We start from the raw sequence: 48,722 nt of genomic DNA on the forward strand, positions 1-48,722 counted from the left end.
CGCAGGTTCAAATCCTGTCCCCGCAACCAAATGGTCCCGTGGTGTAGTGGTTAACATGCCTGCCTGTCACGCAGGAGATCGCCGGTTCGACCCCGGTCGGGACCGCCATTTATGTTTGGCTCGGTAGCTCAGTCGGTAGAGCAGAGGACTGAAAATCCTCGTGTCGGCGGTTCGATTCCGTCCCGAGCCACCATTTTTTTATGCCGACTTAGCTCAATTGGTAGAGCAACTGACTTGTAATCAGTAGGTTGGGGGTTCAAGTCCTCTAGTCGGCATCCTTTAGGGGCATAGTTTAAAGGTAGAACTGAGGTCTCCAAAACCTCCAGTGTGGGTTCGATTCCTACTGCCCCTGTAAAGTATATGGGCCTATAGCTCAGCTGGTTAGAGCGCACGCCTGATAAGCGTGAGGTCGATGGTTCGAGTCCATTTAGGCCCACCATATATTATTCCGCAGTAGCTCAGTGGTAGAGCTATCGGCTGTTAACCGATCGGTCGTAGGTTCGAGTCCTACCTGCGGAGCCATGGCCCGTTGGTCAAGTGGTTAAGACACCGCCCTTTCACGGCGGTAACACGGGTTCGAATCCCGTACGGGTCATAAAAAAAGAGTCAGCAATATGCTGACTCTTTTTTATTGTGCGTTCATTCTCCTTTATCAACTGATTTTCCTGAAATAAATAAAGGGATTTAGGAAAAGCTATGGTATGTATAAAAAGGAGGAGATACAAATGACACGAGTGAGAGACTTGATGAGCACTCATATTGTACAGTGTACACCGTTAGACAATGTATATGAAGCTGCTGTAAAGATGAAAGAAGAATCGATTGGATTGATCCCGGTCGTTGAAAATGAACAAGTTGTTGGTCTTGTTACGGACCGAGATTTAGTTGTTCGAGGGATTGCTGAAAAACATCCTGGATCTAATAAAATTACAAATGTAATGACAAAAAACATTGTTTCAGTTTCTCCAGATGATCCTATTGAAAAGGCTACAGAGTTAATGGCACAGTATCAAATTAGACGATTGCCAGTAGTTGAGAGTGGTCAACTCGTTGGGATGTTAGCACTAGGAGATTTAGCTATAAAAGAATCGGCAGATGATCAAGCGGGATTTGCTTTAAGTGAAATATCAGAGCATACGGAATGAAGTGAGACTTTAATTAGTGTAATACGTTACGTATAAAAATCAGATACATTATTCTAGTATATAGGGTTAAGCTAATATGTTAGCATGATGTATCTGAGCCATTATATAATAAGTATACAGTTAGTAATTTCGACAGTTTATTTAAATTTGTCATTCCTAATTATAAATAAGAGAAAAAATGATATACTGATAGATATAAGTATTATGATTGATTTCGAATATAACAATATTTATTGTTAATGATGTGATAATGGATTAATATTTCCTATGTAGATAAAAGGGAAGGGGAATTATATGAAGGCTGTACAGCGCGATCCAAATTGGAATTTGGTTACAGATACATATATAGAACCAAATAATTTCGCTGAATTATTTTCTTTGCTTGTACCTTGTCATCCAAAAGGTGAAGGGAAAGAACGAACTATATTAGTGTGGAAAGAAAAAGAATTTTATAAAGAAGAAAATTTAGCGGCATTTATCGTATATGGAATGAATAAAGCAAAGAATTTACCGCAATTTCATAAAGACGAAATTCCAACTTTAGTACGTATTCTTCGCTTATGCCAAGAAATTGGTTGGTATGAAGAAGCGAATACTTTTATGGTAACTCAAGGGCTAGCTGAGTTTGTTCATACTTCATTGGAATATGAAACGTGGGACCTTTTGACGCAGGCGGTTGCTTTAAACTATTTAATAATTAAATATCGTATTGGTGAATTAACTGATGGAGATGTAGAAATTTGGGATAGAGTGAAATTTAATGAGAAATGTATAACAGACTGTAAACATTTATTATCCCATAAAGAAGTATTAGAATTTACATTTTTTTATATGTGTAAGAGAGCTAAGTCACTATCAAAAGAGCAATTAAATAGTGATATGATGAGTTTAGCGATGTATTGTAATACTTTTGTTTATGACTTATATACATATGATTTATTACGAAAGTATCGTAAGTGTACAGACTTTCTATCATATTATGGACCTAGTCAAGCGGTGTTAGCTTGCCAAAGGGCTGTACTTTCTCAAATTTCAGATCGATTAGACCCACTCAAGACTACTCATGTAGATGATTATTTATATGTAATGAAAGATATGATGGAGCATATGACGATAGGGATAATGGATCGATATGATCATTTTATTGGAAAGTTATTATCATATGTGCCATTTTTTGAAATGATCCAAGTTCCACAACATGCATATTATTGTGAAGAATTATTGTATATTTGTAAGGGCATTAAATATAAAGAAGAAATATTACGCAATTATATATTTATACAATTACATGACTGTTTACCATCTTTCTTTAAACTGTTTCTTAAAAATAAGCGTTATGCAACGATTCATGATATTCTGTTCTATTGGTGTGATGATGAACAAAGAATGAGCTTAGAGAAAAAATATAATCTTAGCTTTATTTATGAAAAATATGCTTGTGGATAAAGGGCACTTTCTATATAAATTAAAAAGGATCTCAATTGTGAGATCCTTTTTTTATTAGTAAAGCAAGGAGAATGTAATTAAGACGAGAAATAACATTCCATAAAGGAGAAATTGTGCCGTATAGCTTCCTTGTATACCAAAAAAAGTATTTGTTTTTTTGTATAAATTCAATATATATTTTATCGGATTATCTTTGAAAGATTGGTACACAGTGTCTCCTCTTTCTAAGCTTCTTGTTCGTGTTTTTTGTTATTAGGGACATGAATGTATCTAGCTATGAATAATAAAACAGCCATAAAAAATACGGGAAATACGGTAGATAAATAAAAACCATTACTAATAATATTTGTTATTAAAGCACTTAATAGAAAGATGGCATTATAAATATGGGCAATTTTTTGTTTTAGTTGAACTTGAAAAGCTTCCATCATAATTTCTAAAGCAACAAAAGCAATGATAATAGATAAAAATACAGTATTTGTATTATAAATTACTAAGCAACAGATTAAGCCTAAAAAGGCTAAGTATTCAATTAAGAGAGGTATATTGATATTGCGTGGCATACAATTTACCTAACTAAATATGGCAGTGGGTTTACTGCATTTGTTTTTTCAAAATTCCATTCTCCATTGTGTAATTCAAAATGAAGATGTTGCCCGTATGAATGACCTGTGTTTCCCATATGACCTACTAATTGTCCAGCTTGTACTTGATCACCAGCTTGTACAGTGCGATCTTTCATGTGAGCATAGACTGTTGTATATAATTTCCCGTTTATTTGATGGGCGATGAACACAACATTGCCATAGCTAGCTGAATAATATGATTTCACGACTTTACCTGCCGCAGCAGCCTGGATAGAGACATTACCCTGAGCTGCGATATCTATACCATAATGCATTTGTTCCCAGCGCATATCAAATGTTGAGCTAATTTTTCCTTGAGTAGGGAATTTGAAAACGGCTGGAATGGAAGTAGGTTGAGCCGTTTGAGCTTGTGATTGCGTTTGATTTTGCACTACATAATGCTTTGCCACATATCCGTATCCTGTGCCAAAACGAATTTTATACCAAGTTCCTACAGTTTCCACTACTTGTAATTGTGTACCATTTTGTAATGAACCAAGTAGTGCGCTACTTGTACTAGCATTGCTACGCACATTAAGTTTAGGTGTTGCAACTGTGTATTTCGTATTATTTTGAACTGTGATGCCTTTTACTAAAGGCTGTGAACCATTAGATACGAATGCCTTTTGTACGTAACCTGTTTTGCCATTATGTAAAATTTTATACCATTCACCTTGTTCTTCTTGAATAGTAACGAATTTCCCATTTGGTAATACATCTAAAATTGAAGATTCTAAATTAGGTTCAGAACGAACGTTTAATGCATTGGCATTGACGATATATTGATTATTAGATTGAAGTTTGTTTTTTAGTAGAATAGAATCTTTTTGTACGTAACCTACTTTATTATTAACAGATACTTTATACCAGCCATTAGTTGTTTCAAGTATATTCACTTTCGTATTAAAGCGAATTGTATCAATTGATGAGCTATTTGCGTTATCTTTTGTATGTAAGGTTACTTGATCGACTTTGACATATCCAGTTTTCACATTAGATAATTGTTCAGCGTTGGCTGTTTGTACATTTGTTTCTCCCATAGAAGGAAGTAAAGAAGCAATTGCGACAGTAGTTGCTGTTAAAGCAGTAGCTTTCATATTCATATAATAGAGACCTCCTCTAGTTGTATAGTTGTAATTTTATTATAGTATAAAGATATAATATAGTGGGTGTATTCACATAAATGTAATATGAAATCAATATAAAAATAAATTTTTTGAGGATAATAATTTCTGAGATAGAATATAAGTATTATATGGTTTTGTTATTTTGTTGACAATTGAGAAAATTAAAACAGTTGATGATGTCTTATTACGGTGTTATACTGACAGTGATAATTTTATAGTTTGCTAGGAGAGCTGGTGTTGCCAGCTGAGAGTAAGACCTTAAGTCTTTGATCCTTTTTATTACCTGATCTAGATTATGCTAGCGTAGGGAAGCAATTCGGACACTAATAATGAGTCCCCGTTTCTTTGCGTATAGAAACGGGGCTTTTTTATTTGAAAATTTCATATTGAAACCACTAGGGGTGCTTGTTGTGCTGAGAGAGGAATAATCCTTAACCCTTACAGACCTGATCTAGATAATACTAGCGAAGGGAAGTGGAGCAACGAATAAATTATAATTTTATTTGCTGTAACCACTTCTTATTTAGAAGTGGTTTTTTATTTAGATATATAAATTGAAAGGGGATAGAGAAATGAAATTTTGCGATAGATTATTAGAAACTGTACAACCAGTTTGGGAGATGAGTCATAATCATCCATTTGTTGTAGGTATGGGGGATGGTACGTTAGAAAAAGATAAGTTTCAGTATTATATTATTCAAGATTATTTATACTTGTTAGATTATGCAAAGTTATATGCGATCGGTGTTGTAAAGGCAACAAATCCACAAGTTATGGGGAAATTTGCTGAACAAATTGATGGGATATTAAATGGAGAAATGACAATTCATAAACAGTATGCAAAAAGACTTGGAATTTCTATAGAGGAGATAGAGTCTGCAAAGCCATCTGCTAAAAATTTAGCTTATACAAATTACATGATGTCTGTATCTCAAAATGGCACACTTGCGGAATTAATAGCAGCACTTCTTCCATGTATGTGGAGCTACTGGGAGATTGGAAAGCGTTTAAATGATATTCCTGAAGCAAGAGATCATGAGTTCTTTGGTGAGTGGATTCAAGGCTATAGCTCTGAAGAATATGGCAACCTTTGTGTTTGGTTAATCGATTTATTAAATGAAATGGCAGTTGGAAAGTCTGAAAAAGAGCTAGATCGATTAGAGGAGATTTTCCTATATTCCAGTCGATTTGAATATTTATTCTGGGATATGTCCTACCGTAAGGAGATGTGGGGATTTGAGGAGCAAGAACATACTACAGTTTCATAATGTTTCTTTTCATTATGATGAGAAGCCAATCATTAATGAATTAAATGCTTCTATACAAGATAAAGAGTTTGTAAGCATTATCGGACCGAGTGGATGCGGGAAAAGTACTTTATTTCGCCTTATTACAGGTTTAGAAGAAGCGAGTACGGGACAGATAGAACTAACAGAAACAAAGAGCCATCCTGTAGGGTATATGCCCCAAAAAGATATGCTCCTGCCATGGAGAACGATTATTGAGAATGCGGCCCTGCCGCTAGAGTGCCAAGGTGTACAGAAGAAAGAAGCACAAATAAAGGCAAAGGAACTGTTACACAAATTTGGCTTACAAGGGTATGAGACAAAATATCCGAAAGATTTATCTGGTGGTATGAGGCAACGCGTATCTTTCATTCGAACTTTATTAACAGGCGGAGAGATATTGCTCTTAGATGAACCGTTTAGCGCGTTGGATGCTTTAACGAAGGCATCTTTGCAGGAGTGGTTGTTTGAACAATGGAAAGAGTGGGAAAAAACAATTTTATTTATCACTCATGATGTGGAAGAAGCATTGTTTCTTTCTAATCGAATTTTAGTTGTAGAAAATCAACCGATAACTACTTTAACCGAGAGGATTGTACCGCTTGATTGTAATCGGACAAGAAAAGATTTATATAAACCAGAAGTATTAGCACTGAAAGATGAGCTTCTTAGTATGTTGCAAAGGCAGGTACTCGCATGATGAACCGGTTGAAGGAGCTATTACCTGCTCTTACACTTTCTAGTATTTTACTTGCTCTTTGGGAAGTAGGCGCAAGAATTGTAGATGAAATGTACATTTTACCGTCACCGTCTGCAATTGTAATGAAGATATGGAAACTAAAAGACATATTATTTACGGTTCATTTGCCAGCAACATTATATGTCGTTTTAATAGGGGTGGCTATTTCTATCGTACTTGGAGTAGGGCTAGCGATGTTAATGAATGCGAGTAATTGGATGGAGAGAGCATTTTATCCATTATTAGTTGCCTCACAAACGATTCCTATTACAGCGCTTGCTCCGCTTTTCGTTTTATGGTTTGGATATACGATTTGGAGTAAGGTCGTTGTTACGGTTTTAATTACGTTTTTCCCAATTGCGGTTAATACGTATGATGGACTGCGCAGTACGAAAAAAGAATGGGAAGAGCTTTTAGTTACGTATGGGGCAACGAAAAAAGATGTTTTTCTTAAATTAAAATTGCCGTCTGCTCTTCCTTATTTTTTCTCAGCTTTAAAAATTGCAGTACCGCTTAGTGTAATTGGGGCGGCAATTGGTGAATGGCTCGGTGCACAAGCGGGGCTAGGATATTTCAGTAAGAGAATGATGACGCAATTAGACGGGGCAGGTGTATTTGCACCCATTGTATTGTTATCATTATTAGCTATTTTCTTCGTCGTACTTATTTCGGTATTAGAAAAGAAATTCATTAGTTGGAGGAAGCATTCATGAAATTTTTAAAACGCATCTTTGTGCTTACATTATTAGTTGCAATGATTGCTGGATGTTCGAGTAATTCAGCATCAGATAAGAATAAAAAAGAAAAAGAAATAACGGTCATGCTTGATTGGTACCCAAATGCGGTACATAGCTTTATTTATGCGGCAATTGAAAAAGGTTACTTTAAAGAAGAAGGAGTAAAGGTGAATATTAAATTCCCTTCCAATCCGACTGACCCATTAACGTTAGCAGCTGCAGGAAAAGTAACGGTTGGCTTATATTATCAGCCAGATGTTGTCATGGCAAAAGCAAATGAACAAATTCCAGTGAAATCAATTGGAGCTGTCGTACGTTCACCATTAAATCATGTTGTATCGCTGAAGTCTGCAGGCATTCAATCGCCAAAAGATTTAGAGGGTAAAACAGTTGGATATTCTGGAACACCTTTAAGTGAGATGTATTTAAAAACGATGGTAAAAGAAGCTGGTGGTAATCCAGATACAGTGAAAGTAGTCGATGTTGGTTTTGATTTAGTACCAGCATTAATTACGAAAAAAGTGGATGCGGTAACAGGGGCATACATTAACCATGAAGTACCTGTTATGCGTCATGAAGGTCATGAACCAGCATACTTTAATCCAGCAGATTACGGTGTACCGAATTATCATGAACTCGTATTTGTAACAGGTGATAAAACATTGAAAAAAGATAAAGAAGCTTTGCAAGCTTTCTTACGTGGTACGAAAAAAGGTTATGATTTCATGAAGAAAAATCCAGATGAAGCATTAAATATTTTATTAAATCATCAGGAAAAAGAAAACTTCCCACTTGTACCAGAAGTTGAAAAAGAAAGTATGAAAATTTTATTAGAGAAAATGGAAACGAAGGATGAACCATTTTTATCAGATTCAAAAGAGTCATGGGAGAAACAAAATAAATGGTTGAAAGATAAAGGAATGACGAAAGAAATCGTTCCGGCCGATGAGTTATTCGAAAACATTTTAAAGTAGGCGAATGAATATGAAAAATGAGCTTCATGTAATCTCAAATGGTCACATGTCATTCGAAGAGTTAGTGAATGTAGCGATGCAAATTGAAAGTGAAATTGATTATTTGCATATTCGTGAGCGTGAGAAAAGTACGAAGGAATTGTATGAAGGTGTGGAAAGTCTTTTGAAGAAAGGCTTTCCAGCATCAAAAATAGTGATAAATGATCGAATTGATATTGCTATTTTATTAAACATTCCGCGTGTACAGCTAGGATATCGAAGCGCAGATGTAAGGTCAGTGAAAGAAAAGTTTTCTTATTTGCATGTCGGTTATTCTGTGCATTCTTTAGAAGAGGCGATCGATGCATTTAAGAATGGCGCGGATTCACTCGTCTATGGTCATGTATTTCCGACAGATTGTAAAAAAGGTGTGCCAGCGAGAGGGCTTGAAGAAATTTCAGACATTGCAAAGTGTTTATCCATACCGATTACAGCAATTGGAGGAATCACTCCGGAAAACACTGGAGATGTTCTTACTAACGGCGTCAGTGGTATTGCTGTTATGTCTGGGATTATAAGTAGTAGTAACCCGTATAGCAAAGCGAAATCTTATAAGGAATCAATAAGAAAGTGGGCGGAAAAACATGTGTAAGAAGTATGATGTAGCGATAATTGGCGGTGGTGTAATTGGTAGTTCAGTTGCACATTTTCTAGCAGAAAGAGAGCATAAAGTAGCGATTGTAGAGAAGCAACAGATTGCATCTGAAGCCTCGAAAGCAGCCGCTGGTTTACTTGGGGTGCAGGCAGAATGGGATGAGTATGACCCGCTATTTGAACTTGCTAGAGAAAGCCGTGCTATATTTCCACAACTTGCAGAAGTTTTACGTGAAAAAACAGGAATTGATATTGGGTATGAAGAGAAAGGCATTTATCGCATTGCTCAAAATGAAGAGGAGAAGGAAAGAATTCTTCATATTATGGATTGGCAGCAGAAAACCGGTGAAGATTCTTACTTTCTAAGGGGAGATCGTTTACGAGAGCAAGAGCCGTATCTATCTGAGTCAATTATAGGTGCTGTATATTATCCGAAAGATGGCCATGTTATTGCGCCAGAGCTTACGAAAGCATTCGCGCATTCTGCGGCAATTTCCGGTGCGGATATATATGAGCAAACAGAAGTGTTTGATATTCGTATTGAAAATAATAAAGTGACTGGAATTGTGACAAGCGAAGGTATGATCACTTGCGAGAAAGTTGTTATTGCAGGTGGCTCATGGAGCACGAAGTTACTAGGTTATTTTCACCGCGAATGGGGTACATATCCAGTTAAAGGAGAAGTAGTAGCGGTAAGAAGTAGAAAACCACTTTTAAAGGCACCTATTTTCCAAGAAAGATTTTACATTGCACCAAAGCGCGGCGGACGTTACGTAATTGGAGCAACGATGAAGCCTCGTACGTTCAATAAAACTGTGCAACCAGAAAGTATTACTTCTATATTAGAGCGCGCGTATACAATATTGCCTGCTTTAAAAGAAGCTGAATGGGAAAGTGCATGGGCAGGATTAAGACCACAATCGAATCATGAAGCTCCTTATATGGGAGAGCATGAAGAAATAAAAGGTTTATATGCTTGCACAGGCCATTATCGAAACGGCATTTTATTAAGTCCTGTTTCTGGTCAATATATGGCTGATTTAATAGAAGGAAAGCAGGAGAATCACTTGCTAGATTTATTGCTTTCTAAAACAGTTTAGAAAGGGGATGGAAGTTTGAATTTAAAAATTAATGGTAATCAAATTGAAGTGCCAGAGAGTGTGAAAACAGTAGCTGAGCTACTTACACATTTAGAGTTAGATAACAGAATTGTTGTAGTAGAGCGTAATAAAGATATTTTACAAAAAGATGATCATACAGATACATCTGTTTTTGATGGAGACCAAATTGAGATTGTAACTTTCGTAGGAGGCGGTTGATTATGTTAAACATTGGACCATTTTCATTTCATTCTAGACTTTTATTAGGAACAGGCAAATTCCCTGATTTTGATGTGCAGCAAAAGGCAATTGATGTATCTGAGGCAGAAATTTTAACGTTCGCAGTACGTCGTATGGATATATTTGATGCAAAGCAGCCTAATTTATTAGAGAAACTTGATGTAAAAAAATATACGTTATTACCGAATACAGCCGGAGCAAAAAATGCTGAAGAAGCTGTTCGTATTGCAAAATTAGCAAAAGCTTCAGGGCTTTGCGACATGATAAAGGTAGAAGTTATTGGTGATGATAGAACGTTATTACCTGATCCGGTAGAGACGTTAAAGGCATCTGAAATGTTACTAGAAGAAGGATTTATCGTACTTCCGTACACATCTGATGATGTTGTATTAGCACGTAAATTACAAGAACTTGGCGTGCATGCGATTATGCCAGGAGCATCTCCAATTGGATCAGGACTTGGTATTGTAAATCCATTGAATTTGAGCTTCATTATTGAACAAGCGACAGTACCAGTTATCGTTGATGCTGGTATCGGTAGCCCGGCTGATGCGGCATTTGCGATGGAATTAGGAGCAGATGGTGTGTTATTAAATACAGCTGTATCAGGAGCAAAAAATCCTATTAAAATGGCACAAGCAATGAAATTAAGTATTGAGGCAGGCCGTTTAGGCTTTGAAGCAGGTCGTATTGCACGTAAACGTTGTGCAACAGCAAGTAGTCCTTTAGAAGGAATGAGCGTAGTTGAATAATCGATATTCTCGCCAAGAATTATTTTCTCCGATTGGGGAAGAAGGCCAGCAAAAGATAAGAGAAAAGCATGTGCTCATTATCGGCGCAGGCGCACTAGGTAGTGCAAATGCAGAAATGTTTGTAAGAGCTGGTGTTGGCACAGTAACGATTGTTGACCGGGATTATGTCGATTGGAGTAATTTACAAAGGCAGCAATTGTATGCAGAGAGTGATGTGAAAAATAATCTTCCGAAAGCTGTAGCAGCGAAGAAGCGTCTAGAAGAGATTAATAGTGAAGTAAGAGTAGAAGCGCTCGTTCAAGATGTAACAGCTGAGGAGTTAGAAGAACTCGTTACAAACGTTGATGTAATGATTGATGCAACTGATAATTTCGAAACGCGTTTCATTGTGAATGATATAGCACAAAAATATTCTATTCCATGGATTTACGGAGCATGTGTAGGGAGTTACGGCCTTTCTTACACAATCCTTCCTAGTAAAACGCCATGTTTATCTTGTTTATTACAATCGATTCCGCTTGGCGGAGCGACATGTGATACAGCGGGGATTATATCACCTGCTGTATCTCTCGTCGTTTCTCATCAAGTAACGGAAGCTCTTAAACTGTTAGTGGAAGATTACGAATCACTTCGAGATGGACTTGTATCGTTTGATGTATGGAAGAATGAATATTCATGTATGAATGTGCAAAAGCTTCGTAAACATAATTGCCCTTCGTGCGGAGAGAATGCATTATATCCTTATTTAAACAAAGAAAATACATCGAAAACAGCAGTTTTATGCGGGAGAAATACAGTTCAAATTAGACCACCTCATAAAGAGGAAATGGATTTTGAACGATACAAAGAGCTGCTGAATGATCGTGTAAATGATTTAAATGTAAATCCATATTTATTATCATTTTCTGTGGAAGAAAAGAGATTAGTTGCTTTTAAAGATGGTCGTGTACTTGTACATGGAACGAAAGATATAAGTGAAGCAAAAACAGTTTATCATCGTTATTTTGGATAGAAAAGGATGAGTGGGATGAAAGTAAATAAAGCTTTAACAATTGCAGGATCTGATAGCGGTGGCGGTGCCGGCATTCAAGCAGATTTAAAAACATTCCAAGAGCTTGGTGTGTACGGAATGACGGCGATTACGGCGATTACTGCTCAAAACACGCTTGGCGTTCAAGGGGTATATCCAGTTTCGTTAGAAGGTATTACGGAACAGTTGAATTCAATTGGTACGGATTTAACACCAGATGCTGTAAAAATAGGTATGTTATTTAGCAGCGAAATTATTCAAATTGTAGCAGAATATATTAATAAATTTGGCTGGAATAATATTGTACTAGACCCTGTTATGATTGCTAAGGGCGGTGCATCATTATTACAACAAGAAGCAGTACAAGCGTTAAAAGAATATTTATTGCCAGTAGCAACAGTTGTAACGCCGAATGTTCCTGAGGCAGAAGTGTTAACGGGGCTGGAAATTCATAACATTGAAGATAGTAAAGAAGCTGCAAAAGTACTGCATGAATTAGGTGCGAAATATGTACTTATGAAGGGCGGACATGCAGAATATCAAGGTAATGAAGTAATTGATTTACTCTTTGATGGAGAAGAGTTTATTGAATTTAGAAGTGAACGAATTCCTTCAAAGCAAACGCATGGAAGCGGGTGTACATTTGCTTCAGCGGTTACAGCTGGACTTGCGAAAGGATACTCAATTGAAGAGGCAGTTCAAGAAGCAAAACAATTTATTAGTATAGCAATTGAAGAGCCGTTGCATATTGGAAGTGGTCATGGACCGACGAATCATTTTGCATACAAAATGAATAAAGAACAAGTGTAAAGAAAAAAAAGTCAGTTTTATAACTGGCTTTTTTTCTGTTTACTTTTTCAAAATACAGGAGTAATATATCAGCCAGAATATATTTTTTGTAATACGCTGAGTCCAATGATATGGAGCGGAGGAACCAATTTGTGCAGTGTCACTCGGGGTGAATCTTTCAAATTTGAAAGTAGGGCTACTCTCAAAGCCCGAATCCGACAGCTAACTTCGTAAGCGTCTTGAGAGAGGACGGTGCCACGATGGATACATCACTTCATCGGTCCGATTAGTATAAGGGAATATTAATCTACGTTTGAGTTCTTTTATGCTAAGGAGGATGAGGTACATGGAACTAACACTTATTTGTGTTGGGGAGGAAAGCAAGGTAAATAGTTTAATAGATTTAGTAGCATATCAACATGAGTTAATTATTTTCACAGCAAATGAAGAGATAGCGGCCGAAGTGAGGAATTGTGGATTTGATTGGACGTATAGTTGTAGTAAGGAGCAAGATTTTACTAGTATTTGTGAGTGTATTAAGAAGGTAATTTTACTAGGGGATGAGCTCCCAATCGTTAGCTTCTTCACAGAACACATTCGCTTTTCTTTTCAAGCACCTATTACTGTTGTTACAAGGAATAAACGATATCCAGCGAGGCTCTATGAAACAATTGGAGCTGCATTTGTCGTGTTTACGAATTGTGATAATATATCTTTTTTATTTTTTGAATAGGGTGGGTGAAAAGAAGATGAAGGTGTTGTTACTAGGAGATATAGCGAATCGTTGGGCGGTATCGATAGAGCGAGTTCAAGAATTGGTGATGCTCGACCCCACTTTTCCAAAGCCCTATATCATACTGCCATCAAAAGACGCCTTATATTTAAAAACAGATGTTATCGAATATGAGCAACTACATGCAGAATTGTCACAAGTCTATATTCGCGGGAGAAATTTACGTGCTTTTTTAAGAGGAGAATAAATAGTGAAAAAAAAGAGCGAATGCGAAGTGCAACAAGCGATGCACTTCATATCATTCGCTCTTTTTATTTCGTATTTAAAAGATCATTTCTATGAAAAAGCAAGAAAAGACGAGAAAATAGATGGAATAATATTAATAATACTTAATGTAAGCGTTTAAATAGATGGATATTTTCTTATTTTCAGTAATTTAGCTCTTTACAAGTGAAATATAGAGGAGTATATTTACTCTCATAAATCATTCATAAATTTTCCAAAAAAACCTAAAATCGCTGAGTTCCAGAAATGGAGCGGGGGAACCAATTTTGTGCATCGTCACTTGGGGTGAATCTTTCAGTTTTGAAAGTAGGGCTACTCTTTAGGCCCGAATCCGACAGCTAACCTCGTAAGCGTTTAGAGAGGAGGTTTACTTTTTGTTGTTCATTTTTTGAACACTGAGTAGAGCTCAGTGTTCTTTTTTAATATTTTAATGGTAAATTTTAACAATTAGAAATGAGGAATAGCCATGTTAGATGTTGTAATGATCGGGATTTTTGTTGTGTTAGTTGCATCGATGATAAGTCTTGCAAGTTGGTCAGATAAAGTTGTGAAAGAAGGGAAGCAATCATGATGATTGTTTTATCAGTTATTGTTGCAGCAATTACGGTGTACTTAGTGTATGCATTATTAAATCCGGAAAAGTTTTAATTAGGGGGAGTCATTCATTATGATTTGGGTTGCAGTCGTTATTACAATGCTATTGTTTATTCTTGTGGCAAAGCCAACGGGAATTTATTTAGAGAAAGCTTTTCAAGGTAGTAAAAAGCTAGATAAAGTATTCGGGCCTTTTGAAAAACTTATTTTTAAAATTACGGGTGTAAAAGAATACAATCAAACGTGGAAACAGTACGCATTATCATTAGTTTTATTAAATGGATTTATGATTGTTGTCGTATATTTCATTTTCAGACTACAAGGAGTATTGCCATTAAATCCAGCACACATTGAAGGAATGGAGCCTACGCTCGCTTTTAATACAGCAATTAGTTTTATGGCTGATACAAACTTACAGCATTATAGCGGTGAAAATGGTTTATCTTATTTATCACAATTAATCGGAATTACATTCTTAATGTTTGCAGCACCGGCAACGACTTTAGCGCTCGTTATGGCATTTATAAGAGCGCTTGCTGGAAAAGAACTCGGTAACTTTTTCGTTGATTTTACGAGAGCACTAACGAGAGTATTTCTTCCTATCGCATTTATGGCGGCACTAGTGTTTGTTGCACTTGGCGTACCACAAACGTTAGACGGTGCCCTTACAGCACAAACGATTGATGGCGCGAAGCAAAGTATATTACGCGGGCCAGTTGCATCATTCGTTTCCATTAAGGAACTTGGAAATAACGGCGGTGGATTTTTCGGAGCCAACTCCACACATCCCTTTGAAAATCCAGGGCAAATGAGTAATATTTTGCAAATGATGCTTATGATGTTGTTGCCAACAGCACTTCCATTTACGTACGGACGAATGGTAGGAAATAAAAAACAAGGTCGCATCCTTTTCGTTTCACTATTCATGGTGTTTTTACTAGGATTTATAACAATTACGACATCTGAACTAAACGGGAATCCGGCATTAAATGGAATGGGTATTGAACATGTACAAGGAAGTACAGAAGGAAAAGAAGTAAGGTTCGGAACAGTATTTTCTTCACTATACGCAACAGTAACGACAGCTGCTGAAACCGGAGCTGTGAATACGATGCATGATACGTTAACACCAATTGGTGGGTTAGTACCGCTCGTAAATATGATGTTAAATACAGTATACGGCGGCGTTGGAGCAGGCTTTGTGAACATTATTATGTATGCGATTATCGCAGTCTTTATATCTGGATTGATGGTCGGACGGACACCAGAGTTTTTAGGTAAGAAAATTGAAGGTAAGGAAATGAAATTAATTGCGGTAACGATATTATTTCATCCATTGCTCATTTTAGGATTTTCGGCATTAGCTCTTTCAACAAGTTTAGGGACGGATGCTATTTCTCATTCCGGTTTCCACGGTTTAACGCAAGTGGTATACGAATACACCTCGTCAGCTGCGAATAATGGGTCTGGATTTGAAGGATTAGCGGATAATACACCGTTTTGGAATATTACAACTGGTTTAGTTATGTTTTTAGGGCGCTATTTCAGTTTAATTACGATGCTAGCTGTTGCAGCTTCTTTGAAAGAAAAGACGGTTGTGCCAGCAACAGTCGGAACGTTCCGTACAGATAATAGTTTATTTGGCGGCATTTTCATCGGAACAATTGTAATTGTTGGTGCATTAACATTCTTCCCGATGTTAGTACTCGGACCAATTGCAGAATTTCTTACATTGAAGTAATGGAGGGTAAATGATGAGACCGGTAGTAGTAAAAGAAAAAAGAGTAAATGAGTCACAAATACATGTTGTAGAAGATGAAGTTAGACAAGCGAAAACGATGGATCGTGATATCGTAACACATGCGATGAAACAATCCTTTGCGAAATTGAATCCAAAAGTCATGATAAAGAATCCGATTATGTTCGTTGTAGAAATTGGATTTATCATTACGTTCATTTTATCGTTTCTTCCAAGTCATTCTAGTAGTGTACCAGGATGGTTTAATATAACAGTTTCTTTCATTCTCTTATTTACAGTTTTATTTGCTAATTTTGCAGAAGCATTAGCGGAAGGACGGGGGAAAGCGCAAGCTGATTCTTTAAAGCAGTCGAAGAAAGATGTGTTTGCAAATGTTGTAAAAGAAAATGGAGAAATCGTTCAAGTTTCAGCAACTAACCTTAGAAAAGATGACGTTGTTATTGTAAAGCAAGGTGAGATGATTCCAAGTGATGGTGAAGTCATTAAAGGATTAGCGTCTGTTGATGAATCTGCGATTACAGGGGAATCAGCACCTGTAATAAAAGAAGCGGGCGGTGATTTTTGTTCCGTAACAGGCGGTACGATGGTTGTAAGTGATGAGATTACGATTGTCATTACGAGTAATCCTGGTGAATCCTTTATTGATAAAATGATTTCGTTAGTAGAAGGAGCTGCTCGTCAAAAAACACCGAATGAGATTGCTTTAAATACAGTATTAACGAGCTTAACTCTTATTTTCTTAATCGTTGTTGTGACGCTGCCGATTTTTACAAATTATTTAGGATTTCAAATTGATACAGCTGTACTTGTCGCGTTGTTAGTTTGTTTAATTCCGACGACAATTGGTGGGTTATTATCGGCAATTGGTATTGCCGGGATGGACCGCGTGACAAAGTTTAATGTGTTAGCGATGTCGGGTAAAGCAGTGGAAGCTGCGGGTGATATTAATACAATTATTTTAGATAAAACGGGTACGATTACTTTCGGGAACCGAATGGCTCATACATTATTACCTGTAGGAAATGAAACGATTGAGCAAGTTGGAAAGTGGGCCGCTATTAGTTCTGTTTTAGATGAAACACCAGAAGGTCGATCTGTAATTGAGTATGTGCAGGCGAAACCTATATCATATAATAGAGAACTTGCGGAACAAGGCGAGTTCATTCCATTTAAAGCAGAAACGAGAATGAGTGGTGTTGATTTACAGGACGGAATGAAAGTGAGAAAAGGTGCTGTAGGTAGCGTGATTGAATGGGTTAGGTCACAAGGCGGAACAATTCCGAAAGATGTAAATCAAAAAGCAGATTTCATTTCAAAAGAGGGCGGAACACCACTTGTAGTTGCAGTGAATAATCGTATTTACGGTTTAATCTATTTAAAAGATACAGTAAAACCTGGTATGCGTGAACGTTTTGAACAGTTACGTCAAATGGGGATTAAAACGGTTATGTGTACAGGGGATAACCCATTAACAGCAGCAACCATTGCAAAAGAAGCAGGAGTAGATGAGTTTGTTGCTGAGTGCAAACCAGAAGATAAAATTGCAGTTATTAAAGCAGAGCAAGATAAAGGAAAACTCGTAGCGATGACAGGTGATGGTACAAATGATGCGCCGGCATTAGCGCAGGCTGACGTTGGATTAGCCATGAATAGTGGTACAACAGCTGCGAAAGAAGCAGCCAATATGATTGATTTAGATTCGAACCCGACAAAAATTATTGAGGTTGTAGGAATCGGTAAGCAATTGTTAATGACACGTGGTGCGTTAACGACGTTTAGTATTGCAAATGATATAGCGAAATATTTTGCAATCATTCCAGCAATGTTTACACTTGCGATTCCGCAAATGGAAGCATTGAACATTATGAAACTAACATCACCGCTGTCAGCGATTTTATCAGCATTACTATTTAATGCAGTTATTATTCCGTTACTCATTCCGTTAGCGATGAAGGGTATCGCATATAAACCGATGAGTTCAAATGCACTACTTGGCCGAAACCTACTTATTTATGGGCTTGGCGGAGTGATTGTACCGTTCATTGGAATTAAAGTAATTGATATCATTGTCGGATTGTTCATATAAGGAAGAGGGGAAAAAGATGGCGAAGAAACAAAGTATACTATCACCAATCATCCGTATTACTTTTACATTTTTAGTGTTGTGCGGCCTTGTATACCCGCTTATTGTTACTGGTATTGCACAAGCGGTAATGAAGGATAATGCGGATGGAAGTCTAATATATAATGATAAAAATGAAGTGATTGGTTCTACATTAATCGGTCAAAATTTCACAAATCCACGTTATTTTCATGGGCGTGTTTCTAGTATTGAATATAAAGCAGAGGCATCTGGTTCAAATAACTATGCACCGTCTAATCCAGATTTAGAGAAACGAGTAGAGAAAAGTATTGAAGAGTGGAAGAAACAAAATCCCACCGTACCAGTTACAGAAGTGCCAATTGATTTAGTGACAAATTCAGGTTCAGGGCTTGATCCTGACATTAGTCCGAAGGCAGCTTCCGTACAGGTAGAGCGTATCTCAAAATTAACGAAAATTCCGAAAGAAACACTAGAGCAATTGATTAAAGATCAAACAGAAGGTGCGGCACTTGGTTTATTTGGAGAGACCCGCGTAAACGTCTTAAAGTTAAATTTAGAATTACAGAAACTACTGAAATAGTAACAGTGCTACCTCAATCTAACGGATTGAGGTAGTGTTGTTTCGAAAGAAAGGTTGTGTGTGTTTTGTATGCGGATGACTATAAACCGACGTTTCAAAGGCGAACGCCAGAGGAATATTTAGAATATATTCGTCAGCAAAATCGTGGGAAGTTAAAGCTATATGTAGGGGCTGCTCCAGGAGTAGGGAAAAGTTATAAAATGCTCTATGATGCTAGAGAGATGAAAAAGGACGGTATGGATATTGTAATTGGTTTAATTGAAACGCACGGGAGAAAAGAGACGGAAGAAGCAATTGCTGATTTAGAAAAAGTTCCTTTGAAAGAAATACAGTATAAAGGAAAAGTATTTTATGAGCTTGATGTGGAAGGCATTATAAAACGTGCACCGCAAGTTGTTGTGGTGGATGAACTTGCGCATAGTAATGTTCCTGGATCTAAAAATAAGAAACGCTATATGGATGTACAGGAATTGATAGATGCCGGTATATCCGTATTATCAGCGTTTAACATCCAACATTTAGAAAGCGTTCATGACATTGTAGCTCAAATTACAAATGTGAAAGTAAGAGAACGTATTCCAGATTTTATTTTGCAAAAGGCGAATGAAATTCAGCTCGTTGATGCAACGCCGGAAGTACTTCGGAAGAGGTTAATAGACGGAAAGATATATAAAGAAGAAAAAATTCAGCAAAGCTTACAAAATTTCTTTACGCTTAATAATTTAGGAGCACTAAGAGAATTATCACTTCGTGAAGTCGCTGACGATATGGACGAAAAGATTAGTCAAACAGTGATAGAACCGATTGGAGTGAAAGAAAAAATTCTCGTTTGCGTACAGTACAGTTCAACGGCAGAGAAATTAATAAGACGGGGATGGCGCATGGCTGATCGGTTATACGCTGAATTGTATGTATTAAATGTTGAAAGAGAAAATATAGATTCTCTTTCAGCTAGTAAAAAGCAAACGATTGAAGAGTGGAAGGCGCTCACGAATCAATTTGATGCAAGGTTTGTGTTAGAAGAGTCGAAAGGGAGAAAGCCAGCAGACGTTATTATTGAAGTCGCGAAAAGATTACAAGTAACGCAAATTTTACTTGGGCAATCAGCGAGAACGCGGTGGGAAGAAATTCGAAAAGGTTCTATTGTAAATGAAATTATGAGACAGACGAAACATATTGATATTCATATTGTTGCGGATCAAAGAGTTTAAAATAGAGCCGACCTTTTTGGGGGCTCTATTTTGCTTTTTGTAAAGCATGAAAATGTAGCATTTTCATTGCGTATAAAATGATAAGTAGAAATGTAATTGCACCTAGGAAGAAAATCCAAAAGTAATTTTGATTAAATAAAAGAAAGCCACCTACAATAGGTCCAGTCCCCATACCAAGATAGCGGATGAAGTTGTACATACCGATAGCTGTTGCGCGTTCTTGTACGAATTCTTCCGTTAATAAAGTAGTGTGAGTTGGCATAGAAAGTCCCATACTAAAACCGTACAAAGATGTAACGATAATGATGAATGGGATATTGATGCTATATGTGAAAGAAAATAAAACGACACATATAATATTGAAGAAACTCGTAATGAATAAAGCTTGCTTTGTTGTGAGGCGTTTTTGCAAAAACTTGTAGCAAAAACTTCCCAGCATGATAGAAAGAGACATTGGTACAAACATAAGACCAATTTCCTTTACAGTTAAATGAAATGAATTTGTTAAAATACTCGGTAAAAAAACGAGAAAGCAAAAGTAAATACAAAATTGAATGAAGCCAATAAGAGTAATAGAAAATCCAGTTTTATTTTTTAAGATAAACCAGTAATTCTTTTTTGCTTGCGGTCGCTTAATTACAGTAGGTTTTGTTTCTGGAAGTAGTGAAATGTTTATCATTAATAAGAGAATGCCAAGTATAGATAAAAATAGAAATACGGATAAGTGGCCATTTATACTGCCGAGATAACCACCAATGAGAGGACCAATCGCAGGTGCGAGGGCAAGTAACATTTGGTATAGGCTCATCGCTTCTCCGCGTTCTTTTCCTTCAAATAAATCGCCGATAATCGTTGCTGAAACTACAGGTATAGCCGCTATTCCTATAGCTTGAACAGCTCTAAAAAAGAGAAATAAATAAATGTTTGCCGAAAAAGCACATCCGATTGAACCAATTGTACTAATGACTAAACTAGGGATAAGGACAGATTTTCTCCCTTTTGTATCAATGAAAGGTCCATATACGAGCTGCATAATTGCAAGAATGAATGTGAAAAGTGAAACTGTTACATTTACAAGATAAAGAGAAGTATGAAAAGAACCTTGAATCATGGGCAAGATAGGTGTGTAAATATTTTGAGCGAAGGAACCAAGTAAGGCACTAATACAGACAACATATAAAGTGAAATGTAGTTTGGATTTTTTCATTATGTTAACCTCCTTCTTTTTAGTTTCCTTGGAAACTAAATTTATTTTAACATGATTTTCTCACTTGTAAAGATGAAAAAATGGTTTTAAAATGGTATATAGTTAAATTGTTTCTTTGGAAACTTAGGAGGCGAACGGATTGAAGCGTGCAACGAAACAAATGGAAATACTTTCGGACATTCGTACACTTTTGCATAAAAGAGAAGAACATTTGAAAGGACAAAATGAGAAGTTTCTTCGTGAGACAGGTGTAAGTAGTATGTCTTTATCTGAGTTACATGTAATCGAGTGTATCGGGAAAAATGGTCTGATGAATGTAACGGCAATTACGATAGAAATGGGAATGACGAAGGGTGCAATCTCTAAAGTTTGTACAAAGTTGTTCCAAAAGAAATTCGTTGAGAAGATGCAAATGTTAGACAATCAAAAAGAAATTTTCTTTCGCTTAACGGAAAGCGGAAATGAAATATATAAAGCTCATGATAAATTGCATAAACAAGCTGAAGAAAAGTGGCTGTTACTCTTAGATAGATATACGAAAGAAGAACAAGATTTTATTCAGAGGTTTATAAAGGATGTCTCTGATCATTTGGAAATATAATTGGAAGAAAAAATTCCGTTTTCTCAAGTCTTTTAAATATAATTTCTGAAAGAACTCATATATAATAGAAACAGATACTTAACATGGTGAATAATTAAAGAGTCAATATATATAGAGGAGAGAGTAACATGCTTGAAAATACAGGGTTAGTATTAGAAGGCGGCGGTATGCGTGGTGTATATACGGGCGGGATATTAGAATATTTTATGGAACAAGATTTATATTTTCCATATGTAATCGGTGTATCAGCTGGTGCTTGTCATGCAGCGTCGTATCTTTCCAGACAAAGAAATAGAAATAAAACAGTAAATATTGATTATGCATCACATCCGAAATATTTATCGTATAAAAACTTATGGAGAAAACGTCAGCTATTTGATATGGATTTTATTTTTCATGAAATTCCAGAAAAGCATGTGCCGTTTGATTTTGAAACATACTTTAATAGCCCAGAGCGTTTCCTTGTAGGAACGACGGATTGTGAAACAGGACAGTCTGTTTATTTTGAAAAAGAGGGAACGAATGACGATGCACTAAATTTATTACAAGCTTCTAGTTCATTACCTTTCATTGCACCAGTAGTAAATTATCGTGGTAAGCAATTATTAGATGGCGGGATTTCAGATCCAATTCCAGTTCGTAAAGCACAGGAAGATGGATTTGAAAAATCAGTCGTAATTTTAACAAGAAATCACGGTTACGCAAAGAAAAAATCAAGATTTGGGTGGATTGCTGCGAAAGCTTATAAAAAATATCCGAATCTTGTTAACACGATGCTAAATCGCTATGAAGTGTATAATGAAACACTTCACTACATTGAAAAAGAAGAACAAGCGGGTAATTTATTTGTTATTCGTCCAGAAGTACCGCTTCAAGTAGATCGTATGGAAAAAGATACAGCAAAACTACAAAATCTATATGAGCAAGGCTATGAAGATGCAAAGAGACAGTTTGCAGATTTAAAAGCGTTCTTGCAAAAATAAGTATTAGGCTGTGGAGATGGAGTTCTCTGCAGTCTTTTTTATTATTGGTTTCAATACTGAATGTTGGTTATACACGTTTTTAGGTTGTGGTATAATATGGATAAAAGGTATGTGGAGAGGTGATACATATGGAAAATGTATATAAAGGTCTTAGACATACTGGATTTACCATGATGCTTATTTTTGGTGGTGTATTTTTACTGCGCTGGTTCATTCATGATGAAATGCTACTGGATCAGCTTATTGGGTGTAGCGTAGGGATGGTAATGGTTATTTCTTCAGTTTTCATTCAGAAGTATAGTAAAGAATTACAGGTAGAAGAGAAATATTAAAAGATTATAAGCTCCTTCATATTTTGGAGGGACCGTTATAGTTTGAATGATTGTTATAAAAGAAAAGTAGAGCATCGAAATCCGATGCTCTACTTTTTTAATGTGGTAAGAAAATCAATTGATAAGCAAACAAAATTCCAAATACATATACAAGTGGGTGAACAGCACGGAATTTACCTTTTGCCACTTTCATAAGTGGATATGAAATAAATCCAAGTGCAATACCTGTTGCGATACTTGATGTAAGTGGCATGCTTAAGATTACTAAGAATGCTGGGAATGCTTCATCAAATGCGTCCCAATCGATGTGGCGAACTGAACCCATCATAAGGCTACCAACGATAATTAATGATGGTGCAGTAATAGCTGATACACCAGAAACGGCACTTACTAAAGGTCCGAAGAATGCTGCTAGAGCGAATAGAACAGCTACTGTAACAGTTGTTAAACCAGTACGACCACCAGCTGCAACGCCAGCAGAAGATTCAATGTAAGCTGTTGATGGTGTTGTTCCGAACATAGAACCGATTGTTGCTGAGAATGAGTCAGATAGAAGAGCTCGTCCAGCTTTTGGAAGCTTTCCATCTTTCATAAATCCACCTTGTTGAGCAACGCCAAGTAATGTACCTGTTGTATCGAATAATGTAACAAGGAAGAATGAGAATACAACGCCGTATAATCCATAGTTAATTACGTCAGATACAGCAGTAATTGGATTTGAAACGATAATTCCTTCTGGTAATCCAGGCATTGATGTAACGCCGTTTGAGAATGTTAATTGTCCTGTGAAGAAAGCAATAATACCAGTTAATAGCATACCGATAAATAGTGCGCCATTTACATTTAAAGACATAAGAACAATCGTAATTCCAAGTCCAGCTAATGCTAGTAGTACTGGAGCAGAGTGAAGATCACCAAGTCCAACTAAGTTTGCTTCATTTTTTGTAACGATACCTGTTAAACGTAAACCGATAAAGGCGATGAAAAGCCCGATACCAGCAGTAATTGCATGTTTTAAGTTTTCAGGAATTGCTTCCATTAATTTTGTACGGAAAGATGTGAATGATAACAAAATTAAAATCATACCTGCTACGAATACAGCAGAGAATGCAATTGCGAAAGTCATGCCTTCATGAGCTTTTACAACAGAGTAAGAGAAGTAAGCATTTAATCCCATACCTGGTGCAATTGCGATTGGTAAGTTTGTAAAGATCGCCATAAATAATGTTCCGACAACAGCAGCGATAATGGTTGCTGTAAATGCTTGTTCGAATGGAACTCCTGCATCCCCAAGGATGACAGGGTTTACGACAATGATATATGCCATTGTTAAGAAGGTAATAATACCTGCCATAATTTCAGTTTTAATAGAAGTTTTATGTTTTGAAAGGTTAAACATATAAACATCCTTTCTGTTTACGAATAATTTTCACAACAGTTATATATAATATTCGTTTTTTAACTATTTTGCAATAGTTTTGCATAAAAAGTTTACAACAATTCATATTTTGTGTCTTAAATTCGAATATTAATCGTAATATGATGTGCGAATTTCAGTTTTTATTATGCACATTATAAGAAAAAGGAGTTGAAAGAAACTATGCCGCAGCAGAAAAACTTTGTAACAATGCCGGCGCAACATCAAAATAAACAGCCTGGCATTGAATCATTAATGAATCCTCTACCGCAGTTTGAAGATCCAAATTATAAAGGAAGCGAAAAGTTAAAAGGAAAGAGTGTATTAATTACAGGTGGAGATAGCGGAATTGGACGAGCTGTTTCTATCGCTTTTGCGAAAGAGGGAGCAAATATTGCGATTGCGTATTTAGATGAGGAGGGGGATGCAAATGAGACGAAACGATATATTGAGAAAGAAGGCGTAAAGTGTGTATTGTTGCCAGGTGATTTAAGTGATGAACAGCATTGTAAAGATATTGTACAAGAGACTGTCCGGCAGCTAGGTAGTTTAAATGTTTTAGTAAATAATGTCGCGCAGCAATATCCGCAGCAAGGATTAGAGTATATTACAGCAGAACAGTTAGAAAAGACTTTTCGTATTAATATTTTTTCTTATTTTCATGTTACGAAAGCAGCACTTTCTCATTTAAAGCAAGGGGATGTCATTATAAATACGGCATCTATCGTTGCATATGAAGGAAATGAAATGTTAATTGATTATTCCGCAACGAAAGGAGCTATCGTTGCTTTCACACGATCGCTTTCTCAATCGTTAGTGCAAAAAGGGATTCGTGTAAATGGTGTTGCGCCAGGACCAATTTGGACACCACTTATTCCATCAAGTTTTGATGAGAAAAAAGTATCACAGTTTGGGAGCAATGTTCCGATGCAAAGACCTGGTCAACCATATGAATTAGCGCCAGCATATGTATATTTAGCGTCTAGTGATTCATCCTATGTTACCGGGCAAATGATACATGTAAATGGGGGCGTTATTGTAAATGGATAGTTTTCATTTATAAGAGCAAAGTAAAGTTAATTCCACTTATTATAGTGAGCGCTAGGGGGATATAAATGAAAAAGTTATGTTTCATCATACTATTATTTTTCATCCTACCGGTTAGTGCTTTTGCTAATACAGATCATTTAATATTAGTGAATCTTACGACAAACCAGTTGTCTTTTTTTGAAAATGGAAATTATACAAAAACATTCCCTGTAACAACTGGAAGAGATCGTACACCTACGCCTGAAGGTAATTTTTGTATTATAACTAAATATAAAAATAAAGAATACCATCGAAAAAAAATAGCTGGGGGTGCACCAAATAACCCCCTTGGTACGAGATGGCTTGGGCTAGATAAGAATGAATATGCGATTCATGGGACAAATCGGGAATGGACGATTGGAAGTAGGGAATCAAATGGGTGTATTCGCATGCATGACAGGGATATACAGTGGTTATATGATCGAGTCCATTTACAAACAAAAGTAATCATTTCTCGTTTTCATACGAGCCCCGAATATGAAGCGAATAAGCTTGGTTATCGTGTTGTGAGCTGGAATGGTCGTAAAGTAGAAGAAGAGCAAATTGGTATGCTTACGTTAGTAGATCGCGCCGATATATATTGGCAAGAACCGAATGGACAGCTAACGAAAGTGAAAATGGTATTGCCAAACGAAAGGTATGCAGTGTACTCAAAACGAAAAGATGGAATATATTATATAGGAAACAATTTGTATATAGTGGATGAAACAGGAGAAAAAATTCGTTATGAGCAAATTCCTTCTTCAGCTTTAAGTAATATATATAAACGAAAATATAATGTTCCGTAATAGGCTACCGTATTATAGACGGTAGCTTATTTCTACTTTGAGTTTAACTGCAACTATTGTACTTTGCTGAATATAATACAGTACAGATAGGGGGCGGTTACATTATGAAAAGTGAATTTGCGTTTAAAGTTTTCTTAGTAACGACCTGTTTATTTATCGTGTATTTGTATGCGTTTCTCGTCTTTTCGTTTTATGTTCCATACGTTGATTTAATATTGTTCTTCGGATTTATTTGGGCGTTTGTTAAGGCAAGGGAAGGGGAGAAAAGTATATATCGGCGTATTACGTTATGCGGGACAGCCGTTCTCGTTATTTTGTACTTTTTTATTATGCATGATTTTTGGAGGGGAATGTAAAAAAGCATACGATTAGTCGTATGCTTTTTATGTTTAATATTTTGGCTTAAATGTATGACAACAAGTCTCTACACTTGTTGCTACAGAACTTTCTAGCGTCTCGTTCGTTAAAACTGCACTTGTATACGATTCATTTTCAGTTTGACCAGTTTCATCCGCATCTGGCTGAACGATAATCGCACTTGCTTGACAAAAGTTACCTTGTCCCCAAAATGAACAATTGGAAACAGAGCATCTTACTTCTGGCATAAAACCCCCTCCTTATACATTAGTTTGGAATTTTACGTCCATTTCATGTGTAGAAGGAGTTTCCTTTTCTCGTTATTTTTTCGTTTGTTCAAACCATTCTTTAAACTTTTCTTTTGATTGTTCTCCGCTAATACGGCTTACTTCTTTACCATCTTTAAAATGAATAATCGTTGGCGTTCCTTTAATATCGTACTTATCCCAAGGCTCGTTTAAATTTTCAATATCAATTACTTTCATATCAACATTTAAATCTTTCGCTAAAGGTACAACAATAGGAGAGACCTTTTGACAATGAACGCAAGAGGTTTGATAAAAGTAAATCGTTTGTTCTTTTTTATCTTCTATATTTTTATTGAGATCTTCAAGAGAAATTTTATTTGAGTAGTAACCTTTTTCATCTGTCGATGCGCTTTTCTTTTCCATTTGTGTTACAGCAAAGATTGCCGCAAATAAGACGATAATAATACCGCCAAATATAAGCATTTTTTTCATTCTTTCATCTCCTTATTTGTTTTTGATGACAATAAAGCTACAAACAGCGATTGTAATAAAGCCGATAAGTGCTAAAAACGGGATTGTCACAAAGCCGAACCAGTTTATGTATTCTCCCGTACATGGTACGCGGCCGCAAGCTGCCCCTGCAGCTGAAAATGCTGCGATTTTTTGAATTGCATAGTGATATAAAGAAATACAAGCACCAATACTTGCGATCGGTAAAGAATAACTTGCGATGCGATAATCTTTTTTTACTACAGCGATACCGAGCCATAAAACGAATGGATACATGAAAATGCGTTGATACCAACAAAGGACACAAGGCTCAAATTTCATGATTTCGGAAAAGTATAAACTTCCTAGTGTTGCAATAAAAGAAGCTCCCCACGCGGTAAATAAAGCATATTCTTGCTTTTTTTCTCGTCCCATATTTTATACCTCACTTATAATAGTTACATACTAAATTATAGTATGAAGTGGCACAGAAAAGAAAGAAAAAATATGTTTATCAATAAAAGTTTTATAAGGGGAAACTTTTATTGATATGAACATTTTAAAAAAGCGCCATTCTCCAGAAGAGAATAGCGCTATAGTTTACATTTGAATTTGCTCTACTTCTTCTATATGTGACTTTTGGGATGCGTGGTCAATATATTGAAATAGAAGCTGCAATTGTTTATCAACTTCTGGCAGTTCTTTACTGTATTGATAAGCGTGTAAAAAATGCTCAATACGCTTAGAAAATAATTGATCGTTCGTTTGAACCATGAGAACGAGTAATTTATCCCAATTACAGCAATACGTGTAATAGAGAGCTTTATCATAGTCGTTATATGTTTGCACTGTGTACCCTCCTTACCGAGAGTTATATATAGTGTGTGATAAGTAAGGAGAAATACACTTGAAAGAATTTGTTAAGAAAAAAAGTGAATGAAAAAAAACGAGGTGTTTCCTCGTTTTTTAAGCTTTTGGCATTGGCGTAGGTGTTGGTTTTCCGTATCCTTCTTTGTATTTATTGTCGATATAGTTACGAATTTCAAGCGTTGATTTTCCTTTTTGTTTCATCGAAGCAGATTCAACTGCAATTTCTAGGCAATTGACGCAAGTTGTTGCATGGGAATCCCAAACAACTTCACCATTTTTTTTAATTTCACGAATAAAGCAATTTTTATTATTTTTATGTCCTACACTTTCACCGCAACCACAGTAACATGGAATCCAATCTAATAGCTCTGCATTTTGTCCAGCGACAGTGTAAATGTCTTTCATTTGTGGATCAAGCTTGTCTAGGAAGGTAGGAAGTGTGTCGACTCCTTTTGTTTTCTCTTGAATGTCAGCTTGCTGAGTGTGCGATGCATGGTCGTGCTCTTCTTTTGATTCAGATGATTTTTTTTCATTTGTACTAGTAGCTCCGCATCCAGCAAGAATTAAACTCAGTACTGCAAGTAAAGAAAATACATATTTCTTCATACGCTTGTCCCCTTTACAAATGTATTAATCAAATTGTATCAGAGATTATGGTGTGTCGGGTGAAGATTTTTTTGACCGATTTTTGAAATGCCATCGTAGTGAATGGAATAGAAATAAAACCGGGATATAAGCGTATACAATATATAAGCCAGCTTGAGATAGGACTGTATTTAATGTATTGATACTTTCGCGGTTTTTAAAAAATAAAGAAGCTGTAAAAACGATGAAAATAAAAAACGGTAATGTAAATTTAAATGAAATATGAAATGAACGCTTCATCGTTTGGCATGATGACCAAATGGTTAAACAAAGGTTCGGCAAGATAATTAAAAACCAAACAAAAATAATAATATATTCAAACCGTTGAATAAAAGGAACTTTAATTATTTTTAACATCGTTAAAGTAGGCCAAATAGTATGATTTAATTGTCCTTCACTATAATACATAAAAGATACAATAGCTAAAACTACATAAATCAAAATGCTAAAAAAAATTCCTGCATGAGCCCATCTTTTTAAAGATTTACCTTTTTCAATAAATGGATAGAAGATAAGAATTGTTTCAAAACCGAGAAACTCTAATGCAGATTGTTTTGCAGATATAAGTATATCAAAAGGTGAATGTGTAAAAATAGGTAAAATATTACGGAAATGGGCGTATTTCATTGGATAGACTAAAAAGAATACAACGAAAAGAGGAAGTACAATACCCCAAAAACATATCCCTGTCACAGAACGGAAGCCACCTTTTATAATGTAGTAAGTGACTAATAAAAACATAAGGGTAAGTTTCCATAACTTAATGGTAGGGAAGATCCAAACTTGTATCACTTCCATATATGTACGAAGAACAGTAAGGCAAAATAATAAGCAATAAAGAGTGAAAATGACAGAAAATATAGAGCCAAACCATTTTCCAAAACTTGTTGTATGAATGCTAATTAAATCTCCATCTTTTTCTAACATTTTTAACATACAAAACAACACAATATGGGTTGCAATCCCCGCAATAATAAGAGAAATCCAGGCATCATAACCAGCGTTTTTTAAAATTACACGTTGATACCCAAGAACTCCTATTCCAATTTGAAGCGAATGTAATAAAATAAAGGCAAAGTATGGAGAGACTGTCTTTGATTTATTCATTGTATTCATTGCTTATTTCACCTCACTATTCCCCGATTCCAGATTGTACAATATTAAGATCCAAATTTATATCTACGGCGACGTTTTTATACATATTTCGAATTTGTTTTATATTCCATTTTCTCGTATGACTTCTAATTTCATCGCGTATGCCTAAAGGATCAATTTCCTTTTTTTGAAATTGTTTTATTAAATCTTCACAGTCTTTTTCAACATTTCGTTCAATTTGTTTCTTTATATAGTTGATATTTGTTTCTTTTCTTAAATCAATCCAATTAGGAGAGTTTTTAATTAAACCGTTTAATTTTAAATGGATTTTTACTTTTGGTATGTCGCCAGTTTGATCTATATCATATTTATTTTTCCCAGCTAAGTTTTGTATAACGACCATACCTTTATGTTTATCCTTTGTTATTGCTGCTTCGTAACGTCCATTTTTCGTAGGATTAATAAGTAATTTTGCTAAAACAGAATGTCTTTTATTCGTATACATGACGACTTTATCGCCTTTTAAAAAGGCAAGTCCTTTGACAGCGACAGAATGATTATCGTCCATTTTAATATAAGGAACATAGGCATCACATACAGAAGAGTAATAATTATATAAAAAAATGTTTAATTCAGTTTGTGGAATGTTCTCATTTCTTATATTTTGCTCGAGTAAATCAGCAATATATAAAGAACCATTTTTTTTTCCGTAATTTAAAAGCTCTTCAGCTGATCCATCTACAATTGCTAGTTGTACATCACGTCCTATATTTGGATCACGTTGTAAGTTAGTAATAATTTCTCCCATTCCACGTTCTCCTAGAGCCTTTCCAAATAAGACGACACGCATTTGACCTACAACAACATTGTGAGGAGATTTAGCATTCAATCGTGAAGCGATTGTTTCAAGTGAACGAGCAGATGTTGATTGCGTCTCAGGCTTAGACTTTACACCATGCGTGTATTCTGGGAATAAGATAGTTCCTTGGAATTGTTTGTTTTTTGTAATATCAAATCCAGCAATATGAATAATACGCTGTGTATCCACTATATACGTTTGTGTACAGCCAGTCTGTAGAACAAAAAAGAGTATAATAAGGAACAAGAAAAGTTTTTTCATTCATTATCACCATCACGTTTTTGCTTCACTTTGTTTGGGTTATAGCGCCATTTTGATTTCGGTCTAAGGAAAGAAGGCCGTTGTGCCGTTTGACTAAATGGTAATCGAAGAAAACCTTCTGCTGTACCTAAACCACGAAATGGATATAAAGGTAATAAATAAGGTGATCCAAGTGATTTTAATTTAATTAAATGAGCTAAAATAAATACGAATCCGACAATAAGGCCTAATCCTCCGAATGCGCCAGCTAAAAGAATAAGTGGAAAGCGTAACAACCGGATAGTAGAAGACATCTTTACAGTCGGTGTTGTGAAAGATGCAAGGGCGGATAAAGCAACTGCAATTAATAAAATTGTACTCGTTAAAGCTGCTTCAACCGATGCTTGTCCAATTACAATCCCACCAACAATTCCAATCGTTTGTCCAACTTTTGTCGGTAAACGTGCTCCCGCTTCACGAAGCAATTCAATTGTAATTTCTAAAAAGAGCGCTTCTAGAATAGGAGGGAAAGGTACGTTAGCTCTCGAGAAAATAATAGGGCCTAGTAAATCGGCAGGAATCATTTGATAATGATATGTTAAAGCCGCTGTATAAATAGCGGAGGAAAAAAGAGAAAATATAGCTCCGAAAAAACGAATAATGCGAAAGAACGATCCAATCATCCACGGTAAATAATAATCTTCTGGTGAAATGAAAAAATCTAGTAACGTTGTTGGTCCTGATAAAGCATACGGAGAGCCATCTGTTAAAATTAAAACTTCACCGTTAATTAACGCAAATACAGCCCGATCTAATCGTTCTGTAGGTAATAGAACAGGAAAAGGTGAATTGCTATTATCACTAATAAATTGCTCAATCATAGTTGCGTCAAATGGGACATCAAAGTCAATGTCTTCTAGCCGTTGTATTGCGGTGTTGATAAATTGTTCATTTGTAACTCCTTCTATATAAGCAACTGCTACTTTCGTCTTTGACATAGTTCCGACGGTCACTTCTTTAAATATGAGTTGCTCTGTGACAATATTTCGGCGTAATAAGTGTATGTTTGTATCAAGGTTTTCAACGAAACCGATTTTAGGCCCGATTACGCTATATTCATTTTCTGTATCGTTATTTAATCGTATTCCTAAAACAGTACTTTCGGCACGAATTAAAGCATATTGATCGGGATTCGAATTGTTTTTTAAGCGTAATAAAATATATCCCCCTAATAATTTCTCACGAATATCATCAATAGAAGGGGAGGTAATAATATCTTCAATAGAGACGATATTACATAAATCAGAGATGTTTTGGATTCGATCCGATTCCTTTTTTAGAGGAGTTAAAATAAATTGTTTAATAATAAGTGCTTCCACTACAGATTTATAATAAAACAAGCATAATGTTTCATTTTCAAGTACGTTATAAGAGACAAAGTCGCTAGATTCTGTCATGCTTTGTATAAATTCTGGAATAGAACAAAGTGTTTTTTGATTAGTCTTTTTTGATTTCTTAGATGATAAACCGAACATTTTCTCACCTCTAACATATATCATTTGCTTGTGTTAGTTTTTGGGAAAGACGGGAATTTATACTTAAAAATTGAAAGTTCATAAACAAAAGGAAGAGTATAAAAAAACTCTTCCTTTTGTTGTATTAATTTGTTTTCTTTTCTTTAATCGACTTTACTAATTTAATCATTTCAGCTCGTATATCTTCTTTTTTTACATTTAATTTTTCGGCAATTTGTTTCATATCCATTCCGTCTTTTTTCATTTTTAGCACATCATCAAGGGGAATATTACTTTTTTGAGAGATGATTGTTAATACCGTGAGCTGACGTAATCCGATATTATATTCTTTCATTTTTTGTTTTAGCCCGTCTGGTGTAGATTTTTGCATATTTGCTAATTGTTGCAGTAGTGCTTTTTTTGTTTCTTTATTCATATGATGCTTTTTCAACTTACTTGGATCTACCCCGAAATACTCTGCTGTTTTCTCCCAAGAATTATTTTGCTTATAGTAAGCTAAAACGTCTTTTATTTCTTTATTACTCATTTTTGCAATATGGGCAGCTTTCCAAATTTCATGTTTGTTATAGCCGAGTTTTTCGAGCGATTGCATTTCTTCTTCTGAAATTGGTTTATGATGATGCAATGTTACTTCTTTTGGCGTAGCAGCGAAAGTGGGGAAGACGGTTGCACCGAATAATAATGCTGCCATAGTCATACTTACTGCGATTTTTTTGTACATATAAACTCCTCCTAGATAGATAATGTGGAAAACTGTACACATATCATTTCCATAAAATGTGAAATACTTGTGAACAAATCAAGTTTTTTTATTCACAGTATGAACTGAAGTTTTTGGGAGTTTTCCAACATAAAACATTGATTAATAGTAAAAAACTAAGGTATAATCGAAATTGAAAATCAATATCAACAATAAACGTATACATATAGATAAAAATAAGGGAGAGAAAAATATGACTACATATACTTCCATCGCAAATGTAATTAAAGAAAGACGTTCTGTTCGTACATTTATAGATAAAGCAGTAGACAAAGAGTTATTAATTGAACTATTAAATGACGCAACATGGGCACCGAATCATAAACACCGTGAACCATGGAATTGTAAATTATACATTGGAGAAGGCCGTCAGAAATTAGTAGACGCAGTATTAAATTCTTTCACAGAAGAAGAAAGAGCAAAACGCGGTAAAATTTTATCGAATCGTTTCTTAAGCACACCTGCACAAATTGTTGTATATATAAATGAAGATCCACGTCAAATTCAACGTGATGAAGATTACGCTGCAACATGTGCATTTATGCAAAACTTCCAACTTCTTGCTTGGGAACGTGGATTAGGTTGTGTTTGGAAATCAGGCGGATTAAACTACAATCCACTATTTATAGAAGGACTCGGTTTAACTAGAGGTCAACGCATCGTTGGAATTCTTCACCTTGGCTATTTTGATAAAGCGCCAGAAGGAAAAGCTCGTACGCCGATTACGGAGAAGATGGAGATTATTGAAGGTTAATAGATGAGACATTCTCGTTTTTATGAGGGTGTCTTTTTATTATGCAATCAATCCTCATGAAAGCTTGTTCTCAATCATACACTTTCTTAAGGGAAAGTGTAAGGAGGGAAAATAATGAGAGCAAGTGACGATAAAGCACTGCAATATGCGATTGCGGAAATTACGGAAATTGCGACTGGATTTGGGCTTGATTTTTATCCGATGCGTTATGAAATATGTCCAGCGGAAATTATTTATACATTTGGTGCATATGGGATGCCGACGCGGTTTTCACATTGGAGTTTTGGAAAACAGTTTTTCAGAATGAAATTACAATATGATTTAGGTCTTAGCAAAATATACGAACTCGTTATTAACTCTGATCCATGTTATGCCTTTTTATTAGATACGAACTCGTTAATTCAAAATAAATTAATCGTAGCACACGTGTTAGCGCACTGTGATTTCTTTAAAAATAATATTCGTTTTTCAAATACGAAGCGAGATATGGTAGAAAGTATGTCAGCAACAGCTGAACGGGTGAAAGCATATGAGCATAAATACGGAAAAGAAGAGGTAGAAACATTTTTAGATGCCGTACTTGCTATTCAAGAGCATATTGACCCGTCGCTTATGCGTCCGAAACTGGCGTGGAGTATTGATGATTTAGAAGAGGAAGAAGTAGAGAAGAAAAAGGCATCACAATACGATGATTTATGGAATTTAGATAATCGAAATAAAAAGCAGGAACGCTCCAATGTACGTAAAAAGAAGAAAATCCCACCGCAACCAGAAAAAGATTTACTTCTCTTTATTGAAGAATATAGCCGTGAGCTAGAAGATTGGCAGCGAGACATATTAACGATGATGCGTGAAGAAATGCTATATTTCTGGCCGCAGCTTGAAACGAAAATTATGAACGAAGGCTGGGCATCCTTCTGGCATCAACGCATACTTCGCGAAATGGACTTAACATCTGATGAAGCAATTGAATTTGCGAAATTAAATGCAGGCGTTGTACAGCCATCAAAAACGAGCATTAATCCATACTACCTCGGTATTAAAATGTTTGAAGATATTGAAGAACGTTACAACAACCCGACAGAAGAAATGAAGCGACGAGGTGTCAAACCAGGATCTGGTCGAGACAAAATCTTTGAAGTACGCGAAATCGAATGGGATGTATCGTTTTTAAGAAACTACTTAAATAAAGATCTCGTAATGAGAGAAGATATGTACTTATTCCAGCGCCAAGGAAAAGAATATAAAGTAATAGATAAAGAGTGGGAACATGTACGTGATCAGCTCGTAAATATGCGTACAAATGGCGGTTTCCCGTACTTAGTAGTAGAAGATGGAGACTACTTAAAGAATGGAGAATTGTACATTAAACATAGTTACGAAGGAATTGAGCTCGATTTAAAATACTTAGAAAAGGTATTACCATATCTTCATCAGCTGTGGGGAAGAACAGTGCATATGGAGTCGATTGTGGAGAGTAAGGGTGTTGTGTTTTCTTATGATGGGAAGATGGTGCATCGGAAGTATGTGTGAAGGAAAGAACGGACATAGAATGCTATGTTCGTTCTTTTTATTTGGAACAAGGTTAAATATGCTATTCTTGAAAAAGGGAGTTACATAGAGAAATGGAGAGATTCAAATGAGCAAAGTAGGGGTATGTAAGGTGGATATTACGCCGCCTATAGGTATTGATTTTGTCGGATACCATCGAGAAACAGGAATAAATAATATTGAAGAGCGTATTTATGGGACAGTTTTTGTATTTGAAAAAGATGAAATGAAAACTGTGTTTATAAGTATTGATAATATTGGAATGTTAGTAGAAGATACGAATATGATTCGTGAGCGAGTAGCAAGTAGGCTTCATGTGCCATTTGAGCGAATAACTGTTGTTTATACACATACACACTCTGGTCCGGAAACGGTTGGTAAGCAACCTTTAGTAAAGTCGTATAAAACGATTTTACTAAATAATGTAGTGCACGGTGCGGTTACTGCGAATAACAACTTGAAGCAATGTGAAGTGGGCTGGGGTGTTACGGCAGGTGATATTGGAGTAAACCGAAGAGAGAGAACATCTGATGGAAGAGCAAAGATGGGAACAAATATAGGGGGTGTTGTAGATAAACGAATTGGGATGTTAGCGATAAGGGATGCTGAAACGAGGGGTTTATCTGGAATTATAGTATTTTGTACTGCACATCCGAATGTTTTAAAAGGTGATAGTGATGTATTATCAGCAGATTATCCGGGAATGACGAGAGAGATTCTCGAGAAAATTGTAAACTGTCCTGTTATGATTGTGCAAGGTGCTGCTGGTAATGTAAATGCGAAATATCGCGGTTCAAGGGAAGCATTAAAGAAAATGGCTTACACACTTAGTGGACATGTATTAACGATGTTGCCAACAGTTACATACAGCCCAATTGTAAATGTAAGAACAGTTTCGAGTACGATGCAAATGAAGTTGAAAGATATTCCTGAAATGAATGAGATACGAAGCATGGCTCAATTAGCAGAGAAACAGTGGGGTGTGAATACGGATGAATGGCTTACTATCGTTTTAGAGAAATATAAGCAAGGTATTCGGCAGTTACGTATTGATTTAGAAGTGCAACTGTTTCAAATTAATGAGGGTATATTCTCAGGTATACCGATGGAACCTTTTTCAGAGACTGCGTTAGTAATGAAAGAGAGTCTTCAAAATGAACTAGCTTTCTTTGGTGGATATACGAACGGATATATTGGTTACTTACCAACGAAGGAAGAATTCGCATATGGTGGATATGAAGTGGAATTAAGCCCTGTAGTGTATGGACCGGTTACGAATTTATTGATGCCACCGGAGGAAAATACAGCAGATGTAATCGTACAGAAAGCTATAGAACTATACGTAAAAGAACTTAGAGAGATCTAAGTTCTTTTTTGTTTCAAATTTGTGAAAGAAAGACATATGGATTGAAATTAAATTTTTTATAATTTATTATATACCCATACAGGTATAGGTTTTTCGTATGTGATACATGAGAAAATTAAATAATAAATAATATGGAGGTTTAAAATATGTCCAGAAAAATAGTTGTAGTAGGCGGAGTTGCCGGTGGGGCCTCAGTAGCTGCAAGGCTTCGTCGATTAAGTGAAGAAGATGAAATTATTATGGTGGAGCGCGGTGAGTATATTTCATTCGCAAATTGTGGATTACCATACTATATTGGCGGTGTCATTACAGAAAGACAAAAGTTATTAGTACAAACTGTTGAAAGAATGTCGAAGCGTTTTAATTTAGATATACGTGTATTGAGTGAAGTAGTAAAGATTAATAAAGAAGAAAAAACAATTACGATAAAGAATGTAACGACAAATGAAACATATAACGAGGCATACGATGTGTTAATTCTTTCACCAGGGGCAAAACCAATTGTTCCATCTATTCCAGGGATTGAAGAAGCGAAGGCGTTGTTTACGTTACGGAATGTACCGGATACTGATCGTATTAAAGCGTATATTGATGAGAAGAAACCACGTCATGCGACGGTGATTGGTGGCGGATTTATTGGAGTGGAAATGGTTGAAAACTTAAGAGAACGCGGGATTGAGGTTACTCTTGTAGAGATGGCGAATCAAGTAATGCCACCAATCGATTATGAAATGGCAGCATATGTGCATGAGCATATGAAAAATCACGATGTTGAGCTCGTTTTTGAAGATGGTGTAGATGCGTTAGAAGAGAACGGGACTGTTGTACGTTTAAAAAGTGGCTCAGTTATACAAACAGATATGCTTATTTTAGCAATTGGTGTACAACCAGAGAGTAGTTTAGCGAAGGATGCAGGGTTAGCACTAGGAGTTAGAGGAACGATAAAAGTAAATGAGAAATTTCAAACGTCTGACCCACATATATATGCAATTGGTGATGCGATTGAAGTAAAAGATTTTGTTACTGAAACAGAAACGATGATTCCTTTAGCGTGGCCAGCTAATCGTCAAGGTCGTATGTTAGCAGATATTATTCATGGTCATACGGATTCTTTATATAAAGGTACGCTCGGAACTTCTGTAGCTAAAGTTTTTGATCTAACAGTTGCTACGACTGGAGTAAATGAGAAAATATTAAAACGATTAAATATACCCTATGAGGTAGTACATGTGCAGGCAAATTCTCATGCGGGATACTACCCGAATGCTACGCCAGTGCTAATAAAATTAATTTTTAATAAAGATAGTGGGAAAATTTACGGAGCACAGGCTCTAGGACGTGACGGTGTAGATAAGCGTATCGATGTTATCGCAACGGCAATAAAAGCAAATTTAACTGTACTTGATTTGCCCGATTTAGAATTATCATATGCACCGCCATATTCTTCTGCAAAAGACCCTGTAAACATGGTAGGGTATGTAGCAAGTAATATAGTAGATGGTTTTGTGGACACAGTACAATGGCATGAGATAGATCGTATTGTTGAAAATGGTGGATATCTTATTGATGTTCGAGAGCCTAATGAACTAAAGCAAGGAATGATTAAAGGCTCTATTAATATTCCGTTAGATGAATTACGTGATCGTTTGGAGGAAGTGCCAGTAGATAAAGATATATATATTACGTGTCAACTCGGTATGAGAGGGTATGTTGCAGCACGCATGTTAATGGAAAAAGGATATAAGGTAAAGAATGTAGATGGTGGTTTTAAGTTGTATGGGACAGTCTTACCAGAACGTATTGTATATTGATATTTTTTCATCTTCCACTTCAAAATTTGGTGGAAGATGAAAGCCTATAGATGAAGGTTTCGCTTTGTGTTTTGTGAATGTATAAAATAAAATTTTAAAATAAGGGTTTACAAAATACCCTACAGGGTATAATGTATTGTCATAAGTTATAAATAGTGACATAATGGTAATGAGGTGATTATACAATGGAATATAATCAAGATATGAAAAATAGATTGAAACGTATTGAAGGTCAAGTTCGTGGCGTGCTTCGTATGATGGAAGAAGGAAAAGATTGCCGAGAGGTTATTACACAGTTAACGGCATCTCGTTCTGCACTTGATCGTACAATTGGCCTCGTTGTTGGAACAAATTTAGAGCAATGTTTACGTGAACAGTTTGAAAGTGGTAATGGTTCAAATGAAGAATTAATTAAAGAAGCTGTTCAATTACTTGTAAAAAGCCGATAATCTGTCAAACGTAAGTGTTGACAGATTTTCAAAAACATTTTATTATACCCCTACAGGTATATGTATATAAGTTGTGGAGGAATCGACTATGAGTATAAAAGTGGATATGAGTTTAGATTGCAAAGGTTTGGCTTGTCCGATGCCGATTGTGAAAACGAAGAAGGCGATAGAAGGATTAGCATCAGGGCAAGTGATTGAAGTTAAGGCAACAGATAAAGGGTCTACTGTAGATATAAAAAGTTGGGCGAATAAAGTAGGGCATCAATATATCGGTACAAAACACGAGGGCGATATTTTGATGCATTACGTTAGAAAAGCACATGAGCATGAAGTGAATGAAGTTGTGAAATATCCTCATACAATTACGAATACAGAGTTGGAAGAGATATTAGTAAGTGGTGAAGAGTGTACTGTATTAGATGTTCGTGAAGCAGCGGAATTCGCTTTTGGTCATATTCCATCTGCTACTTCGATGCCGTTAGGTGAACTAGAAAGTCTAGTCTTAGATAAGACGAAGAAAATTTATGTTGTTTGCCGAACTGGTAATCGCAGTGATGTAGCTTGCCAAATGTTGAAAGAGAAAGGTTATACAAATGTGAAAAATGTTATTCCCGGTATGATAGAGTGGCAAGGGAATATAGAGAATTAAATTTTTTTAAATAAAAATATACCTCAGGGGGTAAGAAGATGGAAGTTAAATCATTACAAGCAAAAGATGTTGCAGAGAAAGTTTTATTCGGAGAGTTGTTTATTTTAGATGTTCGTAATGAGACGGATTATGAAGATTGGAAAATTGAAGGGAAACAAATCTCATCTATAAATAAACCGTATTTTGATTTATTAGATGGTGTAGATCAAATTGTAAGTGAATTACCTAAAGATAAAGATATTTTAGTAGTATGTGCAAAAGAAGGGTCTTCTATATTTGTGGCAGAGCAGTTAACAGAGGCTGGATTAGAAAATATTTATTATTTAGCTGGTGGTATGAAGGCTTGGAGTGAATATGTAAAGCCTATAAAAGTTGGAGATTTAAAAAATAGCGGAAGTATGTACCAGTTTAACCGCCTTGGAAAAGGCTGTTTATCTTATATGGTCGTTTCAAACGGTGAAGCAGCAGTTATTGATGCAGTAAGAACAGTTGAAGCGTATGAAGAATTTGCGAAAGAGCATGCTGTTACGATTACGAATGTAATGGATACACATTTACATGCAGACCATATTTCTGGAGGACGTAAGTTAGCGGAAAAAGTAGGGGGTACGTATTGGTTACCGCCAAAAGATGCGGAGGAAGTTGTTTTCTCATATGAACCGCTCGTTGAAGGATCTGTTATTACGATGGGGGGTACTAAAATTGAAATTGATGCATTATACTCACCGGGGCATACGATTGGAAGTACGTCATTTATTGTAGATGATTCCTATTTATTATCAGGCGATATTTTATTTGTAGATTCCATCGGGCGTCCAGATCTTGCTGGGAAGGCTGAAGATTGGGTAAGTGATTTACGTAATACTTTGTATAGCCGATATAAGGAACTATCTCAAAATTTAATTGTGTTACCGGCTCATTATTCAAAAATAAGTGAAATGGACGAAAGTGGTATTGTTAGTGCAAAATTAAAAGATTTATTTGAGCATAATGCAGGATTAAATATTGAGGATGAGGGAGAGTTCCGTAAAGTTGTAACAGAAAACTTACCACCTCAGCCAAATGCATATGAAGAAATCCGTCAAACGAATATGGGTAAAATTCACCCGAGTATGGATGAAGAGCGTGAAATGGAGATTGGTCCAAATCGTTGTGCAGTTCACAAATAAATAAACGAATGAATGAAAAATGGAGGAATAGATGATGAATGTAAAACAAGTATTAGATGCGAAAGATTTAGCATGTCCAATGCCGATTGTAAGAACGAAGAGAGCGATGGATACTTTGCAAACTGGAGAAGTGTTAGAAGTACAGGTAACTGATAAAGGGTCAGTTAAGGATATTCCAGCGTGGGCAAATAAAAGTGGCCATGACATCGTAAAGCATGAAGAGGAAGGCGATGTGCTGAAGTTTTGGATTAAGAAGGCATAGTATTTTTATAAATGTAGAGAGGTTGATTATATGAACACAATATTAAGTACGCTTTTCATTGTACTTGCTGCATGGTTTGTTATTTCACGTTTTTTACCTGTGAAAGGTGTTCAAAATATAAACGGAAAAGAATTAAAAAGTATAGTAGGAAAACAGGGAAAGTACTTTATCGATGTTCGTACAGTAGGTGAATATAGAGGAAATCATATGAAAGGATTTCAAAATATCCCGCTAAATGACTTAGCGAGTAAGACAAATCAATTAGATAAGAATAGGGAAGTAATCGTTATTTGTCAGAGTGGAATGAGAAGTAAACAAGCAGCGAAAATGTTAAAAAAATTAGGATTTCAGCACGTTATCAATGTTTCAGGCGGTATGAATGGTTTGTGAGGAGGAAATGTAAAATGAAAGAAATGACAGCAAAAGAATTAGAAGAAAAATTGTTACGTAAAGAAGCAGTAAATATCGTAGACGTACGTGAAGTAGAAGAAGTAGCTGAAGGGAAAATTCCAGAAGCGTGTAACATTCCACTAGGACTATTGGAGTTTCGTATGCATGAGTTGGATAAAAAGAAAGAGTATATTATCGTTTGTCGTTCTGGCGGAAGAAGTGCACGAGCTGTTCAATTTTTAGAGAGCTACGGTTTTCAAGCAATCAATATGGTAGGTGGTATGTTAGCGTGGGAAGGGCAAGTAGAATAGGGCGAAGCAATTTTTTATAAAAATAAAAATACCCCTATAGGTAATTGGAGGGAGAACAACATGGAACAACAGAAGAAAACAACAATCGTTTTATTTAGCGGAGATTATGATAAAGCGATGGCTGCTTATATTATTGCAAATGGTGCAGCGGCGTATGATCAAGAGGTAACTATTTTTCATACTTTCTGGGGATTAAATGCTTTAAGGAAAGATGAACATGTAGAGGTAAAGAAAACTTTCATAGAAAAAGTGTTTGGAAAGATGATGCCACGCGGCGCTGATAAGATGGGATTATCTAAAATGAATTTTGCAGGTATGGGACCAAAGATGATTAAAGGTATTATGAAAAAACATAATGCGATGCCGTTACCAGATTTAATTGATTTGGCGAAAGAACAGGGGATTAAACTTGTAGCTTGTCAAATGACAGTAGATTTATTAGGGTTAAAAGAGGAAGAGATTATGGAAGGGGTAGAGTTTGCAGGAGTAGGAGCTTATTTAGCAGACGCTTCGGATGGGAATGTGAACTTATTCATTTAATTCATCTTCTTTCTAGAAGGGAGGGGATGTAAGATGAGCTTAGTCGTATTACTTTTTATAATTGGGTTTATAGGATCGTTTATATCAGGAATGGTTGGAATTGGCGGTGCGATTATTAATTATCCGATGATCTTATACATTCCGGTATTGCTAGGATTTACTGGCTATACTGCACATGAAGTGAGTGGTATTACAGCGGTGCAAGTATTCTTTGCAACTTTTGCAGGGGCATGGGCTTATCGGAAAAGTAATGATATGGATAAAACGCTCGTTGTGTATATGGGAGCTAGTATATTAATAGGAAGTTTTATAGGTAGTTTTGGTGCTAATGCATTAGAGGAACATACGGTCAATGTTGTTTATGCAGCGTTAGCAACAATTGCTGCTATTATGATGTTCGTACCGAAACGAAATAATGGTGATGAACTGAAATATAATAAATGGTTAGCAAGCTTGTTAGCGTTTAGTGTAGGCGGAGCATCAGGTATTATAGGTGCTGGAGGTTCGTTCCTTTTAGTTCCGATTATGCTAGTCATTTTAAAATTGCCAATACGTACAACAATAGCAACATCTATAGCTATTACGTTTATTTCCTCAGTAGGGATTACAACTGGAAAAGTAATAACTGGGCAAGTAGTTGTAATGCCAGCTCTTATTATTGCGATTGCAAGTATCTTTGCTGCGCCGATTGGAGCGCGAGTTGGGAAAAGGATCAATCAAAAAGCACTACAATATATGTTATCGATTTTGATTGTAGGAACTGCTGTTAAAATGTGGATTGATATGATATCGAAATAAAAGGATGGCGCTGCTTGCAGCCCATCCTTTTATTTATGCCCAAATCACTTTCATTAAGTTTTTGTATTCGTCATTTGCTAATTTATATAGCATTCTCGTATGTTCAAAGACAAGTGCTGGATTAAAGTTTGGTTCTGAGAATGCAAGAGATGTTGAAATATCAATTGCATTTTGCTTGTTTAATGTGAATTTTGCAAATCGATAAGATGTGTTTAATTCATTAATAACGTGCAAAATATCATTTGTTGCTGTTGCATCAGGTACGTGAGCAACATTGAAGCAGTATATATCTACAGTAGGATGTTCGTTTTGGAAAGCAGCGATAAGTTGAATTTTTGCGCCAGCTTCTGTCTCTAATCCTACTGAAAAATGAACAGAACCATCATTTTCATCTATATTTTCTTCCATGTATATATCGTTGGATTTTAAGTAGTCTTTAAAATCTGAGATGTTATGTTTTACTGCAGCTTTCATATGTATGAGCCCCCTGATAATTGGAATAGATTGCTACTATTTATTATAATTTAAAAATATTAAAAAAGATAGTTAGAAAGTTCTGATTTTTAATTGTGACGGAATAAAAAGAAGCAGTACTCTACCTCCATAGAGAACTGCTTCTTTATTATTCATTGTCGTTAGACGATGTTTCTGTATCTTCATTGCTATTTTTATTTTTCATTTCATTGTTACTTGATTCGCGTTCACTTGTATTTTCAGACTTAGATTCTTTTGTTTTCTCTGTACTTGTTTTTTTCGAATCAGAGTCTGTTTTTGTATATGCAGGTAATCCAAGATGAGTACGAAGATCGTTTGTAACTTTTGCTAATTCTTTTTTATCTGGATTGTAGTAATACGTTCGGCCGCCACCAGCGGATTTGCTACATGTATCGTCACCTTTTTCCATATAGCAGTCGTCACCTTGAATTTGTAATTTCTCGATTTCTGAATCCGATCCGTACTTATAGAATGAAAGCATATCATCAAATGTTAAGTTTGTAACGAATTGTCCGTTAATATCATCAATGATGTTGCCAACTTTTGTTACAGAACCAACACTTGTTAGTTTCTTTAAAATAGCCTCGATAACGAGTTGTTGACGTTGTCCACGCATTGCATCACTATCGATGTGTCTTGTCCTAGCAAGAGCAAGAGCTTCTTCGCCATTTAACTTTTGAACACCTTTTTCTAGGTGAATTGCCTCTGCATTATCATTGCTATCTTGCTCAGTAAATTCAACTGGTACATCAACTTCAATACCGCCCAAGTCATCGACGATTTTTATAAATGATTTAAAGTTAAATTTCACAAAATAATCGACAGGAACATTCATTAATTTTTCAACTGCATCAATGCTTGCTTGTGGTCCACCATTTTTTCCATTTTTAGCAGAACCGAATGCATGAGCGTGTGTAATTTTATCTTTTTTCTTTTCTATTGGAATATAAGTATATGTGTCACGTGGGATACTTAATAGTTTTACAGTTTTGCTATCTTTATTAAACGTTGCAAGCAACAGCGCATCTGTTCTAATAGCTTCACCATATTCTTTTCCTCGGACATCGCTTTCATCAACACCCATTACTAAGACAGAGACATTGTTTGTAATAGGTTTTACAGCTCTATCACGTAAATCAGATTTATCACCGCGCGCTAAATCATGTGCGGCATTTCGAACAGCAGAAGATGCTTTATTTACTAAAAACCAAGTATAACCGCCGCCTATTAATAAAACGAATAGTATAGCGCTTATAATAACTTTTATTTTTTTCTTATTTTTTTTCGGGTTACTGCGTGTATTTTCTTGCAAAGATGGGTTTTGCTCCATTTCCTGTACTCCTTCATTTGGATTGAAATACGACACTCATATCCACTTATTATAATGAAATTTAGCGAAAAAAAACATTACAAATCATTTACATTTCGTAAAAATTCAATTTATTTATAAAAAGTCAGATATTCTATATTTTATTTTTCAGATGTAGAATAAGTATAAGGTTTTTTAGTAGAAATGAAAATATGTATTGTGAGAAAGTAATAGAGAAGTAAGATTTGTTGAAATATAGCCAAGAAGAAATGAATAGGTCTACTTGTTTCTTCTATATAATAAAGAAGAATTTGACGGATAAAGGAGAGAACATAATGAATCATACATCATTCCGAGCAATCGTTGTGAACGAAACAGAAAATAAGCAGTTTGTAAGAAACGTTGTCGAGAGAGAAGTAAGTAGTTTACCTGAAGGGGACGTATTCATACAGGTTCATTATTCTTCACTAAATTATAAAGACGCTCTTTCAGCCACTGGTAATAAAGGTGTTACGAGAACATATCCTCATACGCCAGGAATTGATGCAGCAGGAGTGGTTGTGAGTAGTAAAGATGCTACCATTAAGGCAGGAGATCAAGTCATTGTAACGGGATATGATTTAGGGATGAATACTTCTGGTGGTTTCGGAGAATATATTCGCGTGCCAGCATCTTGGATTGTCCCTTTACCAGAGGGAATGTCATTAAAGGAAAGTATGATGTACGGGACAGCAGGTTTTACAGCTGCTTTATCAGTATATAAGCTTATTAGAGCAGGTATAACGCCAAGTATGGGAGATGTACTAGTAACGGGTGCTACAGGCGGCGTAGGAAGTGTAGCTGTTAGTATTTTAAGTAAGTTAGGGTTTAGCGTAGTAGGAGCGACAGGAAAAATGGAAGAGGAACAGATGCTACTACGTCTAGGAGCGAAAAAGGTGATTCATCGCGCAGAATTGAATGATGAATCAGGAAGACCAATGCTTAAAGGAATATACGCCGGGGTTATCGATACTGTAGGTGGACATATGTTAGAAACGGCTTTAAAAACGGTAAAGTATGGCGGGTGCGTAACGACATGCGGTAATGTGGCAGGACAGGAATTACAAACAACGGTATATCCGTTTATTTTGCGAGGCATAAGCCTGTTAGGGGTAGATTCTGTGCAATGTCCAGCCGATGTGAGAAGGGATGTATGGACGCTCCTAGCAAATGAATGGGAAAATAAAGAGTTACTATCTTATACAGAAGAATGTACATTAGAAGAATTAGATGAGAAGTTTACACTTATATTGCAAGGAAAGTTAAAAGGTAGAACGGTTGTAAATATGAAATGAAAAAAGAGACGCTCATGTTAGCGTCTCTTTCCTATTATAATGATTGTTTTAAATTGACTTTACCTTGTTCACCTAAAACACCATCAGCGATATTTACAGCGTGATCGCCAATGCGCTCTAAGTTACTTACCATATCAACGAAGATGATACTTGCATCACCTGAACAGCTACGTTCATTCAGACGTAATACGTGACGTTTACGAAGAACACGTTCCATTTGATCGATTTTACGTTCTTTTGCAATAACTGTTTGAGCTAGTTCAGTATCGAAGTTTGTTAAAGCTTCAACTGCGTCTTGTAATGTTGAAATCGTTAACTCAAGCATTTCATTTAATTCAGCTAGTGCTTCGTTTGATAGGGAAACACGGTTTGAAATTTGGAAATCAACAAGTTCTACAAGGTTTTCTACATGATCACCGACACGTTCAATATCGCCAACGACACCTGCTAAAACGGAATGTTTTTCAGAATCTGTAGGTGAAAGCGGCTTTTCTGATAGTAAAACTAAATACTCGGTAATTTTTTTATCTAAGTTGTTAATAGCTCCTTCTAATTGAGTAGCCATGTCAGCGTGTTTTTTATCTTGTGTGTTTAAAAATTGGTTTGCTTCTTTTAATCCATGTAATGAAAACTCAGCCATACGAATAATCTCTTTTTGTGCTTCAGTTAAAGCAATAGCTGGAGATTGTTCAATAAAGATTGGATTTAAATGTTGCGGTTTGAAATCAATAGCAGCATCTTCCCCGCGAATAATTTTCGTTACAATCCATGCTAATACAGCGATGAATGGGAACTGAATAATTGTATTCGTTACGTTAAATGTTCCGTGTGCAAATGCAATTGTCATCTCTGGATTTAAGTTTAATGACGTTTGGAAGTATTGAATTAAATTTGTAAAAGGTATTAATAAAATTGTAAAGATGATTGTACCGACAATATTAAAGATAACGTGAACTAATGCTGCGCGTCTTGCAGCAATTGAAGTACCGATTGCTGCTAATACAGCTGTAATTGTTGTACCGATGTTATCACCAAACAATACAGGAAGGGCAGCTTGTAAATCGATTGCACCTTGACCGAATAGTTCTTGTAAAATACCGATTGTTGCACTTGAGCTTTGTACAATTAAAGTGAAGACTGTACCAACAACAATACCTAAAATTGGATTATCACTCATGCTAACCGTTAATTCTTGGAATGATTCTAAAGAGCGAAGAGGCTTCATACCTGTGCTCATTAGTTCTAAACCGAAGAATAACATACCAAAACCGAATATAACTTGACCTAAAGAATGTACTTTTTTATTTTTAAAGAAGAATAGTAAGATAGCTCCAACTGCCATAATTGGAAGAGCATATTCTCCGATTTTAATTCCAATAATAAATGCAGTAACTGTCGTACCGATGTTCGCACCCATAATAACACCGATTGCTTGTCTTAATGTCATAAACCCAGCACTTACAAGTCCGACTGTTAAAGCAGTTGTTCCTGAACTTGATTGGATTAATACGGTAACTAACATACCTGCTAGTACACCCATCAGTGGGTTTGTTGTAAAGCGATCTAGAATATCACGAAGACGATCTCCGGCAGCTTGTTGCAGTCCATCGCCCATGTATTTAATTCCGAATAAGAAAATACCTAATCCACCAATGAACTGGAAGATCATATCTTGAACATTGTATTCCACGCATTCCACTCCTTAAATTTCATGTACGATGTAATTATTAACTAAACCGTGAGCCACTGTAAACGATTTATCAGTAAAATTTACACTAAATTTACAAAGGGATAAAAAGTTTACAATTCTTTAAAGAAACAGCTGTATTTTATTGGTTTTTATCTTTTGTAAATCGTATTTTTGTAAAGAAATCACACTCTTTAGAATAGTGTTTTTCATTTGTATATGAAGGAAATCGTCTGTGAGTTCATCGTATATTTTTTGATGAAAGGTAAAAAAATATGTAGGAAAATGCATGTAGTTTTATAAAATCAAAAATACGTAAAAAAGCCACTGGAATTTGAAGTGACCCCCGAAAGTTAGACAGGTCGTTTCATTAGGCAGCCTCTAGGGTATGAGCCCGGTATTGTACTGGGCTCATACCCTTTAATTTTGCCTTAATTCTTTT

Annotated in this window: 56 protein-coding genes, 7 tRNA genes and 4 riboswitches; of the genes, 47 read left to right on the top strand and 16 right to left on the bottom strand. The window is 35.9% G+C overall.

The genetic code is table 11. The annotated features are described in order from the left end of the window. The first annotated feature begins 32 nt into the window (after positions 1–32). The 9 genes from MR147_RS25720 (at position 33) to MR147_RS25760 (ending at position 2,591) form a co-directional block, all read left to right on the top strand. A tRNA-Asp gene (locus MR147_RS25720) sits at positions 33–108 on the top strand. Positions 109–117: 9 nt separating this feature from the next. Then, positions 118–193 (top strand) — tRNA-Phe (locus tag MR147_RS25725). A 9-nt stretch (positions 194–202) separates the two neighbouring features. Then, positions 203–275 (top strand) — tRNA-Thr (locus tag MR147_RS25730). 6 nt (positions 276–281) lie between these two features. After that, positions 282–352: transfer RNA gene (locus MR147_RS25735), tRNA-Trp, on the top strand. A gap of 10 nt (positions 353–362) precedes the next feature. Beyond that, positions 363–439 (top strand) — tRNA-Ile (locus MR147_RS25740). An 8-nt stretch (positions 440–447) separates the two neighbouring features. Beyond that, positions 448–522: transfer RNA gene (locus MR147_RS25745), tRNA-Asn, on the top strand. Position 523: 1 nt separating this feature from the next. Beyond that, positions 524–595 (top strand) — tRNA-Glu (locus MR147_RS25750). Between the two features lie 130 nt (positions 596–725). Continuing rightward, entirely contained in the window at positions 726–1,145 is a 420-nt protein-coding gene (locus MR147_RS25755) for a CBS domain-containing protein (protein WP_000199015.1), read from the top strand. 294 nt (positions 1,146–1,439) lie between these two features. Then, positions 1,440–2,591: a DUF3965 domain-containing protein gene (locus MR147_RS25760; RefSeq protein ID WP_000648924.1), complete on the top strand. Its 1,152-nt coding sequence runs from the start codon at positions 1,440–1,442 to the stop codon at positions 2,589–2,591. 224 nt (positions 2,592–2,815) lie between these two features. Here MR147_RS25760 and MR147_RS25765 read toward each other — a convergent pair whose 3' ends face one another. After that, positions 2,816–3,154: a hypothetical protein gene (locus MR147_RS25765; protein ID WP_001137811.1), complete on the bottom strand. Its 339-nt coding sequence runs from the start codon at positions 3,152–3,154 to the stop codon at positions 2,816–2,818. 5 nt (positions 3,155–3,159) lie between these two features. After that, a complete protein-coding gene (locus MR147_RS25770) occupies positions 3,160–4,320 on the bottom strand; it encodes an SH3 domain-containing protein (RefSeq protein WP_074608932.1) in 1,161 nt (386 codons plus the stop codon). A gap of 238 nt (positions 4,321–4,558) precedes the next feature. Beyond that, positions 4,559–4,671: riboswitch (TPP riboswitch) on the top strand. 60 nt (positions 4,672–4,731) lie between these two features. Continuing rightward, positions 4,732–4,834: riboswitch (TPP riboswitch) on the top strand. Positions 4,835–4,916: 82 nt separating this feature from the next. On the opposite strand from MR147_RS25770, the gene tenA reads away from it, so the two are divergent. The 19 genes from tenA (at position 4,917) to kdpDN (ending at position 19,890) form a co-directional block, all read left to right on the top strand. After that, complete coding sequence (tenA, locus tag MR147_RS25775; RefSeq protein WP_242304849.1) at positions 4,917–5,612, top strand: thiaminase II; 696 nt, start codon at positions 4,917–4,919, stop codon at positions 5,610–5,612. Next, a complete protein-coding gene (locus MR147_RS25780; protein ID WP_242304850.1) occupies positions 5,581–6,330 on the top strand; it encodes an ABC transporter ATP-binding protein in 750 nt (249 codons plus the stop codon). The genes tenA and MR147_RS25780 overlap by 32 nt, the downstream gene beginning before the upstream one ends. After that, positions 6,330–7,082 carry an ABC transporter permease gene (locus tag MR147_RS25785; protein WP_044790963.1) on the top strand — a complete coding sequence of 251 codons (753 nt, stop codon included), beginning with the start codon at positions 6,330–6,332 and terminating at the stop codon, positions 7,080–7,082. Before MR147_RS25780 ends, MR147_RS25785 begins: the two co-directional genes overlap by 1 nt. Beyond that, positions 7,079–8,080 (top strand): ABC transporter substrate-binding protein, encoded by a 1,002-nt coding sequence (locus tag MR147_RS25790; protein ID WP_000670443.1) that lies wholly within the window; start codon positions 7,079–7,081, stop codon positions 8,078–8,080. The genes MR147_RS25785 and MR147_RS25790 overlap by 4 nt, the downstream gene beginning before the upstream one ends. A gap of 10 nt (positions 8,081–8,090) precedes the next feature. Then, positions 8,091–8,711, top strand: coding sequence for a thiazole tautomerase TenI (gene tenI / locus MR147_RS25795; protein ID WP_000787179.1), 621 nt, complete (start codon positions 8,091–8,093; stop codon positions 8,709–8,711). Continuing rightward, a complete protein-coding gene (thiO, locus tag MR147_RS25800) occupies positions 8,704–9,813 on the top strand; it encodes a glycine oxidase ThiO (protein WP_242304851.1) in 1,110 nt (369 codons plus the stop codon). The genes tenI and thiO overlap by 8 nt, the downstream gene beginning before the upstream one ends. Positions 9,814–9,828: 15 nt before the next feature. Continuing rightward, entirely contained in the window at positions 9,829–10,032 is a 204-nt protein-coding gene (thiS, locus tag MR147_RS25805) for a sulfur carrier protein ThiS (RefSeq protein WP_001049505.1), read from the top strand. A gap of 2 nt (positions 10,033–10,034) precedes the next feature. Further along, positions 10,035–10,805, top strand: coding sequence for a thiazole synthase (gene thiG / locus MR147_RS25810; RefSeq protein ID WP_074608937.1), 771 nt, complete (start codon positions 10,035–10,037; stop codon positions 10,803–10,805). Beyond that, complete coding sequence (gene thiF / locus MR147_RS25815) at positions 10,798–11,817, top strand: thiazole biosynthesis adenylyltransferase ThiF (RefSeq protein WP_242304852.1); 1,020 nt, start codon at positions 10,798–10,800, stop codon at positions 11,815–11,817. The genes thiG and thiF overlap by 8 nt, the downstream gene beginning before the upstream one ends. A gap of 15 nt (positions 11,818–11,832) precedes the next feature. After that, the gene (gene thiD, locus MR147_RS25820; RefSeq protein ID WP_242304853.1) at positions 11,833–12,645 is read left to right on the top strand and encodes a bifunctional hydroxymethylpyrimidine kinase/phosphomethylpyrimidine kinase; all 813 of its coding nucleotides are present in this window, start codon (positions 11,833–11,835) and stop codon (positions 12,643–12,645) included. Between the two features lie 84 nt (positions 12,646–12,729). Further along, positions 12,730–12,877, top strand: a riboswitch (cyclic di-AMP (ydaO/yuaA leader). Positions 12,878–12,970: 93 nt separating this feature from the next. Then, positions 12,971–13,357: a hypothetical protein gene (locus MR147_RS25825; protein WP_000424076.1), complete on the top strand. Its 387-nt coding sequence runs from the start codon at positions 12,971–12,973 to the stop codon at positions 13,355–13,357. 16 nt (positions 13,358–13,373) lie between these two features. Further along, the gene (locus MR147_RS25830; RefSeq protein WP_242304854.1) at positions 13,374–13,604 is read left to right on the top strand and encodes a hypothetical protein; all 231 of its coding nucleotides are present in this window, start codon (positions 13,374–13,376) and stop codon (positions 13,602–13,604) included. A gap of 3 nt (positions 13,605–13,607) precedes the next feature. Further along, a complete protein-coding gene (locus MR147_RS25835; RefSeq protein ID WP_242304864.1) occupies positions 13,608–13,763 on the top strand; it encodes a hypothetical protein in 156 nt (51 codons plus the stop codon). A gap of 100 nt (positions 13,764–13,863) precedes the next feature. After that, positions 13,864–14,009: riboswitch (cyclic di-AMP (ydaO/yuaA leader) on the top strand. A 99-nt stretch (positions 14,010–14,108) separates the two neighbouring features. Then, on the top strand, positions 14,109–14,213 hold the full coding sequence (locus MR147_RS25840; protein ID WP_000887891.1) for a hypothetical protein: 105 nt from the start codon (positions 14,109–14,111) through the stop codon (positions 14,211–14,213). Then, a complete protein-coding gene (gene kdpF, locus MR147_RS25845; RefSeq protein WP_223153441.1) occupies positions 14,213–14,290 on the top strand; it encodes a K(+)-transporting ATPase subunit F in 78 nt (25 codons plus the stop codon). The genes MR147_RS25840 and kdpF overlap by 1 nt, the downstream gene beginning before the upstream one ends. Before the next feature lie 19 nt (positions 14,291–14,309). Next, positions 14,310–15,977, top strand: a complete 1,668-nt coding sequence (kdpA, locus tag MR147_RS25850; RefSeq protein WP_242304855.1) for a potassium-transporting ATPase subunit KdpA — start codon at positions 14,310–14,312, stop codon at positions 15,975–15,977. A 13-nt stretch (positions 15,978–15,990) separates the two neighbouring features. Further along, positions 15,991–18,081, top strand: a complete 2,091-nt coding sequence (kdpB, locus tag MR147_RS25855) for a potassium-transporting ATPase subunit KdpB (RefSeq protein ID WP_242304856.1) — start codon at positions 15,991–15,993, stop codon at positions 18,079–18,081. Between the two features lie 16 nt (positions 18,082–18,097). Next, positions 18,098–18,679 carry a K(+)-transporting ATPase subunit C gene (gene kdpC / locus MR147_RS25860; protein ID WP_242304857.1) on the top strand — a complete coding sequence of 194 codons (582 nt, stop codon included), beginning with the start codon at positions 18,098–18,100 and terminating at the stop codon, positions 18,677–18,679. A 56-nt stretch (positions 18,680–18,735) separates the two neighbouring features. Beyond that, positions 18,736–19,890: a KdpD-like non-kinase potassium sensor gene (gene kdpDN / locus MR147_RS25865; protein WP_074608946.1), complete on the top strand. Its 1,155-nt coding sequence runs from the start codon at positions 18,736–18,738 to the stop codon at positions 19,888–19,890. Between the two features lie 25 nt (positions 19,891–19,915). Here kdpDN and MR147_RS25870 read toward each other — a convergent pair whose 3' ends face one another. Continuing rightward, complete coding sequence (locus MR147_RS25870; RefSeq protein ID WP_242304858.1) at positions 19,916–21,097, bottom strand: MFS transporter; 1,182 nt, start codon at positions 21,095–21,097, stop codon at positions 19,916–19,918. A 139-nt stretch (positions 21,098–21,236) separates the two neighbouring features. On the opposite strand from MR147_RS25870, the gene MR147_RS25875 reads away from it, so the two are divergent. From MR147_RS25875 to MR147_RS25885, 3 genes are all read left to right on the top strand, one after another. Further along, positions 21,237–21,698, top strand: coding sequence for a MarR family transcriptional regulator (locus tag MR147_RS25875; protein WP_074608950.1), 462 nt, complete (start codon positions 21,237–21,239; stop codon positions 21,696–21,698). Between the two features lie 128 nt (positions 21,699–21,826). Beyond that, positions 21,827–22,681, top strand: a complete 855-nt coding sequence (locus MR147_RS25880) for a patatin-like phospholipase family protein (protein WP_074608951.1) — start codon at positions 21,827–21,829, stop codon at positions 22,679–22,681. A gap of 128 nt (positions 22,682–22,809) precedes the next feature. Continuing rightward, the gene (locus MR147_RS25885; RefSeq protein ID WP_071729194.1) at positions 22,810–23,013 is read left to right on the top strand and encodes a hypothetical protein; all 204 of its coding nucleotides are present in this window, start codon (positions 22,810–22,812) and stop codon (positions 23,011–23,013) included. Between the two features lie 97 nt (positions 23,014–23,110). On the opposite strand, the gene MR147_RS25890 is transcribed toward MR147_RS25885, so the two are convergent. After that, complete coding sequence (locus MR147_RS25890; RefSeq protein ID WP_000482728.1) at positions 23,111–24,412, bottom strand: NCS2 family permease; 1,302 nt, start codon at positions 24,410–24,412, stop codon at positions 23,111–23,113. 201 nt (positions 24,413–24,613) lie between these two features. Here MR147_RS25890 and MR147_RS25895 point away from each other — a divergent pair, with 201 nt between their 5' ends. From MR147_RS25895 to MR147_RS25905, 3 genes are all read left to right on the top strand, one after another. Beyond that, the gene (locus MR147_RS25895; RefSeq protein ID WP_074608953.1) at positions 24,614–25,480 is read left to right on the top strand and encodes an SDR family oxidoreductase; all 867 of its coding nucleotides are present in this window, start codon (positions 24,614–24,616) and stop codon (positions 25,478–25,480) included. A gap of 65 nt (positions 25,481–25,545) precedes the next feature. Then, positions 25,546–26,307: a L,D-transpeptidase gene (locus MR147_RS25900; protein ID WP_242304859.1), complete on the top strand. Its 762-nt coding sequence runs from the start codon at positions 25,546–25,548 to the stop codon at positions 26,305–26,307. Between the two features lie 104 nt (positions 26,308–26,411). Continuing rightward, the gene (locus tag MR147_RS25905) at positions 26,412–26,663 is read left to right on the top strand and encodes a hypothetical protein (protein ID WP_000834195.1); all 252 of its coding nucleotides are present in this window, start codon (positions 26,412–26,414) and stop codon (positions 26,661–26,663) included. 33 nt (positions 26,664–26,696) lie between these two features. Here MR147_RS25905 and MR147_RS25910 read toward each other — a convergent pair whose 3' ends face one another. The 9 genes from MR147_RS25910 to MR147_RS25950 all read right to left on the bottom strand — a co-directional run bounded on the left by MR147_RS25910 (position 26,697) and on the right by MR147_RS25950 (position 33,366). Next, entirely contained in the window at positions 26,697–26,912 is a 216-nt protein-coding gene (locus MR147_RS25910) for a DUF1540 domain-containing protein (protein ID WP_001115486.1), read from the bottom strand. Between the two features lie 72 nt (positions 26,913–26,984). After that, positions 26,985–27,404: a thioredoxin family protein gene (locus MR147_RS25915; RefSeq protein WP_074608956.1), complete on the bottom strand. Its 420-nt coding sequence runs from the start codon at positions 27,402–27,404 to the stop codon at positions 26,985–26,987. Positions 27,405–27,416: 12 nt separating this feature from the next. Continuing rightward, entirely contained in the window at positions 27,417–27,836 is a 420-nt protein-coding gene (locus MR147_RS25920) for a disulfide formation protein C (RefSeq protein ID WP_000532256.1), read from the bottom strand. Between the two features lie 165 nt (positions 27,837–28,001). Beyond that, on the bottom strand, positions 28,002–28,250 hold the full coding sequence (locus MR147_RS25925; RefSeq protein WP_001195458.1) for a YhdB family protein: 249 nt from the start codon (positions 28,248–28,250) through the stop codon (positions 28,002–28,004). Positions 28,251–28,367: 117 nt separating this feature from the next. Further along, positions 28,368–28,877, bottom strand: coding sequence for a PCYCGC domain-containing protein (locus tag MR147_RS25930; protein ID WP_000761019.1), 510 nt, complete (start codon positions 28,875–28,877; stop codon positions 28,368–28,370). Positions 28,878–28,922: 45 nt separating this feature from the next. Continuing rightward, complete coding sequence (locus tag MR147_RS25935; protein ID WP_074608957.1) at positions 28,923–30,032, bottom strand: GerAB/ArcD/ProY family transporter; 1,110 nt, start codon at positions 30,030–30,032, stop codon at positions 28,923–28,925. A 16-nt stretch (positions 30,033–30,048) separates the two neighbouring features. Next, positions 30,049–31,131 carry a Ger(x)C family spore germination protein gene (locus MR147_RS25940; protein WP_000732620.1) on the bottom strand — a complete coding sequence of 361 codons (1,083 nt, stop codon included), beginning with the start codon at positions 31,129–31,131 and terminating at the stop codon, positions 30,049–30,051. Beyond that, on the bottom strand, positions 31,128–32,645 hold the full coding sequence (locus MR147_RS25945; RefSeq protein ID WP_000467481.1) for a spore germination protein: 1,518 nt from the start codon (positions 32,643–32,645) through the stop codon (positions 31,128–31,130). The genes MR147_RS25940 and MR147_RS25945 overlap by 4 nt, the downstream gene beginning before the upstream one ends. 124 nt (positions 32,646–32,769) lie before the next feature. After that, complete coding sequence (locus tag MR147_RS25950; protein ID WP_242304860.1) at positions 32,770–33,366, bottom strand: hypothetical protein; 597 nt, start codon at positions 33,364–33,366, stop codon at positions 32,770–32,772. Between the two features lie 232 nt (positions 33,367–33,598). Here MR147_RS25950 and MR147_RS25955 point away from each other — a divergent pair, with 232 nt between their 5' ends. From MR147_RS25955 to MR147_RS26010, 12 genes are all read left to right on the top strand, one after another. Further along, a complete protein-coding gene (locus MR147_RS25955) occupies positions 33,599–34,159 on the top strand; it encodes a nitroreductase family protein (protein ID WP_242304861.1) in 561 nt (186 codons plus the stop codon). A gap of 114 nt (positions 34,160–34,273) precedes the next feature. Continuing rightward, positions 34,274–35,692 (top strand): stage V sporulation protein SpoVR, encoded by a 1,419-nt coding sequence (gene spoVR / locus MR147_RS25960; protein WP_001202710.1) that lies wholly within the window; start codon positions 34,274–34,276, stop codon positions 35,690–35,692. Positions 35,693–35,798: 106 nt separating this feature from the next. Next, positions 35,799–37,076: a neutral/alkaline non-lysosomal ceramidase N-terminal domain-containing protein gene (locus tag MR147_RS25965; RefSeq protein WP_074608963.1), complete on the top strand. Its 1,278-nt coding sequence runs from the start codon at positions 35,799–35,801 to the stop codon at positions 37,074–37,076. A gap of 146 nt (positions 37,077–37,222) precedes the next feature. Then, positions 37,223–38,887 carry a CoA-disulfide reductase gene (gene cdr, locus MR147_RS25970; RefSeq protein WP_242304862.1) on the top strand — a complete coding sequence of 555 codons (1,665 nt, stop codon included), beginning with the start codon at positions 37,223–37,225 and terminating at the stop codon, positions 38,885–38,887. 185 nt (positions 38,888–39,072) lie between these two features. Next, positions 39,073–39,336, top strand: a complete 264-nt coding sequence (locus MR147_RS25975) for a metal-sensitive transcriptional regulator (RefSeq protein WP_000456206.1) — start codon at positions 39,073–39,075, stop codon at positions 39,334–39,336. An 88-nt stretch (positions 39,337–39,424) separates the two neighbouring features. Beyond that, positions 39,425–39,985, top strand: coding sequence for a sulfurtransferase TusA family protein (locus tag MR147_RS25980; protein ID WP_042511707.1), 561 nt, complete (start codon positions 39,425–39,427; stop codon positions 39,983–39,985). Positions 39,986–40,023: 38 nt separating this feature from the next. Beyond that, on the top strand, positions 40,024–41,154 hold the full coding sequence (locus MR147_RS25985) for an MBL fold metallo-hydrolase (RefSeq protein WP_242304863.1): 1,131 nt from the start codon (positions 40,024–40,026) through the stop codon (positions 41,152–41,154). A 31-nt stretch (positions 41,155–41,185) separates the two neighbouring features. Beyond that, entirely contained in the window at positions 41,186–41,416 is a 231-nt protein-coding gene (locus MR147_RS25990; protein ID WP_002035794.1) for a sulfurtransferase TusA family protein, read from the top strand. Between the two features lie 30 nt (positions 41,417–41,446). After that, complete coding sequence (locus tag MR147_RS25995) at positions 41,447–41,806, top strand: rhodanese-like domain-containing protein (RefSeq protein WP_001092321.1); 360 nt, start codon at positions 41,447–41,449, stop codon at positions 41,804–41,806. 14 nt (positions 41,807–41,820) lie between these two features. Continuing rightward, on the top strand, positions 41,821–42,117 hold the full coding sequence (locus MR147_RS26000) for a rhodanese-like domain-containing protein (RefSeq protein WP_074608969.1): 297 nt from the start codon (positions 41,821–41,823) through the stop codon (positions 42,115–42,117). 60 nt (positions 42,118–42,177) lie between these two features. Next, positions 42,178–42,657, top strand: coding sequence for a DsrE/DsrF/DrsH-like family protein (locus MR147_RS26005; protein WP_000437722.1), 480 nt, complete (start codon positions 42,178–42,180; stop codon positions 42,655–42,657). Positions 42,658–42,690: 33 nt separating this feature from the next. Next, positions 42,691–43,455, top strand: coding sequence for a sulfite exporter TauE/SafE family protein (locus MR147_RS26010; protein WP_000060725.1), 765 nt, complete (start codon positions 42,691–42,693; stop codon positions 43,453–43,455). 33 nt (positions 43,456–43,488) lie between these two features. On the opposite strand, the gene MR147_RS26015 is transcribed toward MR147_RS26010, so the two are convergent. Next, positions 43,489–43,929: a hypothetical protein gene (locus tag MR147_RS26015; RefSeq protein ID WP_000642359.1), complete on the bottom strand. Its 441-nt coding sequence runs from the start codon at positions 43,927–43,929 to the stop codon at positions 43,489–43,491. Between the two features lie 148 nt (positions 43,930–44,077). Beyond that, a complete protein-coding gene (locus MR147_RS26020) occupies positions 44,078–45,280 on the bottom strand; it encodes an LCP family protein (protein ID WP_000437431.1) in 1,203 nt (400 codons plus the stop codon). Between the two features lie 314 nt (positions 45,281–45,594). Between MR147_RS26020 and MR147_RS26025 the strand changes: the two genes are divergently transcribed. Continuing rightward, positions 45,595–46,593 carry a YhdH/YhfP family quinone oxidoreductase gene (locus MR147_RS26025; RefSeq protein ID WP_074608970.1) on the top strand — a complete coding sequence of 333 codons (999 nt, stop codon included), beginning with the start codon at positions 45,595–45,597 and terminating at the stop codon, positions 46,591–46,593. A gap of 34 nt (positions 46,594–46,627) precedes the next feature. Here MR147_RS26025 and MR147_RS26030 read toward each other — a convergent pair whose 3' ends face one another. Beyond that, positions 46,628–48,283 (bottom strand): Na/Pi cotransporter family protein, encoded by a 1,656-nt coding sequence (locus MR147_RS26030; protein ID WP_000456258.1) that lies wholly within the window; start codon positions 48,281–48,283, stop codon positions 46,628–46,630. Positions 48,284–48,722 lie beyond the last annotated feature (439 nt).

This window comes from Bacillus cereus group sp. BfR-BA-01350 (assembly GCF_022663775.1).
GTDB lineage: Bacteria > Bacillota > Bacilli > Bacillales > Bacillaceae_G > Bacillus_A > Bacillus_A paranthracis.

Coding starts and splice junctions, on each gene's coding strand:
- MR147_RS25755 (WP_000199015.1), top strand. CDS start 726: ATGACACGAGTGAGAGACTTGATGAGCACTCATATTGTACAGTGTACA.
- MR147_RS25760 (WP_000648924.1), top strand. CDS start 1,440: ATGAAGGCTGTACAGCGCGATCCAAATTGGAATTTGGTTACAGATACA.
- MR147_RS25765 (WP_001137811.1), bottom strand. CDS start 3,154: ATGCCACGCAATATCAATATACCTCTCTTAATTGAATACTTAGCCTTT.
- MR147_RS25770 (WP_074608932.1), bottom strand. CDS start 4,320: ATGAATATGAAAGCTACTGCTTTAACAGCAACTACTGTCGCAATTGCT.
- tenA (WP_242304849.1), top strand. CDS start 4,917: ATGAAATTTTGCGATAGATTATTAGAAACTGTACAACCAGTTTGGGAG.
- MR147_RS25785 (WP_044790963.1), top strand. CDS start 6,330: ATGAACCGGTTGAAGGAGCTATTACCTGCTCTTACACTTTCTAGTATT.
- MR147_RS25790 (WP_000670443.1), top strand. CDS start 7,079: ATGAAATTTTTAAAACGCATCTTTGTGCTTACATTATTAGTTGCAATG.
- tenI (WP_000787179.1), top strand. CDS start 8,091: ATGAAAAATGAGCTTCATGTAATCTCAAATGGTCACATGTCATTCGAA.
- thiO (WP_242304851.1), top strand. CDS start 8,704: ATGTGTAAGAAGTATGATGTAGCGATAATTGGCGGTGGTGTAATTGGT.
- thiG (WP_074608937.1), top strand. CDS start 10,035: ATGTTAAACATTGGACCATTTTCATTTCATTCTAGACTTTTATTAGGA.
- thiD (WP_242304853.1), top strand. CDS start 11,833: ATGAAAGTAAATAAAGCTTTAACAATTGCAGGATCTGATAGCGGTGGC.
- MR147_RS25825 (WP_000424076.1), top strand. CDS start 12,971: ATGGAACTAACACTTATTTGTGTTGGGGAGGAAAGCAAGGTAAATAGT.
- MR147_RS25830 (WP_242304854.1), top strand. CDS start 13,374: ATGAAGGTGTTGTTACTAGGAGATATAGCGAATCGTTGGGCGGTATCG.
- MR147_RS25840 (WP_000887891.1), top strand. CDS start 14,109: ATGTTAGATGTTGTAATGATCGGGATTTTTGTTGTGTTAGTTGCATCG.
- kdpF (WP_223153441.1), top strand. CDS start 14,213: ATGATTGTTTTATCAGTTATTGTTGCAGCAATTACGGTGTACTTAGTG.
- kdpA (WP_242304855.1), top strand. CDS start 14,310: ATGATTTGGGTTGCAGTCGTTATTACAATGCTATTGTTTATTCTTGTG.
- kdpB (WP_242304856.1), top strand. CDS start 15,991: ATGAGACCGGTAGTAGTAAAAGAAAAAAGAGTAAATGAGTCACAAATA.
- kdpC (WP_242304857.1), top strand. CDS start 18,098: ATGGCGAAGAAACAAAGTATACTATCACCAATCATCCGTATTACTTTT.
- MR147_RS25870 (WP_242304858.1), bottom strand. CDS start 21,097: ATGAAAAAATCCAAACTACATTTCACTTTATATGTTGTCTGTATTAGT.
- MR147_RS25880 (WP_074608951.1), top strand. CDS start 21,827: ATGCTTGAAAATACAGGGTTAGTATTAGAAGGCGGCGGTATGCGTGGT.
- MR147_RS25885 (WP_071729194.1), top strand. CDS start 22,810: ATGGAAAATGTATATAAAGGTCTTAGACATACTGGATTTACCATGATG.
- MR147_RS25890 (WP_000482728.1), bottom strand. CDS start 24,412: ATGTTTAACCTTTCAAAACATAAAACTTCTATTAAAACTGAAATTATG.
- MR147_RS25895 (WP_074608953.1), top strand. CDS start 24,614: ATGCCGCAGCAGAAAAACTTTGTAACAATGCCGGCGCAACATCAAAAT.
- MR147_RS25900 (WP_242304859.1), top strand. CDS start 25,546: ATGAAAAAGTTATGTTTCATCATACTATTATTTTTCATCCTACCGGTT.
- MR147_RS25905 (WP_000834195.1), top strand. CDS start 26,412: ATGAAAAGTGAATTTGCGTTTAAAGTTTTCTTAGTAACGACCTGTTTA.
- MR147_RS25910 (WP_001115486.1), bottom strand. CDS start 26,912: ATGCCAGAAGTAAGATGCTCTGTTTCCAATTGTTCATTTTGGGGACAA.
- MR147_RS25915 (WP_074608956.1), bottom strand. CDS start 27,404: ATGAAAAAAATGCTTATATTTGGCGGTATTATTATCGTCTTATTTGCG.
- MR147_RS25920 (WP_000532256.1), bottom strand. CDS start 27,836: ATGGGACGAGAAAAAAAGCAAGAATATGCTTTATTTACCGCGTGGGGA.
- MR147_RS25930 (WP_000761019.1), bottom strand. CDS start 28,877: ATGAAGAAATATGTATTTTCTTTACTTGCAGTACTGAGTTTAATTCTT.
- MR147_RS25935 (WP_074608957.1), bottom strand. CDS start 30,032: ATGAATACAATGAATAAATCAAAGACAGTCTCTCCATACTTTGCCTTT.
- MR147_RS25940 (WP_000732620.1), bottom strand. CDS start 31,131: ATGAAAAAACTTTTCTTGTTCCTTATTATACTCTTTTTTGTTCTACAG.
- MR147_RS25945 (WP_000467481.1), bottom strand. CDS start 32,645: ATGTTCGGTTTATCATCTAAGAAATCAAAAAAGACTAATCAAAAAACA.
- MR147_RS25950 (WP_242304860.1), bottom strand. CDS start 33,366: ATGTACAAAAAAATCGCAGTAAGTATGACTATGGCAGCATTATTATTC.
- MR147_RS25955 (WP_242304861.1), top strand. CDS start 33,599: ATGACTACATATACTTCCATCGCAAATGTAATTAAAGAAAGACGTTCT.
- spoVR (WP_001202710.1), top strand. CDS start 34,274: ATGAGAGCAAGTGACGATAAAGCACTGCAATATGCGATTGCGGAAATT.
- MR147_RS25965 (WP_074608963.1), top strand. CDS start 35,799: ATGAGCAAAGTAGGGGTATGTAAGGTGGATATTACGCCGCCTATAGGT.
- cdr (WP_242304862.1), top strand. CDS start 37,223: ATGTCCAGAAAAATAGTTGTAGTAGGCGGAGTTGCCGGTGGGGCCTCA.
- MR147_RS25975 (WP_000456206.1), top strand. CDS start 39,073: ATGGAATATAATCAAGATATGAAAAATAGATTGAAACGTATTGAAGGT.
- MR147_RS25980 (WP_042511707.1), top strand. CDS start 39,425: ATGAGTATAAAAGTGGATATGAGTTTAGATTGCAAAGGTTTGGCTTGT.
- MR147_RS25985 (WP_242304863.1), top strand. CDS start 40,024: ATGGAAGTTAAATCATTACAAGCAAAAGATGTTGCAGAGAAAGTTTTA.
- MR147_RS25990 (WP_002035794.1), top strand. CDS start 41,186: ATGATGAATGTAAAACAAGTATTAGATGCGAAAGATTTAGCATGTCCA.
- MR147_RS25995 (WP_001092321.1), top strand. CDS start 41,447: ATGAACACAATATTAAGTACGCTTTTCATTGTACTTGCTGCATGGTTT.
- MR147_RS26000 (WP_074608969.1), top strand. CDS start 41,821: ATGAAAGAAATGACAGCAAAAGAATTAGAAGAAAAATTGTTACGTAAA.
- MR147_RS26005 (WP_000437722.1), top strand. CDS start 42,178: ATGGAACAACAGAAGAAAACAACAATCGTTTTATTTAGCGGAGATTAT.
- MR147_RS26010 (WP_000060725.1), top strand. CDS start 42,691: ATGAGCTTAGTCGTATTACTTTTTATAATTGGGTTTATAGGATCGTTT.
- MR147_RS26015 (WP_000642359.1), bottom strand. CDS start 43,929: ATGAAAGCTGCAGTAAAACATAACATCTCAGATTTTAAAGACTACTTA.
- MR147_RS26020 (WP_000437431.1), bottom strand. CDS start 45,280: ATGGAGCAAAACCCATCTTTGCAAGAAAATACACGCAGTAACCCGAAA.
- MR147_RS26025 (WP_074608970.1), top strand. CDS start 45,595: ATGAATCATACATCATTCCGAGCAATCGTTGTGAACGAAACAGAAAAT.